The sequence below is a fragment of the Indolivaga capnocytophagoides DSM 22835 genome, from assembly GCF_000426485.1.
Lineage (GTDB): Bacteria > Bacteroidota > Bacteroidia > Bacteroidales > Dysgonomonadaceae > Dysgonomonas_A > Dysgonomonas_A capnocytophagoides.
In genome coordinates, this window is sequence record NZ_AUFL01000005.1 from 115,343 (window position 1) to 173,013 (window position 57,671).

37 protein-coding genes and 1 tRNA gene (2 of these 38 running past the window's edge) are annotated in these 57,671 nt (G+C 38.3%); 18 read left to right on the top strand and 20 right to left on the bottom strand.

The features are described 5' to 3' along the window. Positions 1–295, top strand: partial view of a hypothetical protein gene (locus tag K322_RS0102200; RefSeq protein WP_026625393.1) — the end only. It extends 353 nt beyond the left edge of the window; only the last 295 of its 648 coding nucleotides appear in the window; its start codon lies off the left edge, out of view; its stop codon occupies positions 293–295. A gap of 43 nt (positions 296–338) precedes the next feature. On the opposite strand, the gene K322_RS18350 is transcribed toward K322_RS0102200, so the two are convergent. Next, positions 339–2,492 carry a M3 family metallopeptidase gene (locus tag K322_RS18350; protein WP_084158495.1) on the bottom strand — a complete coding sequence of 718 codons (2,154 nt, stop codon included), beginning with the start codon at positions 2,490–2,492 and terminating at the stop codon, positions 339–341. A 648-nt stretch (positions 2,493–3,140) separates the two neighbouring features. Here K322_RS18350 and ruvA point away from each other — a divergent pair. The 5 genes from ruvA to K322_RS0102235 all read left to right on the top strand — a co-directional run bounded on the left by ruvA (position 3,141) and on the right by K322_RS0102235 (position 14,821). Then, the gene (gene ruvA / locus K322_RS0102215; protein WP_026625395.1) at positions 3,141–3,719 is read left to right on the top strand and encodes a Holliday junction branch migration protein RuvA; all 579 of its coding nucleotides are present in this window, start codon (positions 3,141–3,143) and stop codon (positions 3,717–3,719) included. A 213-nt stretch (positions 3,720–3,932) separates the two neighbouring features. Next, the gene (gene sov, locus K322_RS0102220) at positions 3,933–11,408 is read left to right on the top strand and encodes a T9SS outer membrane translocon Sov/SprA (RefSeq protein ID WP_026625396.1); all 7,476 of its coding nucleotides are present in this window, start codon (positions 3,933–3,935) and stop codon (positions 11,406–11,408) included. 228 nt (positions 11,409–11,636) lie between these two features. Beyond that, positions 11,637–13,214, top strand: coding sequence for a sensor histidine kinase (locus tag K322_RS0102225; RefSeq protein ID WP_026625397.1), 1,578 nt, complete (start codon positions 11,637–11,639; stop codon positions 13,212–13,214). A 7-nt stretch (positions 13,215–13,221) separates the two neighbouring features. After that, positions 13,222–13,941: a response regulator transcription factor RprY gene (gene rprY / locus K322_RS0102230; protein WP_026625398.1), complete on the top strand. Its 720-nt coding sequence runs from the start codon at positions 13,222–13,224 to the stop codon at positions 13,939–13,941. A gap of 85 nt (positions 13,942–14,026) precedes the next feature. Then, positions 14,027–14,821 (top strand): SGNH/GDSL hydrolase family protein, encoded by a 795-nt coding sequence (locus tag K322_RS0102235; protein WP_026625399.1) that lies wholly within the window; start codon positions 14,027–14,029, stop codon positions 14,819–14,821. A 137-nt stretch (positions 14,822–14,958) separates the two neighbouring features. Here the strand turns inward: K322_RS0102235 and K322_RS0102240 are convergent, their stop codons facing one another. From K322_RS0102240 to K322_RS0102250, 3 genes are all read right to left on the bottom strand, one after another. Next, entirely contained in the window at positions 14,959–16,824 is a 1,866-nt protein-coding gene (locus K322_RS0102240; protein WP_221406992.1) for a family 43 glycosylhydrolase, read from the bottom strand. A 550-nt stretch (positions 16,825–17,374) separates the two neighbouring features. Beyond that, positions 17,375–19,315 (bottom strand): glycoside hydrolase family 97 protein, encoded by a 1,941-nt coding sequence (locus tag K322_RS0102245; RefSeq protein ID WP_026625401.1) that lies wholly within the window; start codon positions 19,313–19,315, stop codon positions 17,375–17,377. A 153-nt stretch (positions 19,316–19,468) separates the two neighbouring features. Then, a complete protein-coding gene (locus K322_RS0102250) occupies positions 19,469–23,554 on the bottom strand; it encodes a hybrid sensor histidine kinase/response regulator transcription factor (RefSeq protein ID WP_026625402.1) in 4,086 nt (1,361 codons plus the stop codon). Between the two features lie 439 nt (positions 23,555–23,993). Here K322_RS0102250 and K322_RS0102255 point away from each other — a divergent pair, with 439 nt between their 5' ends. Genes K322_RS0102255 through K322_RS0102265 form a run of 3 tightly spaced genes read left to right on the top strand, consistent with a single transcriptional unit; the run spans position 23,994 to position 29,663 of the window. After that, a complete protein-coding gene (locus K322_RS0102255; protein ID WP_035331128.1) occupies positions 23,994–27,134 on the top strand; it encodes a SusC/RagA family TonB-linked outer membrane protein in 3,141 nt (1,046 codons plus the stop codon). 11 nt (positions 27,135–27,145) lie between these two features. Continuing rightward, a complete protein-coding gene (locus K322_RS0102260) occupies positions 27,146–28,975 on the top strand; it encodes a RagB/SusD family nutrient uptake outer membrane protein (protein WP_026625404.1) in 1,830 nt (609 codons plus the stop codon). A 13-nt stretch (positions 28,976–28,988) separates the two neighbouring features. Beyond that, positions 28,989–29,663, top strand: coding sequence for a DUF3823 domain-containing protein (locus K322_RS0102265; RefSeq protein WP_051290577.1), 675 nt, complete (start codon positions 28,989–28,991; stop codon positions 29,661–29,663). A gap of 127 nt (positions 29,664–29,790) precedes the next feature. Here the strand turns inward: K322_RS0102265 and K322_RS0102270 are convergent. After that, positions 29,791–29,864 (bottom strand) — tRNA-Ala (locus K322_RS0102270). Positions 29,865–30,014: 150 nt separating this feature from the next. Here K322_RS0102270 and K322_RS0102275 point away from each other — a divergent pair. Both K322_RS0102275 and ruvC read left to right on the top strand, forming a co-directional pair. Then, the gene (locus K322_RS0102275) at positions 30,015–30,323 is read left to right on the top strand and encodes a DUF4286 family protein (RefSeq protein WP_026625406.1); all 309 of its coding nucleotides are present in this window, start codon (positions 30,015–30,017) and stop codon (positions 30,321–30,323) included. Positions 30,324–30,338: 15 nt separating this feature from the next. Further along, positions 30,339–30,905 (top strand): crossover junction endodeoxyribonuclease RuvC, encoded by a 567-nt coding sequence (gene ruvC / locus K322_RS0102280; protein WP_026625407.1) that lies wholly within the window; start codon positions 30,339–30,341, stop codon positions 30,903–30,905. Positions 30,906–30,916: 11 nt separating this feature from the next. Here ruvC and K322_RS0102285 read toward each other — a convergent pair whose 3' ends face one another. Further along, positions 30,917–31,789: an NAD kinase gene (locus tag K322_RS0102285; protein WP_026625408.1), complete on the bottom strand. Its 873-nt coding sequence runs from the start codon at positions 31,787–31,789 to the stop codon at positions 30,917–30,919. A gap of 492 nt (positions 31,790–32,281) precedes the next feature. Between K322_RS0102285 and K322_RS0102290 the strand changes: the two genes are divergently transcribed. From K322_RS0102290 to K322_RS0102305, 4 genes are all read left to right on the top strand, one after another. After that, complete coding sequence (locus K322_RS0102290) at positions 32,282–32,995, top strand: pyridoxine 5'-phosphate synthase (RefSeq protein ID WP_026625409.1); 714 nt, start codon at positions 32,282–32,284, stop codon at positions 32,993–32,995. 43 nt (positions 32,996–33,038) lie between these two features. Beyond that, positions 33,039–33,953, top strand: coding sequence for an energy transducer TonB family protein (locus K322_RS0102295; protein ID WP_035331129.1), 915 nt, complete (start codon positions 33,039–33,041; stop codon positions 33,951–33,953). 24 nt (positions 33,954–33,977) lie between these two features. After that, positions 33,978–34,520: a DJ-1 family glyoxalase III gene (locus K322_RS0102300; protein ID WP_026625411.1), complete on the top strand. Its 543-nt coding sequence runs from the start codon at positions 33,978–33,980 to the stop codon at positions 34,518–34,520. Positions 34,521–34,707: 187 nt separating this feature from the next. Then, positions 34,708–36,156: an amino acid permease gene (locus tag K322_RS0102305; RefSeq protein ID WP_026625412.1), complete on the top strand. Its 1,449-nt coding sequence runs from the start codon at positions 34,708–34,710 to the stop codon at positions 36,154–36,156. 60 nt (positions 36,157–36,216) lie between these two features. Here the strand turns inward: K322_RS0102305 and corA are convergent, their stop codons facing one another. Further along, entirely contained in the window at positions 36,217–37,296 is a 1,080-nt protein-coding gene (gene corA / locus K322_RS0102310; RefSeq protein ID WP_026625413.1) for a magnesium/cobalt transporter CorA, read from the bottom strand. A 226-nt stretch (positions 37,297–37,522) separates the two neighbouring features. Between corA and K322_RS0102315 the strand changes: the two genes are divergently transcribed. Beyond that, a complete protein-coding gene (locus K322_RS0102315) occupies positions 37,523–39,166 on the top strand; it encodes a sulfatase-like hydrolase/transferase (RefSeq protein WP_035331131.1) in 1,644 nt (547 codons plus the stop codon). 7 nt (positions 39,167–39,173) lie between these two features. Here the strand turns inward: K322_RS0102315 and metQ are convergent, their stop codons facing one another. Genes metQ through metN form a run of 3 tightly spaced genes read right to left on the bottom strand, consistent with a single transcriptional unit; the run spans position 39,174 to position 41,667 of the window. Continuing rightward, positions 39,174–39,989: a methionine ABC transporter substrate-binding lipoprotein MetQ gene (metQ, locus tag K322_RS0102320; RefSeq protein ID WP_026625415.1), complete on the bottom strand. Its 816-nt coding sequence runs from the start codon at positions 39,987–39,989 to the stop codon at positions 39,174–39,176. Beyond that, positions 39,990–40,643, bottom strand: a complete 654-nt coding sequence (gene metI, locus K322_RS0102325; RefSeq protein WP_026625416.1) for a methionine ABC transporter permease MetI — start codon at positions 40,641–40,643, stop codon at positions 39,990–39,992. After that, positions 40,636–41,667: a methionine ABC transporter ATP-binding protein MetN gene (gene metN, locus K322_RS0102330; RefSeq protein ID WP_026625417.1), complete on the bottom strand. Its 1,032-nt coding sequence runs from the start codon at positions 41,665–41,667 to the stop codon at positions 40,636–40,638. Before metN ends, metI begins: the two co-directional genes overlap by 8 nt. A gap of 248 nt (positions 41,668–41,915) precedes the next feature. Between metN and K322_RS18360 the strand changes: the two genes are divergently transcribed. After that, positions 41,916–42,560, top strand: a complete 645-nt coding sequence (locus tag K322_RS18360; RefSeq protein WP_084158488.1) for a GDSL-type esterase/lipase family protein — start codon at positions 41,916–41,918, stop codon at positions 42,558–42,560. A gap of 28 nt (positions 42,561–42,588) precedes the next feature. Continuing rightward, positions 42,589–43,230 carry a GDSL-type esterase/lipase family protein gene (locus K322_RS0102340; protein WP_051290583.1) on the top strand — a complete coding sequence of 214 codons (642 nt, stop codon included), beginning with the start codon at positions 42,589–42,591 and terminating at the stop codon, positions 43,228–43,230. A 48-nt stretch (positions 43,231–43,278) separates the two neighbouring features. Here K322_RS0102340 and metH read toward each other — a convergent pair whose 3' ends face one another. From metH to tig, 10 genes are all read right to left on the bottom strand, one after another. Next, positions 43,279–46,974, bottom strand: coding sequence for a methionine synthase (gene metH / locus K322_RS0102345; RefSeq protein ID WP_026625419.1), 3,696 nt, complete (start codon positions 46,972–46,974; stop codon positions 43,279–43,281). Between the two features lie 149 nt (positions 46,975–47,123). Continuing rightward, positions 47,124–48,497 (bottom strand): DUF3329 domain-containing protein, encoded by a 1,374-nt coding sequence (locus K322_RS20085; RefSeq protein ID WP_026625420.1) that lies wholly within the window; start codon positions 48,495–48,497, stop codon positions 47,124–47,126. 68 nt (positions 48,498–48,565) lie between these two features. After that, entirely contained in the window at positions 48,566–49,021 is a 456-nt protein-coding gene (smpB, locus tag K322_RS0102355) for an SsrA-binding protein (RefSeq protein WP_026625421.1), read from the bottom strand. A 79-nt stretch (positions 49,022–49,100) separates the two neighbouring features. Beyond that, positions 49,101–49,535: a hypothetical protein gene (locus K322_RS0102360; RefSeq protein WP_051290585.1), complete on the bottom strand. Its 435-nt coding sequence runs from the start codon at positions 49,533–49,535 to the stop codon at positions 49,101–49,103. Between the two features lie 84 nt (positions 49,536–49,619). Further along, on the bottom strand, positions 49,620–51,218 hold the full coding sequence (locus K322_RS0102365) for a S41 family peptidase (RefSeq protein ID WP_026625423.1): 1,599 nt from the start codon (positions 51,216–51,218) through the stop codon (positions 49,620–49,622). 105 nt (positions 51,219–51,323) lie between these two features. Continuing rightward, positions 51,324–51,788 (bottom strand): pantetheine-phosphate adenylyltransferase, encoded by a 465-nt coding sequence (coaD, locus tag K322_RS0102370; RefSeq protein WP_026625424.1) that lies wholly within the window; start codon positions 51,786–51,788, stop codon positions 51,324–51,326. Positions 51,789–51,886: 98 nt separating this feature from the next. Beyond that, a complete protein-coding gene (gene recQ, locus K322_RS0102375; RefSeq protein ID WP_026625425.1) occupies positions 51,887–54,073 on the bottom strand; it encodes a DNA helicase RecQ in 2,187 nt (728 codons plus the stop codon). 140 nt (positions 54,074–54,213) lie between these two features. Next, positions 54,214–55,458, bottom strand: a complete 1,245-nt coding sequence (gene clpX / locus K322_RS0102380) for an ATP-dependent Clp protease ATP-binding subunit ClpX (RefSeq protein ID WP_026625426.1) — start codon at positions 55,456–55,458, stop codon at positions 54,214–54,216. 216 nt (positions 55,459–55,674) lie between these two features. Then, complete coding sequence (gene clpP / locus K322_RS0102385) at positions 55,675–56,358, bottom strand: ATP-dependent Clp endopeptidase proteolytic subunit ClpP (protein WP_026625427.1); 684 nt, start codon at positions 56,356–56,358, stop codon at positions 55,675–55,677. A gap of 146 nt (positions 56,359–56,504) precedes the next feature. Further along, positions 56,505–57,671, bottom strand: partial view of a trigger factor gene (tig, locus tag K322_RS0102390; RefSeq protein WP_026625428.1) — the 3' portion only. It continues 207 nt past the right edge of the window; the window shows 1,167 of its 1,374 coding nt (coding positions 208–1,374); its start codon lies beyond the right edge, outside the window — the gene reads right to left on this strand; the stop codon is at positions 56,505–56,507.

Below are 57,671 nucleotides of genomic sequence, written 5' to 3' on the forward strand. Positions count from 1 at the left end.
AGAAAGCCTTTTCTCTGAAACTCTGGCAAAGATGAGCAAGATTATACCCGAAGGACTTGATGGAGTCACCTATTATCTGTCTGCAACCGATAAAGACGGCGAAGTTATCGTCCGGTCTCTCTGGTCTCCCGACCAAGGCTCTGTACCTGACGAACTCACTCAGATTCTTGACCGTTTGTATATGGCTACAATAAACAGGAAAGTCCCATATTCCCTTCAAAACGACATACAGCAAATGATTATCAAAATAAGAGCGTGGGATCCTTATCCGGATAAAATCCCCCCACAGAGGTAACGAAAAAAGCCTCAGGAAATTCCTGAGGCTTTTTTGCTATTAATTACTTGTTCTTATCCTTGTCTACACTATCAACTACTTTTTTAGCATCGGGAGGTGTTTGTTTTTTCTTCACCCCGCTTCTTTCCAATAGAGCATCGATAGTAGGTTCATGTCCTCTAAACTTCACATACAGCTCCATCGGATCTTCGGTATTACCTTTCTCCAATACATTCTTGCGGAACGATTCGGCTGTCTCTTTATTAAAGATTCCATTTTCTTTGAATGCTGCAAATGCGTCAGCATCCAATACTTCAGACCATTTGTAACTGTAATATCCGGCTGCATAACCTCCTGAGAATATATGACCGAATGAAGCTGACATATTCGCGCCATCAGCAACAGGAAGTAAAGCTGTTCCAGCCATTGCTTTACGCTCGAAGTCTTTTACATCTCCTTCGTAAGGAGTCTGCAATGTATGCCATGCCATATCCAGATATCCGAATGACAACTGACGGTAGCACAAATATCCGGCATTGAAATTAGAAGCATCTACAAGTTTTTGAACCAATGCGGCAGGAATAGCCTCTCCTGTTTTATAATGTTTCGCAAAACGATCTAAGTACTCTTTCTCTGTCAGCCAGTTTTCCATTACCTGAGACGGAAGCTCCACAAAATCACGGGCAACATTAGTTCCTGAAAGTGTTTCGTAGTTACATGATGTAAGCATTCCGTGAAGAGCATGACCAAACTCATGCAAGAATGTCTCAACTTCATCAAAATTCAATAAAGCCGGCTCTGTTTCGGTTGGACGAGTAAAATTCATCACGATAGATACATGAGGACGTGAATCTTTACCGTTTTCGGTATATTGACCTTTATACTCTGTCATCCATGCACCCTGACGTTTTCCGGCACGAGGATGAAAATCAGTAAAAAGAACAGCTATATACTGACCTTTTTCATCGAAAACATCAAAAGCCTCAACTTCTGGTTGATATACCGGAATATCCGTATTCTTTTTAAATGTGACACCATATAGGTCTGTAGCTAGTCCGAATACACCTTTCTTTACATTTTCAAGTTCGAAATATGGACGAACCATTTCGTCATTCAGATCATATTTATCATCCTGTAATTTTTCGGAATAGTAAGCCCAATCCCAAGGTTGAAGTGTTATATCCTTTCCTTCGTATTTCGAAGCGAATTTCTGTACATCAGCAACATCTTCTTTTGCCCTCTCTTCAAAAGCATCATACAGGTTATTCAACAGGTTATTTACACCATCCTTGTTCTTAGCCATCTTATTACGAAGAGTAAATGTCGCATAATCGGGATAACCTAACAGTTGAGCTATCTTTAAACGGGTATTGGCTATTTGACGTACATTTTCTTGATTGTCAAATTCCCCGCCGGCTACACATTTGGTGTTATATGCCATATATAATTTTTCACGAAGATCACGTCTCTTCGAATACTTCATAAAGGCAATATAACTGGGAGCAGAAAGGTCGAACATCCATCCTTCTTTGCCTTTTCCTTTAGCTTTAGCCACAGCTGCGTCACGCACGCTTTGAGGTAATCCATCCAAATCAGCCTCGTCTGTCAATAACATTTCAAACTTATTGCTTTCTTTCAATGCATTCTGTCCGAAATTTAATGTCAGCTTACTTAATTCTGAAGACAAAGCCTTATACGTTTCCTTATCTTTTGCAGATAAAGTTACCCCTCTGTTCTCGAATCCCTCGTAAATTTTTTCGGTGAGACGAATTTGTTCAGGAGTCAACCCCGAATCATTCCTCTTATCATATACAGCTTTTACTTTCGCAAACAATTTCTCATTTAAGCTGATGTTATTACCATGATCAGATAACTTGGGAGACATACGCTGAGATATCTCCATCATTTCGTCATCACTCTCTGCACTCAGCAGATTAAAAAATACAGAGCTTACTCTTGATAATAACTCTCCTGATTCTTCGTATGCCTCAATAGTATTGGCAAATGTCGGGATCTCAGGATTATTTATAATCTGGTCAATTTCTACATTCTGCTCTTTCATCCCTTTCTCGAATGCCGGCTCATAATGCTCGTTTTTGATCAAATCAAAAGGAGGTGTACCATGAGGTGTTTTATATTCGGAGAAAAATGGATTTTGAGCTTGTATATTTACTGTCATAATTGATAATAATAAAATTAAGATAAAGCTTTTTTTCATAAAAAAACAAATATGAATTAATGAATACAAATCAAAAAGCATACCACTTTTGCACAAAGGTCTCTTTTTTTCTTTTAAACTGCAAATAGAGAGATCAATCATCCACTATATATTTATAAAAAGGGAACAAAAGTAACTCTTAGTTTTACTTCAGATGTCTCCGTCTTTTCCTCAATGACCTGATGATTTATCTACTGCCACCTTTCACCAGTGAAACCTATCCTGACCGTAGGAGCGAAAAATATCTCGCCCGATGTTTCAAATCCTGAGGTATAATTATGACCCTTACGAAATATCCTCAAAAGGTAACAAAAGTCACACCGAAAATGCATTTTTTTATTGTTCCCTTTTTACCCGTCAGTCTAATTTTCACTATGTTAACTGCTGACTGATAATTGATTTCAAAAACCTCTTTCCATATAGATAAAATAAGTGAATACTTATTATGCTTAGTTCGTTTAATATTTAATAAAAACCTTAAATCTTTTTTTAATATGAGGTCTTTCTGATGTGCAGGTTTGATAAAGAGCAGGATTAACATTACTTTTGCATGTTCCGGAATAAGAATATAACCACTTTTTAAGGGATAATTATTCAAAGATTAAGTATATTAGCCCTCATTTAACAGACTTATACATATCTTAATATATGGTTGATTATATAAAAGGCGAAATCGCTGAACTGACACCCGCTTCTGTCACTATTGAAACAAGCGGAATCGGATATTTTATAAATATTTCTTTAAATACATATTCGGCGTTAGAACATAAAAAGTCCGAAAAGTTATTTATATATGAGTCTATCAGAGAAGATGCTCATCAGTTATTCGGATTTATCAACAAACAGGAGAGAGATTTATTCATCTTACTTATAAGCGTTTCTGGAATAGGTGCAAGTACCGCACGCATGATTTTGTCTTCGATGACCATTACGGAACTCGAACTCGTCATATCATCCGGAAATGCGGATATGCTAAAAACAGTAAAAGGTATAGGCTTAAAAACGGCTCAACGGGTAATCGTAGACCTGAAAGACAAAATTAAAGTTACAGGAGACGCGATCAGTAATGTAAGCATTAATAGCGAAGCTGCCAACGAAGCTATTGCCGCATTGGTTATGCTGGGATTCGCACAGGTTCCATCGCAAAAAGCCGTAGCTAAAATTCTGAAAGACAAGCCCGACAGTACAATCGAACAGATTATAAAAACAGCACTGAAAATATTGTAAGTAATTATCCAATGCCGATCAGATATTCCGTCTCGGTATAAAAGAATACAATCACTATTTCAGACATTAGAGTAAAGAAACAATACGTATAACTAAGGATAAGGTCACAGACCTATTTATTGCTTTGGCAAGTATAATAACCTGAGCCTATTATAACTTGAGAATGTATCATTAGATACTTTCATTTACTAAAAAAATAAAAGCGGGGAATCATTGAATAAGAGTATAAAATATTTTATTCTAATCACATCACTGTTTATATGTGTAATCAGTCTGTTTTCGACGACATCGGAAAAGGCTGAGAGCGATTTTTCTTATCCCGCCGAAGAATTTACCGCTCCTCAGGATACGGGTACACTCTATCCTGTTAAGAACACACAGATCACGAATTACAACGATTTGATCAAAAAAAGTCCTATTGACCTGAAAGATCCTTCTAATGTGCAGACTCAAGTCGAATATGATATCAAACACAATGTATATCTTTTCCGGACAAAAATAGATAATGACGAATGGGTGACCCCTTTTACCCTCAATCCGCAACAATACCTCGACTATTCTCTCAAAGAATCAATGTCTCGTTATTTCAAACAGAAAAACGATGAGACCTTTAATAAAAAGGACGAAAAAGAAGCATTCTCTCTGAAAGATATAAAGGTTAATGCCGGAGCGCTCGAACGGATTTTTGGTCCCGGAGGAGTACAAGTCAAGACACAAGGATACGTTGAACTATCTATGGGATTAAAGAATACATCGACCGACAACCCAACTCTCTCTCAAAAGAACAGAAACCGGACAATGTTTGACTTTGATGAGAAAATTCAGGTCAATGTCAACGCATCCGTCGGCGATAAAGTAAACTTTGGGCTGAACTATGATACGGAAGCCACTTTCGACTTCGACTCAAAAAAAGCCAAGCTCGCATACGAAGGCAAAGAGGACGAAATAATCCGTTACCTAGAAGCCGGAAATGTGAGTATGAATACTACAAATTCATTGATAACAGGTGCAACTTCATTATTTGGTATTCGTGCTGATCTTCAATTCGGCAAATTAAAGATTAACACGGTTATCTCGCAAAAAGAAACACAAAGCCAAACGGCGAGTTCTTCGGGAGGTGTACAAACGACTCCTTTCGAATTCAAAGCCGATGAGTATGACGAAAATCAACACTTCTTTCTATCTCAGTATTTTCGGGATAACTACGATGAGGCGATGAGCAAACTGCCTTATATCCAATCACCGATACTTATCACTAAAATAGAAGTGTGGGTAACAAACAAACAAGGCAATTGGGATAATGCCCGCAATATTGTAGCATTTGCCGACATGGGAGAATACAACAAAATCGGCAACACCGGCAAATGGAATAAACAAGGAACATTAGATATTCCTTACAATGGAGCCAATAACTTATATTCCACCATAAACTCATCATATAGTGCAGCCCGTAACAAAGATCAGGCAAATGCCATACTGACTGCAGCGGGTTTACAGACCGGACAGGATTTCGATAAACTGGAGAATGCCCGTAAACTGGACGCCTCAGAATATACACTTAACACTAAACTGGGATATATATCACTCAACTCAGCCTTGGCTTCTGATCAGGTATTGGCTGTAGCTTTTGAATATACCAAAGGACCTGAGACGTATAAAATAGGGGAGTTTGCCAGTGAGATTCCGTCCCAGGAAGGAAGCGCAGCTAAATCGGGATCGCTATTTCTCAAATTATTGAAACCGGTATCTCTTTATCCTCAGTCCTATACATGGGATTTAATGATGAAGAACGTTTATAAACTCGGTTCAATTCAAATACAAAAAGAAAAATTCAGGCTGAATATCGCTTATCAAAGTGATACAGTCGGTACATACATAAACTATATCCCCGAAGGTAATATAAAAAATCAGCTGCTGCTGAGAGTTATGAACCTCGACAGGCTCAACGCATCAAATAATGCCAATCCCGATGGAATCTTTGACTTCCTCGATGGATACACTATCAATGCCGAAAGAGGTCGGGTTATATTTCCGGTTGTAGAACCCTTCGGTGAACACCTTCGAAAGAAAATAGGTAATGATGCCATTGCCAAGAAATATGTATACCAAGAATTGTACGATTCTACACTTACTGTTGCGCAACAAACCGCCGATAAAAATAAATTCAAAATAAGCGGATCGTTTCGGGCATCGGCATCTTCCAGCTCGGTAATCAGTCTCAATGCGATGAATGTAACCAAAGGTTCGGTCAAAGTAACGGCAAACGGGACTGTTTTAACTGAAAATGTAGATTACTCGGTCGACTATATCGCAGGAACAGTTACTATACTTAACCAAAGCCTCATAGATACCGGCACATCGATAAACGTTTCTCTCGAAGATCAATCGTTATTCAGTATGCAGCGGCAGACCTTACTGGGCTTGAATTTGAGTTATGATTTCACGAAGAATTTCAATGTAGGAGCTACCATATTGCATATGTATGAGAAGCCTCTCACCTACAAATCGTCAGTTGGAGAAGAAGCACTGAAAAATACGGTATGGGGACTAAATACCTCCTATCGTACAAAATCGCAATGGCTTACCAATCTGATAGACAAATTGCCATTTGTCAATGCAACAGCTCCATCCGAAATATCCTTGAATGCCGAATTTGCCCAGATGATACCGGGGCATTATGAAAATCAATATTCGGGAGGATATTCCTATATTGATGATTTTGAAGCGGCCAAGACCCGTATATCGTTAGTCAATGCTTATGGATGGAAATTATCTTCGACCCCTACCCTGTTTGAAGAATCGAAACTAACCAACGATATAGCTTATGGCAACAATAGGGCTCGACTTGCATGGTTTAACATCGATAACTTATTTACCAGAAATACATCACGGACACCTTCTCACATAACCAAAGAAGACCGAGACAATCCTTTCGTCAGGGAAATAAATATCAAAGAAATTTATCCGGGTAAAGACATCGTATCAACGGAAGCATCTACCCTTACAGCTCTCAATCTTTCGTTTTATCCGACCGAAAGAGGTCCTTACAATCTGGATGATGTCAGCCTCAACAGCGATGGACAACTTCTTAATCCTCAAAACCGATGGGGAGGAATTACCCGTAAACTGGATAATACAAATTTCGAAAACAGTAATATCGAATATATCGAATTTTGGTTGCTTGACCCGTTTGTCGAAAACGGTAAAAATAATGTCAACAACACAGGCGGAGATCTGTATTTTAATCTGGGAGAAATATCGGAAGATGTTCTGAAAGACGGTAAAAAATTCTTCGAAAACGGATTACCAACTGATCCTTTATCTACCGAATACGAAACCACAAAATGGGGACGTGTCCCTACCCGTCAATCTACCGCATATGCCTTTGATAATACATTGAGTAATGAAGCTCGTGCACGTCAGGATGTCGGGTTAAATGGCTTAAGTACTGCCGACGAATTGCAATTCCCCACTTATGTGACTTATCTGAACAATTTAAGATCGAAACTGTCGTCATCAGCCATTAGTAAAATGGAACAAGACCCCTTTTCTCCCTTGAACGATCCATCAGGAGATAACTATCACTATTATAGGGGAAGCGATTACGATGCACAGAAAACAAGCATCCTTGATCGTTATAAATACTTTAACGGAACGGAAGGTAATACTATTACAAATACCAACGAAAGCTATTCGACCGCCGCAAGCTCTGTGCCTGATGTTGAAGACCTCAATCAGGACTATACAATGAACGAATCCGATAATTATTATCAATACAAAGTAAAATTAGATCCGAACAACATGAATGTCGGCTCTAATTACATTTCAGAAATACGGGAAGTGTCGGTTACTCTTTCAAATGGTACTCCGTCTACAAACAAATGGTATCAGTTCAAAATCCCTCTGAGTGATTATAACAATACCAAAAACGGGAATAAGAAAGTAGGTAACATACAAGGATTCAAAACCATTCGGTTTATGCGTATGTTTGTCACTGATTTCAAGCAGGAAACATATCTGCGCTTTGCAACACTCGATCTTGTACGGGGAGAGTGGAGAACCTATACGCAAACATTGCAGGACGGTATCAATCAGGGGCAGGGTTCAATTAATGTATCTGCTGTAAATATAGAAGAGAACAGTAGCAAGACTCCTGTAAACTACGTTGTCCCTCCCGGGGTGAAACGCATAATAGACTCTAATCAGTCTCAATTGGTAGAAGATAATGAGCAGGCATTAGCCTTACAGGTTCTCAATCTGGAACCATCCGATGCCAGAGCTATATATAAAAATACAGTATATGACCTGCGCCGCTATAAAAGGCTGCAAATGTTTACCCATGCCGAAGAATTGGCAGACGGACAAGACATCGGTCAAAATGAAATAACTGTATTCCTGCGTTTAGGTTCGGACTACAAAAATAACTATTATGAATATGAAATACCATTATCCATAACTCCACCGGGAAGATATAGCAATAAAAACGATAATGACAGGGAAACCGTATGGCCTAAAGAAAATATGTTCGACTTCCCTTTGAAATTACTCACCAACCTGAAACTGGAGAGAAATAAGGAAAAACGTAAAGCAGGATCGGAAGTTTCGTACACAACCTTATACAGTACAAACGATCCAGATAATCAGCAAAACAAAGTTAGCATCATCGGTAATCCATCACTATCCGATATTCAGGTCATGATGATAGGTGTCAGAAACAATTCAAGAACCCTTAAATCGGCGGAAATATGGGTAAATGAATTACGCATGACCGACTTTGACGAAGAAGGAGGATGGGCAGCACAGGGTAATCTCAATATCAATCTGTCAGACATTGGGTCTGTCAGTTTTACGGGAAGGAAGGAAACAATCGGATTCGGATCAATTGATCAAAGCCTTAACGAACGAAGAAGTGATGATTATTCAACTTATACCATAGCAACAAACCTTGATCTGGGACGTTTCATCCCCGAAAAAATAAATGCGTCAATACCATTTTATTATTCATATTCAAATCAGACAACGACTCCCAAATACGATCCGCTGAACCAAGATATAACTCTTAAAGAATCATTGGATCTAGTCGATACTAAAGCTGAAAAAGATTCAATAAAGAATCTGGCGCAAGATAAGACTGTAACCAAGAGCCTTAGTTTTTCGAATGTAAAATTCGATATCAAAAGTAAGAACCCGATGCCGTATGACCCAGCCAATTTCACTTTCGGATATGCATACAGCGAAACCCAAATAACAAACCCGACAACGGTATATGACATAACTAAGAACCAGAAAACGACATTCAGCTATTCGTATTCTCCGGGAGTAAAGACATGGGAGCCTTTCAAAAACATAAAAAGTAAAGCTCCGCTTGCTCAATACCCAAAGAGTCTGGGTATTAATTTATTGCCGAGCAATATTTCGTTCAACTCATATACAACACGTTATAACACGGAAACTCTTACGAGGGATCTGGATAGTTATCTCCTAGGTGGAGACAGTAAGGCTTCTGAATTTATGACATGGAGCCAGACTTTTTATTGGGACAGAGACTTCAGTCTCAACTGGGACTTACTCCGTAACCTGAAAATCAGCTTACAAACCGGTACACGTGCCGAAATAGCAGATGAGCCCTATTTACAGATATATAAACGACTGGATAGGGATGAATACGAAGTATGGCGCGATTCTGTTTCTAACAGTATAAAAAATCAGAGCGGACCTTTGTCATACAGGCAAACGGCAAAGGTTACCTATACCCTCCCTCTAAATAATATTCCATTCCTTAGCTGGATCAGTTCATCTGCCAATTATGACAGTCAATATTCATGGGACAGAGGGGCAACTGTCGAATCGGAAGAAATCGGTAATATAATTACCAATAACATAACCTTATCTTCAAATAACAGATTCGATCTGACTGCTTTATATAATAAATCGGCATTTCTAAGAAAGGTCAATGCTAAGTTCGGAAGTAACAACCGCAGGTCTAATAATCAACGACCGGAAAGGGCAAAACCTGAACGATTGAAACGCTTCAGCCAGGAAATAACGCTGAATCCCGATTCTGGAACAGTTGTAAATCATAACCTGAGTACAAAACGGATCGATATTGTCGCCAGACGAGACGGACGGGTATTCAAGGTAAAATATAAACGAATTGATGACAATTCGATACGAATCATGTTGCAAGATACTGCTACCATACAGTTGAATATAGCGCAAAAAGGAGCAGTCGAAGAAACAACATTATATAAAGTTGCCGAATATGCTGCAAGAGGTTTAATGTCTGTACGCTCGTTCTCGGTCAATTATTCAGCTCGTAACGAAACCGCCATAGAAGGATTCAGGCCGGGCATAGGTGATATGTTTGGACAGAAACGAACCGAATACGGCATAACCCCGGGACTTGATTTCGCTTTCGGATTGAAAGGTGGAGAAGAATACCTCAACAGAGCATTACGGAACGATTGGCTGGTGTTAGACGAAAATAATATATCGCCGGCAGTTTATAACTCGACCCGTAAGCTCGAATTGGAAGCAACTCTGGAGCCAGCCAGAGGACTAAAAATCAGACTCAATGCTTTGCGAGAAAAAACAGATCGCATATCCTACCAATACTATGCGGATGCCCCTACCCTTAAAACTTTGGGTGGAAGCTTTACAATAACAACCATATCATTAGCATCCAGCTTTGACAGTGGCAATTCAGGAAACGGATACTATTCCAAAGCATTTGAGAAGTTCCGTAAGAACAGAGACATCATTACCCGTCGGTGGGAAAATAAATTCAATGGCACACCCTACCCTAACTCCGGATTCATTGCACAAGCAGGACTTGGAAATCAAGATTACTTTTCGGCTATAGGAGAACCTGTCAATAAAAATTCTTCGGATGTTCTTATTCCGGCATTCCTTGCTGCTTATACTGGACGAGATGTACGTTCTGTTTCACTTAATCCTTTTCCTGCACTATCGGCATTATTACCAAATTGGCGTATAACATACGATGGGCTTACGACTCTGCCTTGGTTCAAGACTAAATTCAAGAATCTGATTCTCAGCCATGCATATACATCTCAATACAGTATAGGATCGTATGGATCGTTTTCCAGCTGGATTGACGCCGGTAACGGACTCGGCTTTATAAAATCTCTTGACGACACCCCTCTGCCTGTGCCATCATCCGGTTATGATATTTCGGCTGTCAGCCTCATAGAACAATTTAATCCTTTGTTCGGAGCTGAAGGAACGATGAATAATAACCTGATTATCAAGGCGCGTTATAACTATACCAGAGCACTAAATCTTAATATCAGCTCATTTCAGATTATCGAAAACCTGCAAAAAGACCTCATCGTAGGCTTAGGATACAGAATCATCGAATTCAATAAAATAATGGGCTGGAATAAGAAAAAACAGTCAGGATTCAGTAATGATATGGTTATCAATGCCGATCTATCCAGACGCACAACCCAGTCATTGATACGAAAAATCGAAGACGGATTTACAGAAGCAACATCGGGCACAACGATACTTACCTTAAAAATATCAGCAGATTATAGTCTAAGCAAAGCACTAATCATGCGTGCCTATTTCGACAGAATAGTAAATTCACCTCTAATTTCAACATCTTCATATCCTACATCAAATACAAATTTCGGAATAAGTCTTCGCTTTACTCTGCCCGAATAGAACCTCTTAGTGTACAACAAACACACAGATATTCAAACCAATAGAGATATAATATCTTAGCAGAAAAAAGACCTTACTTTTTATTTAAGAAAACTAATAAAATAAAAAAAATAAAGAGTTCTCTTTTTTTCGCAAAATGTTAAACAAAAATAGATTATCTTTGTTAAAAGTAAGATTAGATAATTGATATGCACTCACTTGAGTGCAGTTATGGAGTTTGTGTAAGAAATGAAGAAATCTACGATTTGGCTACTCGCTGCTGTAATGGCAGTTACCTTTTTCGGGTTGTTATCATTGCAAATCAATTATTTTCGTGCCTCATTAAATATGAGAAACGATCAATTTGATGAGGCTGTGCGTAGAAGTTTATATCAAGTATCAAAGAATCTCGAACTCGAACAAACAAGAAAGTACCTGTATCAGGAAGCTTCTGATTTTTATAACAAAAAAGGAATATACAAAGATATTCCTGTGACTAATGCCAATGGCGAGCAGATTGTAACCCATTCACAAAGTTTCAGAATCACCGATAACAACGGAGATCCGATAATGAATATGGAATACAATGTATCGCAAACGACCAGCATCAAAAGCTCCAAATCTAAGAATATACCCAAAAGAGGTACAAATGCCGTAGCGCAGGCCTCCTTTAATATACAGGAACAATTTAAACAAAGATATGATTATCAGCGGCAATTGGTCGACAATGTAATCGCAAAAGACAATGTTATATCGAAACTGATACAACGATCAAGCACTGAGCCTATTTCGGAAAAAATAAATTTCAAGACCCTTAATAATACGATAAAAGACGAGCTCAAATCAAATGGTATAGAGATACCGTTCCAGTTTGAAATCGTAGACAATAACGATAAACCGATATTTAAACAGGAGAACTATACAGAACCTGACAAAAACTCGCTTTATAAGCAGGTCTTATATCCAAATGATCCGATAGATAAGTTAAACAGCCTTTGGGTATCATTTCCTACCAAAAACGATTATCTGCTCAGTGAAATATCATTGCTGTTGCCGGCTTTTGTATTTACACTCATTTTGCTCATTACATTCATAATATCCATATACCTGATATTCAGGCAAAAGCGTTTATCTGAAATGAAGAGCGATTTTATGAATAATATGACTCATGAACTGAAAACACCGGTATCAACCATATCATTGGCTGCGCAGATGCTGAGAGACCCGGGGATAATGAAATCGCCCGATATTTTCAATCATATATCCAGTGTGATTAATGATGAAACCAAACGCCTTAGTTTTCAGGTAGAAAAGGTATTGCAGATGTCTCTTTTTGAGAAACAACAGGCAACTCTAAAGTTCAAAGAGTTGGATGTCAACGATATTATTGTTAATATTGCCAATACTTTTCAGTTAAAAGTCGAAAAATTCGGTGGTAAAATCGACATAGATCTCGAAGCAGATGATACATTAGTAAATGCTGACGAAATGCATTTTACAAATGTAGTTTTTAATCTGCTAGATAATGCACTTAAATACAGGCGGGAAGATATACCTCTCGAATTGATGATTCGGACATGGAATCAGAACAATAAGATATATATAAGTGTTGAAGATAATGGTATCGGTATAAAAAAAGAAAACGCTAAAAAGATATTTGAACGATTCTACCGTGTTTCGACAGGTAACAGGCACGATGTAAAAGGATTCGGACTTGGACTTGCATATGTAAAAAAGATAATTGATGATCATAAAGGTACAATCAAGGTAGAAAGCGAAATAGGTCAAGGTACCAAATTTATAATAAGTTTATTCAATATAAAGTAGAGATATTATGGAAGAGAAGTTAAAGCTATTTTTATGTGAGGACGATGAAAACCTCGGGATGCTACTCAGAGAATACCTGCAAGCCAAAGGTTTTGATACAGACTTATTCCCTGACGGAGAAGCCGGATATAAAGGTTTTGTCAAAGAAAAATACGATTTGTGCGTGCTGGATGTTATGATGCCTAAAAAAGACGGTATCACATTGGTCAAAGAAATCAGAGCAATCAATCCTGACATACCTATTATATTTTTGACAGCCAAGAATATGAAAGACGATATTCTTGAAGGGTTCAAAGCAGGAGCAGATGATTACATAACCAAACCTTTCAGTATGGAAGAACTTGTGTTGCGTATCGAAGCTATATTCCGCCGCGTAAAAGGCAAAAAAGGTAAAGATCAACAGATTTACCAATTCGGTAAAATGAATTTCGATACTCAAAAACAAATTCTGACTATCAATGGAGAAAGCACTAAGCTTACAACCAAAGAGTCTGAACTATTAGGCTTGCTTTGCGCTCACGCCAATGATATATTGGAACGCAACCACGCTTTAAAGCAAATATGGGTAGATGATAACTACTTTAATGCCAGAAGCATGGATGTATACATCACCAAACTCAGAAAACTTCTGAAAGCCGACCCTGAAATTGAAATCATCAATATTCACGGTAAAGGCTATAAGTTAATTGCTCCGATAAATGAGGAAGCTGAAGAATCTGAAGCTTAACATTATACGTTAAAAATGAAAGCCTGCCTGATTTCGGGCAGGCTTTATTTTTGTCTCTGACACTTTCAACACGACACATTATGGTATGCCTATCAAAGAAATAACCATTTACATCTGTTTATTGTTGCTTACTGCCTGTAATACGGGGGAAAAGGCTGTCGATCAATACAAACTGCCCGTCAACCATAAACATTACAAGGATACGATGATAGGGAAAAGAATCCTTCTCTATGGAGACAGTATATCATCGGATGACTACGAATGGTACAAACAATACCTCAAAGAGGATTCCGGAGCCTCTGATGTATTCTTAGCCGGCTTTAGCGGATATACAGCCTCAATGCTCGCCAAAGATTCTCAACTGCAACGAATATATGATTATCGACCCGACATCATCATATGCCTTCTCGGAGGAAACGACACAGGAAAAAGGAATACAGTAGGAACTTTTGGACTTACCGATGAACCAACCGCCAGCGAAACCGATCTTAATTCGGATTATACAGACGATTATTTCATACAAGCAGCATCTCATATTGCACGTAAAGTAAGGCAGCATTATCAAGACTCTATACAGGCTCCTTTTATCGTCTTTTGCACCCCGCTGCCACAAAAAAGGAGTAACAGTTTCAACTCATTCTCTCAGCCCGAAAATTGGCTTCGAAAGAGAGATGCTATTGTCGAATGTTGCAACAAATACAACATCAAATGTATAGATCTTTACAATCTATGTAATTGGGATTTCACCAAAGAACCTTATTGGACATCCCCTACCGATATTAAGAATAACCATGGCATCTATACAATGGATGGACTTCATCCCAATGAGAATGGATATAAAGATATGGTTCGCATTATAATAAAGGAAATGTCTGAATAATCATATACAAAAGAACCGGAACATAACTTCCGGTTCTTTCTATTAAGTAACAGCAAGTATTTAATGATATACTTTCAGTCTAAACAGACTGTGACCGTTTCACTTACAAAAAAGACAAATAGGTCTGGGACCTTACCTTAAATACTTGGCACTACCTTTTTGATTGTTCCATCTGCATTGAATTCCATTTTATCGATACAAACTTCTCTATGGAATCCGGCAGCATCTCCCATTTTTATACCATTAGGGCGATTGAATCGGTGATAAACAATATACCATTCATCCGAATCTGGCTTTTGAAGAACTGAATTATGCCCCGTTCCATATATTCCCTTATCTGCATCTTTTGACAAGATAAGATTGTTTTCTGGTATTCTCAATTTACCTGTAGGAGAGTCAGACATGGCATATCTCACCCTGTAATTCTCGCTTCGGGTATCATCCTCCGACCACAAGAAATAGTACACTCCATTACGGTAAAATACATAAATACCTTCCCTGAAAGTATTGTCGGGTGTCATTATCTTTATTGTTTTTTCCTTAATAGAAAGCATATCGTTATTCAATTCGGCAACAGCCATGTACCCGTTTCCCCAATAAAGGTAATACTTCCCGGTTTTAGGATCCTGAAACACATCGGGATCTATTTCCTGACCTCCTCTTATCCCTTTAGGACGAGTTGCGACAACAGGCTTTCCCGAATCGGTAAAACGACCTGTCGGATTATCAGATACGGCTACGCCTATTTTTTGAGCACCGGTATAATAATAATAGTATTTATACGAATCGCCTTCTTTTCTTTCAATGATGCAAGGAGCCCAGGCATTGCGCCCTGCCCAAGGAACATCTTTTTTCAGGTCGAGAATAACACCTTCGTCTGTCCAATCTTTCAGATTATCGGATGAGAATACCTTAAAATAATATCCACCCCAGCCATCAAAACCATCGCTGGTTGGATAAAGGTAATATTTACCGGTCTTTTGTGAATATAAAATCTCCGGATCGGCATAATACCCTTCTAATACAGGATTATTATTCAATGCAGGGTATTTAGCAGGCATTCCCCATTTGTCTGTCAATCTTTTCAGTTCTTTTTTAGTAACAGGAATAATAGACCCATGGCGAGGGTGAAAGTCCATTGATATTTCGTGATCAATCACCTTGAAGTTTTTCAAGTCTGTTGTTTCACAAAATTGATACTGCCCTTTCATATACACATCATACATCAAGATGTAAGTATCCGAATTGATCCTCTTAAATACACTCGAACCTTCTACAGCGTCTTTGGTTTGCTGTTTGTAATCATCAGACTCATCCCAAATTCCCGAAGTAAGAGATTTGGTCGTTGCCAACTTTAGACCGTTTCCATCGCCTTCTGTCTTATAAAACAGGAAAAATTCTCCATCTTTCAGAATTATATCCCCATCGATACACGATTTCTTATTCTTTGGAATAAACAATGTCTTCGGCTCTCCTTCCAGATCTGTAAAATCCGGCGTTGCATATGCGTAATAGATTATATCCGGACCATTGCCATGCTGCATCGACCAATATACCATATATTTTTGGGCTTCGGGATCGTAGATAGTTTGAGGAGCCCATACCCTTTTCAGATTCTCCTGCCCCTTATATTTTTTCTGAATATTAATAATACTTGATGTCCAGTTTACCAAATCTGTAGATTTCAACAAAATCATTGCTCTGTTAGAATCCCAGCCCTTTGATGAAGTCATATCCGTTACGACCATATAGAATGTTTTACCATCCTCACCTCTCAAAATATGAGGATCTCTCACTCCTCCTGTCGAGCTTATTTGCTTGGAATCAATTACAGGTTGATTGTTATTCAATGCCATAAAATTATAACCATCTGCACTGATTGCAAACCTGACAGCTTCTTCTTCAACGCTATTTCCGGTGAAATAAGCAAATAAATAGCCTACATAATCTTTCTCGGCAATACTGCTTTGGGCAATGCTGTAACCTATAGCTATAACGCTCATAGCTACAAAAAGAATTGCCTTTCTTATTTTTTCCATATATAATATTCAGATTAAAAATTTATACTACATTTCTATTGTTTACCAAAACTTTACGAACAAAAGGTTACAAAAGTGACATTCTTTGTGTTTACTTTCCGGATAGTACTTTTGTTACTTGTACCCCTATGTCCCTTAAAGGAGATTTCATTTTCTCCGAAAAGCCCCTTTAGGCGTTTGGGCGCATTTTCCGAAAAGGTTACAAAAGTTACTCCCAAAATGCACTTTTACATCAGTAACTTTTTCTCTTTTTATCAGAACCTGTAACTAAGAGCCTGTTTAAATTTTAGCGAAAATTAATTTTATGATTGTCAAAACCAACTCTTAGCTGCTTTTTTCTGCTCTTATGAGCCTATTTTTCGCTTTCTTTTTTTAGTTTAGCCCGCTAAACTTTCAAAAACAAAACTAAAAATCTATCTCACAATAGCTATAAAAAAGTACAGCTATAAAATTTAAACAGGCTCTAAACATTGTCCCCTTTCTATATAGATAAAAAGTCACTAATAACCTTTGATCAGTTGGTCAACACAACACCTCCATTCGAAGTAATGGTGAGAACAGTATTGCCGTCCTTCTTAATTTTGATTTTATCCAGTGTAGTTTTCCCGTCCGAATCATCTGCATATCTTTTCACTTCCTGCTCGGCAAACATAGGCAGATTAACTTTCAGTTTAAGAGTATTTCCTGTAGCATTAACTGCGGTAATGTACCACTTGTCGGCATGTCGGCGAGCTAATACACAGAATTTGCCGGGGTATCCGTCGATAAAGCGGGTTTCATCCCAAGTTGTAGGAACCTGTTTCATAAAATCGATTGCAGCCGCAGGTGCATCTTCCAGATTATTGGGAGCAATAGCAAACATCTGAACCGGATTTTGGTATAATACAGCTGTTGCAATCTGGAATGTATATGAAGTCCGTCTGATTGTACCGCCATCATTAGTACGGTTATGACGTTTGTTCAACAGAACAGGACCAAATTCCATCGACCCTACTGAATTTCTGATAAATGGGTGCAAACAAGCACTGTAAGCCTCATCATCATTCGACTTCTGTGTAAAAATCAGATTTTCGGAGGCTAAAACAGCTTCACTGCCAACATAGTTAGGATACATACGTTCCCAACCACGGGGTAAAGTACAACCATGGAAAATAATCATCAAACCATAATCATTTGCATCAGAGAGTATATCTTCATACAATTTCATGGTCTCTTGCTTATCTCCTCCGAAGAAATCAACTTTCAGGCCTTTCACACCCAGACTTTTCAACCACTGCATTTCTTTTTTTCGAACTATCGAATTATGCATCCGTTGTTTTGCTCCCTGAGGAGCATCATTCCAATATCCGTTTGAGTTATACCAAAGGAATACATCTACCCCCTTTGACTGGGCATATTTAAACAACGCAGGCATCTTTTCATATCCTATCTGAGTTTCCCACAGACCATCGATCAGCACATATTCATATCCCATTTGAGCAGCTAAATCAATGTACTTGATCTGGTCTTCATAATTCACGCTATTGTCCTGCCACATGATCCAGCTCCATGTAGACCTTCCGTACTTATATTCTTGTGTAGGTTCGTACAATGGCTTTACTACATCGAAAGGAACAGTTGTTTCTACAATCGGTTTCAAGGTATTCCCTACGGTTATTGTCCGCCACGGAGTTTCTCCCGGAAGGCTTATAGCAGGATTTGCACTTCCAATTCCGTTATTTTCTTTCTGATTAGGATATGCAATAGTGTAAAGTCCGTCAGCTGTTCCGTCACTTAAGCGAGAAGCACAATATGCACTGCTGACTCCGGTTTCGGAAATTAATACCCAACCATCGTTTCCGACATGAAACAATGCGGGAAAAGTATATCCTTCTCCATATTTTGAGGGTGTACCTACCGGCTCATCAGAAACATATTCTTCTTCATAGCTGGGCTTAGTCCGCTTCCATCCGATCATCGGTGAAGCCTGAGGGGTGATAAATGTTGTTGTCTGAGGTGAAAATTTAAATCCGGTAGCCTCTTTTTCTACAACATAACAGGCAGTCTCTCCTGACTGGGGAATTGTATATTTAAATGCAACATCATTGTTACTTACTCTGAAAACTATTGATATTGGTACGTTATTCTTATTAGTCATGCTATACACAACCTCTTTTGCTATATAATGAACCGAAGCCACTTTCGTTCTGTCCATTATATACTTTTCATCGATCGATGATTCTTTTGTAGAAACAAAATTCATGGACTTTGAAAAATCGCCTCCATCAGTAACTAGTCCTAATGGTGATTTTTCTACCAGCACCTTGTTGTCGTATGCTACCGAATACGAGGGTTCTCCGTTTACTATCGAAACATTAAGGTTTAATCTTCCATCCGGAGAGTTAACTTGTACATCTTTTGCCCAAAGGCAGCAAGTGTACACTAACAAACTTGCACAAAACAGTACTCTTCTCATTTATTCAATTATTTAGGTTTTTCATGCAGAAAGGACTCAGCCCCTTTTATTAACTATCTAAGCATAAATGCAGTTTTTCTTACACAGGCAAATTTAAGGTTAATAGCACTATAATATAGAGTATATTTCATGCATGTTTGTACTACATTTCAATCAGAAGCCGGATTCGGGGTCTGTTTCATTTTTAATCTTCTTGAGATACTCAGAGGGCACAAGACCAAATTCATCCTTAAAGCATTGCCTGAAATAAGTTATACTATTTATACCTACCATATACGAGATTTCCGATATTGAATATTTTCCGGTAAGCAGCAATTTTTCGGCATTACCGATTCTTATCTTCCTGATGAATTCATTTACCGATATACCGCAAAGTGCTTTTATTTTACGATAAAGGGTAGAATGGCTCATATTCATTTTTTCGGCAATCAATGCCACATCTATCTTGTCTGAATCGAGATTCTGTTCGATAATAGCAGTCACCTTTTCAATAAATTCATTATCAATGCTGTTCAAAGCATCCACAATGATCGTTTTTTTATCTATTCTGTTTTTATTGATCAGATCTGCCAGCTTTTTCCTTGTATCCAGTAAGTTCACAATGCGACTCCGCAAAAGATTAGCACTGAAAGGTTTCGTTAAATATGAATCTATCCCCAGATTATAACCTTCGGTACGATCTTGTATCGTATCTTTTGCAGTAAGTAATATGATCGGAATATGGCTGGTTCTTACATCCTCTTTCAATGTTTTGCTAAGCTCAAACCCATCCATTTCGGGCATCATTATATCACTTACGATAATATCAGGTACATAGAGTAAGGCCTTCTCCCAACCTTCGGCTCCGTTTACCCCTACATAAACTGTATATTGATCCGCTAATGAACTCTGAATATAGTCCCGTATATCTTTATTATCCTCAACAACCAGAATAATAGTTTTATTTTCAGCAGTATTACCTGTATTATTCAGTTCCTCTCCCAGAATTTCAGTTACAGCTTCCTCGGACTCTAGTTCATCTATATGCTTGGCATTCGGATAAATATTATTAGCATCAATTCTGAAACGGAATATTGTCCCTTCTCCGAGTTTACTTTCTACAGTTATATCTCCTTCGTGTATCAAAACCAGATTACGAACCAAAGCTAAACCAATCCCTGTTCCCGAAACCTGCCTGTCGCCATTTGCCTGATAGTAACGCTCAAATATGCGTGATATGGATTCTTCAGGAATTCCGCATCCTGTATCCCTCACCTCTATTTCGGTATAAGTGATGTCATCTTCATGCAAATCCCTTAATGTAAGAGAAATAACACCTTCCTCGGTGTATTTAAACGCATTAGATAACAGATTTTCCAGAATAGTACCTATTATATCCGAATCGAAATAAATATCGTCGGTTCGGGTTTCTAGATTAATCTCAAGGTCTACTTTTGCATTAACGTTCAGCTCTTTATACTTTAAGCCAATTTCCTGAACTAATTGAGACAAATCTCCCTTATGTATTGTAAGCCTTTTGTTTTGTGTCTCGGTTTTACGGAAATCCAAAATCTGATTAATCAGATTAAGCAAACGCATAGCACTTTTGTGTATGACAGTTATTTTAGAGGCATGCCTTTCCGAAAGCCCCTGATCATTCTGCAAATCCTCCAAAGGTCCCAGAATAAGGGTTAATGGTGTTCTTAATTCGTGGGTTATATTGGTAAAAAAGCGTAATCTCTCATCATTAAGCACCTGCTCCTGCATATGGTTTCTTTTTTCCAGAGTAAGGGAAGTTTCCAGTTCGAGTTTTCGCTTATAAAAACGAAGGATAAAAAAGACTATCACCAAAGCAATTATCAAGTATACAGCCTTAGCCCACCATGTTAACCACAACGGTGGATAAATATCAATAATAAGTGATGCGACATGGTCAGACCATTCCTGATTCTTGACTCTTGACTTGATCAACAGTTCGTACTTACCTGGAGGTATATTTCTAAAAGTAATTGTATTCAGATTTTGAGTATTATACCAACGGTCTTCAAGTCCTTTCAGGGTATAGCTGTAATCGACCTGATTGTTCAGGGCATAATCCAGTACATTAAAAGATACACTAAATGTATTCTGATCGTAATCGAGCTTAATGGTTGACGTCACAGGGATGTTTATCTCCAGATCGGCAAGTTTCGATTCATTATTATATACTGTAAATCCGGTTATTACCGTTGAAGGTAATTTGATATGGGTAGGTATTGTTTCGGGATCCAAATAACACAAACCGTTTTGTGAGCCGAAAAATATTTGCCCCTTTGCATCTTTTGTCACAGAAGCACTCATGAAATCTCCCAAAGGAACACCATTATGATGATCGTAATGATAAAATTTCCCCGTACTGCATATCATACGGCTTATCCCATCATTGGAGCTGATCCATATGTTATGCGATGCATCTTCGGTTATAGCCCTGACATGAGTGTTCTTATATCCATTTTGTCCATTAAATATTTTAAACTTATCATCAACTGACGGATTTTCGAACAAAACGAGCCCCTCCCCTGTAGCGATCCACATCTGACCTTTTGAGTCTTTATATATATAATCAATCGTATTAGAAGGAAAGCCTTTCCCTGTATTATAAGTCTTCGGATTAGTAAAGTCTTTATCAAGAATAGTCAGTCCTTCTCCAAACGAACCGATCCATATTCTTCCTTGATCGTCTTTTGAAATCGCTCTGACCAAGTTTCGCAATTTATCCAAAGAGTATAATTTCCCGGCTTTCGCTGATAAATTATATTCATACACTCCGCTGCTTGTCCCAATAAGCATATTTTTGTCCTTATCTTCGTAAAAGCATCGGATATCGGTATTTTTATCATCGATCAAAAACCGAGAGACAACTTTATATTGAGAATCAAAAACAATGACTCCTCCCCTAAAAGTTCCGAACCATAAGTTATTGTCAGAATCTCGGGTTGCTGTCAGAATTGCATTATCAGTCAGTGGGCTGTTGCTTTTATTGAGAGTCTTTACCTTTACACCCTTCTCAAAAATATCTATTCCTCCACCATCTGTCCCTACCCAGACCCGATCTGAACGATCGACACAGATCCCCCATGCCACAGGATTACTTAATGTATTATTGAGACTCGGAATCGGAGAATACTCCCATGCTTTGAAGAAAGTCGGATAATGGCTTATAAAGTTTATGCCACCACCGTATGTTGCCAGCCATATATTCTCGAACGAATCCTGATAAATACTTCTTACGGTAGGATTAGATAGTCCGCTGTAATCATCACTATAACCAATGTTCTTAAATAAAACATTTTCGGGTCTAAGAAACATGCTTTGCCTGATATCAAGAATACTTACCCCACCTCTTTCGGTTCCGATCCATAGCTGCCCGTCTTTCATCTGAGTTATGGTATAAACATAATTGGATATCAACGAATTACTATTTCCCGAATCGTGTCTGAATACCACAAACGACTCTGTATCCGGATTGAATAAAGCCAACCCATTATTCGTACCGATCCAGACATTTTCATTCTTGTCAATGAATATTGCTGTTACGACATCACCCGGCAGGCTTTCCGCATTAGCCGGATCGTGTCGATAATTTTTGATTTTATTATCTTTCAGAGACAGGATACTGAGTCCCGAGGTTACATGTCCCAGATACAATAAGCCTTTACTGCCTTCATTTACACACCAAACACCATTGCTCACCATACGAGGAATAGTTGTTTTATTATAGTGCTTGAAGCTTTTTGTCTTTTTATTAAAATATTCGACACCCCTGTAGTATGTCGAAATCCAGACATTGCCATCTCTGGCGTTTACAATATCTGTAATATCATTAGTGACAATACCTTGTTTGTTTATAGAATCGTGTCTGTAATGAACAAACACTTCTGTTCTACAATCAAACATATTAAGTCCTTCACGCTGAGTCGCAATCCAGACTACATCGTCGTATTTGTCTGCATATACCTTATTCAGTTCATTCCCGCTGATACTTTGGAGAGAAGATGAAATATCCTTTTTCTTATAAACTTTAAACTTATTTCCATCAAATCTATTAAGCCCCGATTCAGTAGCAAACCATAAAAAACCCTTTTTATCCTGAGTAATACTTACAACATAATTACTGGATAAATCCGATTCTATCCCGATTCTTTTTATATCAGCAGCAAAACCACCGGTCGGGACAATGGCTATCAGAAATATCAAAAACAAAAGAACTAATAATCTCATATAGGATGCAATCTTCTAAGGTCTCAGACCTATGTTTTTATCTATCTAAGTAACACTTACGTCCTGTTACAACTTTAAAGTGCGACATTAAATATCAACGTTTACTTAAAATAATCAAAAATATAAAATAAACGGCTGACACCATATATAGCAACACGTCATTGACAAATCTACCATCCATCAATGACGATTTTGTACATCTTCAAAAAAAATAGCATCTCTTCAAATTAAGTGTTCAATACACACAAATTAGTAAGAGATATCAGAATAAAATAAGATTAGACAATCAATACATTCTATCTCTCATAACAGATTATATCTCAGCTTTGACCAATTCCACAATCTCTTTTGATTGATTTAAGATCAGGAAAAGCTGAGATTCATATATACTTTTGGGACTGTCAACATAATTTAATAATCGATGAAAAACTCTTAAAAAATGAAAAAACATTTTTCTTATTTATTGTGCATCATGTTGCTGCTTATTTCAGCGACAGCACATGCGCAAGAAGACAAAATCAAGGGTAAAGTTGTTGATGCACACAACGAACCTGTAATCGGGGCCAGCGTCCTGATCAAGGGAGACACTAATGGTACTATAACGGACGTAGACGGGTTATTTACCCTGAACGCAGTAAAAGGTACTTTGGTCGTTTCGTACCTTGGATACAAAACGGTAGAACAACCTGTTACCGACAAGACCTTTTATCTTATCACTATGGAGGAAGACTCCCATGTACTGGATGACATTGTTGTTGTAGGTTATGGAACCCAGTCGAAAAGGAACATAACGGGAGCTGTTAGCGACCTCAAATCCGATGCGATATCCCGCACTGCGGCAACTTCCACTTCGGGGGCTCTGGCCGGAAAAATGCCGGGTATATCGGTAAGAACTAAAGATGCAAGACCCGGTAAAGGAGCATCACTAGAAATCCGTAATCTCGGTAACCCTTTATATGTAATAGATGGTATACCTTATGGTGGTCAGACTGGGTCAGACTGGGTACAATCTTCGAATGTATCGGGAGCGGACGTCTTTAATGCTTTGAATATCGAAGATATCGAAAGCATATCAATACTGAAAGATGCTTCGGCAGCCGTTTATGGTCTGCGTGCTTCTAGCGGGGTCGTACTTGTTACAACCAAGAAAGGAAAAAATGAAGAAAGCATTAAAGTAAATATCAATGGATATTATGGATGGCAGAATCTAACTCGTTTTCCTGAAATGGCCAATGCGGCTCAATATACGAGAGGCTTAGTAGAAGCGGCTCAAAATGAAGGAAAAAACCCTAGGGAAGTATATACACCCGAAGAGTTAGCGAAATGGCAAGCAGGAACCGAACCAGGATATCAAAGTTATGATTATTATAAGATGACCATGAGAAAGAATATCCCACAGTGGCATCTAAATGCTAATGTAACGGGAGGCTCTAAACTTGCGACTTATTTCTTATCTGTAGGCCATACAGATCAGGATGCACTTATGAAAGATTTCTCATACAGCAGAACCAATCTACAATTGAACCTCGAAGCTAAAGTTCTTGATGGATTAACTATCGGAACTCAGATCAGCGGAAAAGAAGATAGTCAAAAAGATGTTGGTCTACCCGGTGGTGATGGATATTTTGCTTCGATATTGGGTATCATGTCAAATAGACCGACAGAAAGCCCTTATGCGAACGACAATCCAAACTATATAAATAAAACACATGACTATTCTCGTAACCCTGCATTATTCCACAGAGATATAGTAGGATACAAAGACAATCTTACCAGAAATGCAAATATAAACCTGTATGCCCAATATAAATTCAAGTTCGGGCTATCTGCTAAAGCTACTGTATCATATAACTATACAAACAGTAAATTTGATGGATTCCAGTACACATACAACGTTTATACATACGACAAGAATAGAGACACTTACGATAGAACAGCCGGATCTGATGCAGGTTGGAGATACCAAACAGAGAGAGAAGTGGTGGCTAAGTATGGGCAATTCCAATTAGATTATGCTAAACAACTGGGCAACCATTATATATCAGGAACATTTGCTTATGAAAGATCTGACTATGACAAAAACTATCTTTCATACGGAACAAATCCTTCAAATAATTACCTACCATTAGTAGAATTCGATAAAATGAATTCATTCAATGACGATTGGTCATATGAAGCCAGAGCCGGATATATTGGAAAAATCAATTATAACTATCTGGGTAAATACCTAATTGAATTATTAGGTCGTTATGATGCATCTTACTTATATGCACCAGGCAAACGCTGGGGATTCTTTCCTGGGGCATCTCTGGGATGGCGTATATCTGATGAACCATTCTTCGCAGGATTAAAAACCGTTGTAAGCGATTTGAAATTGAGAGCTTCTATCGGTCAAACAGGTAAAGAAGAAGGGGTTGGTATGTTTGGGTACCTAGGTGGATACACTTGGAACAGTGGCAACGCTGTATTAGACGGAACGTTCTCTACAGGTCTAAAACCAAGAGGACTACCTGTTACAAATCTGTCTTGGGTCAAAAATACGACTTCCAATATCGGTTTCGATCTTGCCATGTTTGACAATAAGCTTACTTTAACAGCCGATCTGTTCACTATAAAAAGAACTGGGGTTGCTGCTGAACGTTATGATGTACTTATACCTTCTGAAGTAGGTTATACTTTACCCAAAGAGAATCTTAACGAAAATGGATATTATGGAGCTGAGGGTATGGTTACATACACCGACAAAATCGGAGAAGTAAATTACACAGTTAGCGGTAACGTTACTTTTTCTCGTTACAAGAGCATCAAAACATACAAACCTCGTTTCGGTAATTCTTGGAATGAATACAGAAATTCTGCCGAAGACCGTTGGGGTGGTACCAGCTGGGGATATGAAGTTATTGGTCGCTTCCAATCACAAGAAGAAATTGATAACTATACAGTAAACAATGATGGAAATAACAACCGTACACAACTTCCCGGTGATTTTATCTACAAGGATGTCAATGGTGATGGTGTTATCAATGAAATGGACGAACGCCCTATAGGATATCCTCAGGGCTGGGCTCCAATAATTTCATTCGGAGGACATATCGGATTAGACTGGAAAGGTATAGATCTTAATATCGACTTTGCTGGTGGAGGCATGCAGACTTGGAATCAAAATTATGAGCTGAGAAATGCATTCCACGGAGGTGGTAACTCTCCTGCTTATTTATTGGAAGACAGATGGCACCGTGCAGATCCTTACGATGCTAATAGCGAATGGATTGCCGGATACTATCCTGCTCTCAGAAATGGCACTACCGGACCAAACTCTCTTAATGGTAAAGATAATAGCTTTTGGTTGACTAATGTAAGATACTTGAGAGTGAAAAACTTGGAATTAGGGTATACTTTACCCAAAAGCCTTATCAGTAAGATCAGAGCTGAAAAATTACGTGTATACATTAATGCTTCTAATCTATTATCATTCGATAATGTAGGTAAATACCAAATAGATCCTGAAATAGAAGCAAATGCTGCAGTAGTTTACCCTCAGCAACGTACAATATTAGTAGGATTCAATGTTACATTTTAAAAAAGAAGGATATGAAATACCTATTTATAAAAATAACTATAATAGCTTCTCTCTTATTCGTCAGTTGTAATAATAACGACTGGCTTGATAGAGATCCCCAAAATATTATTACTGACGAACAATTGTGGAATGATCCTAAAATGGTAACCTCGTTGTTGGCTAATTTTTACGACAGACTACCATCGTTGCATGGAAATTTCAATACAGGTGGCATGAGTGAAATTGACGATGCCATGTGGTCAGGACATCAAGATCAGAATAGTAAAAATGATTTCCAATATGGAGATGACTATGGTAGATACTGGGATTACGAACTTATTCGTGATATCAACCTTTCGATTGATAATCTCAATAAATATTCATCTAAACTAACCAATGAGCAAAAAAGCCTTTTCAGATCAGAGTTTCGGTTTATCAGAGCATCTGTATACTTCGAATTGGTTAAGCGCATGGGTGGTGTACCTTTGGTTACCAAACAATTGATTTATGACTTTAGTGGCGACCCCACTCCTCTACAAACTCCTCGTGCGAAAGAATATGAAGTATATGATTTCGTATATTCTGAGATGGAAGACATTAAAGATACGTTGAGTGCTAATAATACCAGCCAAACACGAGCTAATACTTATACTGCACTAGCTGTAGAAAGTAGAGCAATGTTATACGCAGCGTCCATTGCAAAGTATAATAACCTGATGCCTGCACCGATTACAACTCCTGGTGGAGAAGTAGGTATTCCTGCTGACAAAGCGAATGATTACTATACTAAATCTCTGAAAGCATCTCAAGCTATTATCAATAGTGGCAAATACAGTCTTTATAATACAAATGCTGATAAAGGAGCCAATTTTTATGATATGCTGAATAAGAAGACTAATGAAGTGATCTTTGCCAAAGATTACAAACTAAGTCTGAAAGTTCATCGATTTGCTTATGATAATATCGTTAAAAGTCTGACCGAAGATAACGAATCATCATCATCTATATCTCCTTCACTAAGTTTAATAGAAAGTTTCGAATATCTCGATGGAAGTAAAGGAACACTTAAGGATGTAGATGCTAATGGTAAATACATATCCTATACCAATATTTCGGATATCTTCAATAACAAAGACGGACGTCTGTTTGGGACTGTAGTGTACGCAGGAACAACATTCCGTAATACTCCTGTCAATATTCAAGCAGGACAAGCTGTCTGGAATAAAGACCACTACGAATTTAAAATAGGCAGTTTAGGAGCAAAAGATAGTACCGGTATTTTAATTACAGGGCTTGATGGACCTCTTGACAACGAAAAGGATGTCAGTAATACAGGGTTTTATATAAGAAAATTTGTGAGTGATGCTTCCAGCGCAAGTACTCGTGGAACCTCTGCTGATAATTGGTGGCCTTGGTACAGACTTGGCGAGATATATCTCAATGCAGCAGAAGCAGCCTTCGAACTAGGACAGGGTGATGCAGTCGGATATGTAAACAAATTACGCGAAAGAGCAGGATTCCCTGCAAATAGCCTTTCATCTTTGACTATTGATAAAATACGCAACGAACGACGTGTTGAACTGGCTTTCGAAGATCATAGATATTTCGATCTGAAAAGGTGGAGGATCGCTCATGAGATATGGAATGGCAGCGATAACAGCGATGACGCAGTAGTACGTGGATTATATCCTTACAGAATAGTAAATCCGGGAAGCCCCGATAATGGTAAATATATCTTTGTAAGAATGAGACCGACTAGATTCAAAAAAGCACGATTTTTCAGATTAGCCAATTATTACTCTTCTATTGAACAGAAAGCATTGGATAATAATCCTAAACTTGTTAAGAATCCATTCCACTAAAAAAATAATAATCATGAAAATCTTACATATAATAATTCTGACAATCATCTGCAGTGCCTTTGCAGGTTGCGAAAAAGACAATTTTGATGCTCCAAAGGCAACTCTGTCAGGAAAAGTCACTTACAACGGCAATGCGGTAGGTGTACGTACTAATGCCACTCAATTGGAATTATGGCAAGACGGTTATGCTCTGCACTCTAAGATCCCGGTCTATATTGCTCAGGATGGAACATTCTCGGCATCCTTATTTAATGGTCAATACAAGTTGGTTCGTTTGGCAGGGGCACCTTGGATCGCTCAAGCCAGCGACACCATCGTTATTGATGTAAAAGGGAATACAGTTGTGGATATCCCTGTCACTCCTTACTTTGCGATCAGTAAAGAAAGCTATACAAAAGGAACTGGAACAATCACTGCTAAATTCACAGTTGAACAAGGTGTTGCTTCTGCAAATCCGGAATCAGTCAGACTGTTTTTCGGAAAATCAATCCTTACCGATAGTAATAAAAACGAAGGTGTTGTAAAAGCAGATCTATCAAGTATTACAATCGGGGCCGAATCTAGTATGACAGCGGATATACCATCTGCCTTAGCTGATGCCGATTATCTATTTGTCCGTATCGGAGTAAGAGCAACTGTTTCGAGTGAATATTATTATACTCAAGTACAAAAAATTTCTTTAAAATAAGAAATTCTTATAAAAGAAAAGAGGCTGTCAATTAGACAGCCTCTTTTCTTTTATAACTATAAGCCAATGAAACAATATTATAATATTAAAAAATCCTCAAACATCTCTGCTTGAGGATTATTGTTTGTGGAGAATATCGGACTCGAACCGATCACCTTAACACTGCCAGTGTTACGCTCTAGCCAGATGAGCTAATCCCCCATTTTGAATCTTTTTTCAGATTCGGATACAAAAATAGAATAATTTTAATTCCGCCAACTATAATTACCTTAAAAAATTAGGGAGAGCAAAAGACTTTCGCCTATTACTGAAATTATCTCGTTATCTTTGTACCCTTAAATAACAAGAAATATGCTAATATTCAATACAACATTGCATCTGGATGATTCGGTTCACGACGAATGTCTGCTTTATCTAAAAGAAATATATATTCCCAAAGCCATCGAAAGCAAATTACTGCAGCAGCCATCATTGGCTCGAATCGATGCACAGCATGAAGATCATGGAGTAAGCTATGCCATGCAATTCAAGACTACTGATATAGATACTCTCGACAGTTGGGCTAAAACTACAGGGCAAGAATTACAACAGGAAATGAATAACCGATTTGGCAGTAAAATTGCTGGATTTGTAACCCTTCTCGAAGAAATTCCACTATAAGGCATGGCCGCACCAATAAACAAAGAACGTATAATATTAGGCATTGATCCCGGTACGCAAGTAATGGGGTATGGTGTATTGCGGGTATTAAACAACAAACCGTCTCTTATCGCTATGGGTGTTCTGCAACTCAGCAAATACGACGACCATTATTTAAAACTGAGAAGAATATTCGAAAGAGTAATCGGATTGGTCGATGAATATCTTCCTGACGAGCTTGCCATAGAAGCCCCTTTCTTCGGTAAGAATGTACAAAGTATGCTGAAACTTGGACGTGCCCAAGGTGTTGCAATGGCTGCAGCTTTGTCTCGAGATATTCCTATTTTCGAATATGCCCCGCTAAAGATAAAGATGTCTATAACCGGAAATGGTAAAGCAGCCAAAGAACAGGTTGCATATATGTGCCAGAATTATCTGAAAATTCCGGATGAGAATATGCTCCCTCAATTGGATGCAACCGACGGACTAGCAGCTGCTCTCTGTCACTATTTCCAGACAAACAACCCCACACAGGATAAAAAATTCAACAGTTGGAAAGACTTCATCAATAAGAATCCGGGTAAAGTGAGCGGCCTGAAATAAGAAGTGTCCGGTTAGCCTAAACGGGGATCTGTACCCCATTTCAATTTCTTTTTCAACGTATTATAGAATGTATGCCCTATTCTCTTAACAATTAAAACAGGCACAGCCGATTTTTCGATTCTTAGAGTAGTTCCTTCGGCGGACATCATCTTTGAACGACCATCCAGAGAAATAAGGAAACAACAACTACGGCTTTTTACAGTCAGTGTTATAATATTTTCATCCTCAATCACTAATGGTCTTGCATTCAAACTATGAGGAGCAATGGCCGTAATAGCTAAGGTAGAACTATTAGGAGTCATAATAGGTCCTCCGACACTCAGCGAATATGCAGTAGACCCTGTTGGAGTCGCGATAATCAGACCGTCTGCCTCATATGATGTCAGATGTTCATCATTAATAAAAACATCAACAGTAATCATCGATGCCAGATCTTGTTTCAGAACAGCAATCTCGTTCAACGCATAATGCTCCGGATTACCATCTTTTCCATTAATCAGCAGTCGCAACTGAGCTCTCTCTTCAATTGTATATTTTCCGGCAAGGATTTCTGTCAATGTTTCTTCCATATCGTCTTCCGATACATCAGCCAGAAAACCTAACCGACCTGTATTAATACCCAAAATCGGAATATTCTTGAGTTGAACAGCCGAAACAGTTTTTAAGAATGTTCCATCTCCTCCTATACTTAACGCAATATCCAGATCGAGTTCTTTGCAATCGAGAATACCTTCTACCCTACCCTCCCAATGTATATGTGGTGATAAGTATTCATGAAATTCTTTTTGTATAAATATCTGCACATCGCTTTTTGCAAGGATATCCAGAATCTTAACTACCTGTTCGCTTTTTTGGTATTCGTTGCCAAATATTCCTATTTTCATACCGGAAAACAATTTAGGTCTCAGACCTGTTTATTACATTTATAATATTAAGAGCAAAAAAAGAAAAGGTTACAAAATCAGTAATCAGTTGGAATTTATTAATTTTCAATTAATCGAAAAAGGTTACAAAGGTTACTCTTAAATTACATCTTTTTTTATTGCTCCTTTTTTATCCATCAATCTGATTTTTTTTCAAGATTAACTGATAACTGCTGCCTGATCATTGATAACTGATTTTAAAGAACTCTTTTTATATAGATAAATTTATTCGTTAAATAATACTCCATAATCAACCGTAACTACTCAATTTTTTCAGGATATAAAAAGGATGCTGATTATAGTGTATAAATGCCCTTAAAAATCCCAAAATAACGCAAAGTCTCGGTATTTCGTATTAAATTTGCATACCTTGCAATTGATTATACTGCAAAGGTGGTAAAAAAGTTTCACAAATATGCTCAGGCATCATTTTAATCACGACAAGAATCTATCATGACCAAATTGAGTGTAAATATCAACAAAGTGGCAACCATTCGCAATGCACGGGGTGGCAATGTGCCAAATGTGCCACAAGTAGCTGTCGATTGCGAAAAATTCGGAGCAGAGGGAATTACAGTACATCCCCGACCGGATCAACGCCATATCACAACTAAAGATGTTTATGATATAAAAGCAAGAATTAAAACAGAATTTAATATAGAAGGATATCCTACTCCCGAATTTATTAAGCTAATCAAAGAAATACGGCCAACACAAGTCACACTTGTCCCGGATGCTCCGGATGCGATAACATCCAATGCAGGCTGGGATACTAAAGTAAATTTTCAGTTTCTCAGCGATCTGGCAGATGAATTTAAGGCAATGGGAGTGCGTACCTCTATCTTTACAGGTACAGATCCCGAGATCATAGAATATGCAGCCAAAACAGGTACAGACAGGATAGAGTTATATACAGAGCCTTATGCTACATTATATCCAAAAGATCCCGAAGCAGCGATACTTCCGTTTATAGAAGCGGCTAAAATAGCAAAACATCTGGGACTTGGTATTAATGCCGGGCATGACTTGAGCCTCGAGAATCTCAACTTTTTCTATAAGAATATACCCTATGTCGAAGAAGTTTCAATAGGACATGCCTTGATCAGCGATGCGCTATATTTAGGACTGGAACGAACTATTGCAGCTTATAAAAACTGTTTAAAATAAACCTCTCAATCTAAATAAGGGTGAGATAAAAGCAATAGGAATTATGGCTACAATAAAACAAGAAAAATCAATCGGTCTGGCAGGAACTATCGGGTTTCATGTCTTACTCATTGTATTCCTGCTGCTTTATTACATAAAGCCTACCGACAAAGACCGACTAAATGAAGAATTAGGAGGAGTACCTGTCATGTTTGGAAACGTACAGGATGCTCTTGGCGATGACGAACCTTTCGGCCGTGGAAACGGACTTACCGAAGATGTGCTGGAACCAATCGAATCGGATCCTACGATGCCTAATAATTTGAAACAATCAGAAAACCCCGTAAGCAAACCTGAAATATCACCGGCTCCTACTCCGACAAAAACAAAAATCGTAAAAGAAACAAAAGCACCCACTGCGACACAGGATGTAGAGAAAACAATCGCCATAAACGAAGCCAAAAAGCAGGAAGCAGCCAAGAAAAAACAAGAAGCTGCTGTTGCCGAAGCCAATCGTCTGGCTCAAGCCGAAGCTGACCGCATCGCTAAACAAGAGGCTGACCGCAAAAAAAATATAAACAGTCAGATGGCAGGTTTATTTGGTAATGGTTCGGGTAACGGAAGCAGAGGAAATACTCACGGCACAGGTACTCAGGGATCACCCGCCGGAAACGGCAGCGTAGGAAAAGTATCGGGCGTAGGAGGAACAGGTACTTATGACCTAGGGGGACGGGGTGTTGGCTCCGGAGGACTTAAACTACCCTCTTATACCGTCGATGATTATGGAACAGTAGTTGTAGACATCATTGTTGACCCCAAAGGAAATGTGATAGAGGCTAGTATCGGACGTGGAACAAATACAACCAACTCTACTCTCCGAAATGAATCGTTACGTGCCGCACAACGCACAAAATTTGCGATAGTCAATACGACCAATAACCAGAAAGGAACAATTACATATAAGTTCAACCTAAACTAAGTTCTCACACTTAATCAATCGGATATGAAGAAAGCATTAATATTTTTAGTTACCGGGTTTGAAGAAATAGAAGCATTAGCAACTGTGGATATTCTCAGACGTGGCGGTGTAGAGATTAAAACGGTTTCTCTTACTGACGAAAAGACTGTTGTAGGAAGCCACTCAATTCCTGTAATTGCAGATGAACTTTTTGACAATGCAGATTTCTCATCCGCCGACATATTGATATTACCCGGAGGTACAGTAAGAATCAATGAACATGACGGTCTGAAAGAAAAATTGATCGAATTTAATAATAGAGGCAAAAACATAGCTGCAATATGTGCTGCCCCGATGGTATTGGGAGGATTAGGGTTGTTAAAAGGAAAAAAAGCGACATGTTATCCCGGATTCGAAAAATACCTGGACGGAGCAGAACTTGCAACAAACGAAGCTGTTGTTGTTCAAGGAAATATAGTCACCGGAAGAGGCCCCGGACTTACTCTCGATTTTGCATTGCAATTATTAGAAACTTTGGAAGGAAAAGAAAAAAGAGAAGAAGTTGCAAAAGGCTTACTCCTTCTATAAATCCGATTTTTAATCTAACTCATATAAATATCCTGCAAAATGATTCTGCAGGATATTTTTTTTGAAAAGACAGACTCCAATTACAAATATTATTTTACCACACAAAAAGCCATAAAACAATCATTATTTCATAAATATTTTATTTTACTTTGCAATATATTATTTAAAAGAATATTTTTGAAAACTTATGAAAGAATCTCTATTCAGAAAGAAATCGATTGCTGAAGCACTATCCAGAGCCAACTCGGATAAGGACGGATTAAAACGTACGCTCAGTGCCAATAATCTTATCGCACTGGGGGTAGGGGCAATTATCGGTACAGGTATTTTTGTCCTCACAGGTACAGCCGCCGCCAATTACGCAGGTCCGGCACTTACCATATCATTCGTCATATCGGCAATAGGCTGTTTGTTGGCAGGTCTATGCTATGCTGAGTTTGCGTCAATGATTCCTGTGGCCGGAAGTGCTTACGCATACAGCTATTCGACCTTAGGCGAACTAATAGCATGGTTTATCGGGTGGGATCTTATTCTAGAGTATCTCTTCACGGCAGGAACCGTTGCTGTAGGATGGTCGGGTTACGTAATCAGTTTTCTGAATGGAATAGGAATACATATTCCTGTATCGATAGCCGAATCTCCCTTCGGATATGATGTACATAGCGGATGGTATCTGACAGGAAGCATCATCAACTTCCCTGCTATGTTTATAATCTCGCTGATGGCTGTATTACTTGTTTTGGGTATAAAACAATCCGCAACTTTAAACAATGTTATCGTATTTGTAAAAGTAATCGTAATTCTTTTATTTATCGGATTCGGGATAGCTTATATATCTACCGATAACTGGGTTCCTTACATTCCGGAACAAACATCTTTCGGTCATTTCGGATTTTCAGGAATATTGAGAGGAGCCGGTGTCATATTCTTCGCTTACATAGGATTCGATGCCGTTTCGACTGCTGCTCAGGAAGCAAAAAATCCGCAAAAAGATATGCCCAAAGGGATACTCTATTCATTGCTTATATGTACGGTATTATATGTGGCGGTAACGCTTGTGCTAACAGGAATAGCTCATTATACAGAACTTGATCATCCTGCACCGATAGCATATGCCATAGATAAGGTAGGCAGCGGACTGCAATGGCTGTCGCCATTGGTAAAAATCGGAGCAATAGCCGGATTAAGCTCCGTTGTTTTGGTTATGATGCTTGGACAGTCTCGAATCTTCTATTCAATGTCTAAAGATGGTCTGTTGCCTAAATTCTTTTCTGGCGTACATCGCAAATACGGCACACCTTATAAATCGACATTTGTAACAGGAATAGCTTCCGCAATTATTGCCGGAGTATTACCTATTAATATTCTGGGCGAATTAGTATCGATAGGAACTCTTATGGCTTTTGTTATAGTTTGTGTCTCAATTATTGTTCTTAGAAAAATATCTCCGGAAGTAAACAGACCGTTTAAAACACCATTCGTGCCTCTGGTTCCGATACTCGGAGCTGCGATATGCCTTTTACAAATGATATTTTTACCTTGGGATACCTGGTTGCGCTTGATTCTATGGATGGTTATAGGTTTCATCATCTACTTTTCGTATAGTATAAAGCACAGTAAACTCGCTAAAAAATAAAGGAATAAGGCTGACCAATATTGTTTTAGGTCAGCCTTATCTTTTTATATAATAATATTCTCAGAACCATCTCTTTCGCTTTAAATAAAATACAGCAAGAATTACAATTACAAACATTATCCCCCAAGCAAACAGATACCCGTGCTCCCATTTCAGTTCGGGCATAAATTCGAAGTTCATCCCCCAAACTCCAACCATAAATGTCAATGGAATAAAGATAGTAGATACAATCGTCAACTTCTTTATGACATTATTCATTCTCAGATTATTGTTATTGAAATACAAATCGGATAATGAACTGATGGATTCCTTCAGCGACATCAAGTCATCGGATGAAGTACGCAAACGGTCATCAAAGTCTTCGAAATACATAATATTTTCAGGCTTGATCAGTTTGTTCGTATTATGCAATAGGTTTATATATTCTTCACGTAACGGAGCGATTACACGCCTCAGTAGGGAAGCATCCTTCTTACGCTGGCTTATAAATCTCATGACATTCAGGTTATCGGTATCGTCTTCAATCAAACGATCTTCCATTTCATTCAATCGGTTTGTAAGCTTAATAACCGTATCATTAAACGATGAATGCAGACAGTTGAGAAGAATATAAAGCAAATAATCTTCGTCTTTTTCCCGAATTAAGACCCTTCCGCCTTTTATGGCATCTTTTACATCATCAAAAATAGAAGTAGGTCTTTCCTGAAAACTCACAACATAGTTATCACCGAGTATAAATGCGTTTTGATATATTCCCAGTTCATGAGCCTCATTAATATATGATCCCGACATCAGGATAAAAGTATTAGTCTCATGTTCTATCACTTTTGTAACATGATACCCCGAAAGTAAGTCTTTTATATCAAAGCGGGGAATTCCGAATTGTTTACAAATATTATAAGTTGTTTCGGCATCGGAGATACCGGTAATTCTGAACCAGTTTATGCAATCGGGTTTAAGCAGGTCTTTCAGCTTCTCCGCAGGCTGAACACTCTTCTCGCTTATCTGAGAACGGTCGTATTGAATTAGTTCTATGGACGTTGAAATATTTTCCTCGCCCATATATACCAATTTTTCCAACAAGTGAGCATTCTTCACATGCCTGCGCATTTTTGCATTTGTTGATATTCGTTTCGACATTGTCAATCTATATTTAAACCTATGATATCCAAAAGTAAGAAAAAATGCTATATTTGCTACCACTTAAGGTAAGAGACCTTTTATACAATAAAATATTGCGGACTGTTGTTAAAGTGGCAGTGAAAAATTTAAATATTGTACTTTTAGGACACAACACACTGTTGCTCTTATATTTCGTAAATCAATAAAAAGGTCTGAGACCTGATTTTTTCAATCATAATAGTTGATGAATAATACTATACTAACCCTATTATTCAAAAAGAAGCTGCAATTCTTCTTTTTGTTTTATCTTGTTCTGTTACTTCCGGTACTAAGTCCTATCGCCGAAAATCTTAGGACTACAGAAGTATTGGCTCTATTGGGTGTCAATCTCATATTATTTACAGCAATCTTTATTCTTCTCATTTTTGTCGCCCCAAAATGGGAAAAACTCATATATTCCCTTCTATTTGTTGTCGCATATCTACCTGGAAGTATTTATATCAGCTATCTGCTATTTGCACATGTGTTACTGCAAGGCAATAGTGTTATCAGCCTATTCGAAACTAATCCTGCCGAAAGCAAAGAGTTCTTGGCTCATTACTTCAACCCATGGATTATCGTTGCATTTGTTGTTTATATATTTATCTGCTTTCTGGTTATTTGCAAGATGAAGAATGTAAGGCCGCTGGATGTAAAAAAATACAAATCGCTGTTCGTATCATCGCTTCTGACGGTAGTTTTTATATCAGTTATTCCTCCTCTCAACAAATCGGTATATTTTATAAACTTCTATAGATTATTTATTAATTATAAAATAAGGCTCAATAAAGAAGAATGTGCTATTGCCGAGCGTCAGTCTTTAGACTATCCGGTAACAAGTATCGATTCTACTCCTCCGAGAACCATTGTATTAGTTATCGGTGAATCTCTGACACGTACACACATGTCATTATACGGATATCCAAGAAAGACAAGTCCAAAACTCGAATCATTAGGTGATAGTCTGCTTGTGTATAAAGATGTTCTTTCGCCACAGGTACATACAATACCTGTACTAAGGTCTATATTAACCATGGCTGATAAAAACAAACCTCAATATATAACCGAAAAACCGTCACTTATAGAATTATTCAACAGAGCCGGATACAAGACATATTTTATCAGTACACAACCTTTCGGTGGAAGCTACAAAACGAGCTATGATGCTCTTCTTAATCTCGCTCAATACAAGTGTGACCTATCCATCGAAAATCAACCTGACGAAATAATACTACCCAAGTTCAAAGAGTTATTAAAAGACACAACCAGCAAAGAAAACAAACTGATAATAGTCCATCTGATAGGAAATCACATGGCCTATGAATTCAGATATACACCTTCGTTTAACGTCTTTAATAATAGCAAAGATCATCTAATCAAGGAAACACCGTTCAGAGACCAGAAAGCGATACATACAATTGACAAATACGACAATTCGGTATTATACAATGACAATTTGATATACCAGATGATACGTGCTCTTCAAAATCAGAAAGACAATGAAAGTGCTTTGCTGTATTTTTCAGATCACGGAGAAGAGGTTTATGACATTAGAGACTTTTCAGGGCATGCGTACGAGAAAATATCCACATACATGTGCGAAATACCATTTATTGTATGGCTTTCCCCTAATTACAGAAAGACAAGAACCGACCTTGATTTTATTCCAAACAGACCATATTCAACAGGGGATGTTATTTTCAGCATCTCTGATCTGGCAAATATAAAATACAAGGATTACGACGATTCAAAAAGTATCTTTTCGAAAAAATACATTCTTCAGGAAAGGTTTATTGGAGATATGACTTACGATGAAGTCAAACGAAGGGAATCTCATTACCGACATTAAGAGGGTGTTACCAACCCCTTACGGCTCCCCCTTTAAATTCGCGATCGGCTGTAGCTGCAACTTCATCCGACTGAAAAGCCCGGACAAAACGCTTTACTTTATCCTCATTCTTATTGTCCTCACGGGCAACGATAACATTTACATAAGGAGAATCCTTGTCTTCGACAAAAATTCCATCAGCCAAAGTCAGTCCTGCTCCCGCCGCATAAGTATTATTGATGATTGCCACAACGACCTTACGGTCATCAAGCACACGTGGCAATTGAGGAGCTTCCAATTCTAAGATGCGGTAATTATGAGGATTATCCACAATATCTGAAACCGTAGGCACCAGTCCTACATTATCTTTCAATCTGATAAGCCCATATTTCTGCATAAGAAGCAAGGCTCGTCCGCCATTTGTCAAATCATTGGGAATCACTATTGTATTACCATCTTTCAGCTCTGATAGAGATTTTATCTTTTTAGAATATCCTGCTAAAGGATATACAAAAGTATTACCTACTACCGCAAGTTTATATCCACGTTCTTTCATCTGATTTTCGAGATAAGGAACATGCTGAAAAGCGTTCAAATCAACATCTCCCTGATCGAGCAACGTATTAGGCACAACATAGTCGGTAAGCGTCACGAGCTCCACGTCCAGATTATAGCGTTCTTTCGCCACTTTCTGAGCTGTTTTAGCAACAATATATTCAGGTCCCAAAACAACGGCCACACGGATAAAATCCGGATCATTTTTCCGCTTTCTTCCGCTTATGAATACAGTACATAAGACCGCAAAGCAGACAACGGATATAAGTATAAATATTTTTGTTTTCATTTACCGATGATCTACTTTTTTCGAAATATAATTACCTGTAGTCTGGATAATGAAAACCAATATCACTAATAATACCAGTACGATATTCATTACAGTCATATCATAGCCTACATAACCGTACTGGTAACCGACCTGACCAAGTCCACCGGCTCCGACTGCTCCTCCCATAGCCGAATAACCGACAAGCGTAATCAGAGTAATAGAGGCACTATTGATAAGAGACGGCATAGCTTCGGGCAGCAGCACTTTACTTATAATCTGAAAAGGTGTTGCACCCATTGCCCGCGATGCTTCGATAAGTCCTGATGGCACTTCGAGCAAGCTATTCTCTACCATACGAGCTACAAACGGTGCAGCACCGATACTCAACGGAACCAAAGCCGCTTCGACTCCGATAGACGTTCCCACAATAGTTCGTGTAAAAGGGATCATCCATACGATAAGAATAATAAACGGAATGGCGCGAAACACATTCACAAAGAATGCGATAAAACGATTTACCTTTTTATTATCTTTAATCTGCCCTTTTCGGGTAATAAATAAGGCAACACCAATCGGCAGCCCGATCATAAAACTAAAGTACCCTGACACAAAGGTCATAACGATGGTCTCCCAAGTACCTTTCAATAATATATCCAGCATAGAATCAGACATAACCTAATACCTCCACTTTTATATTTTGTGTTTTTAGAAACTCTATTGCATTATTTTCATTCTCAACCGAACTGATAAACTCGACAAGCATCACTCCAAATTTCAACCCTCCGATATAATCCATACGGGCATTTATGATATTACTGTTGATCTCAAATCGGCGAGCGACTTCTGACAAGACAGGAGCATCAACCGAATTACTTGAAAATTCAATCCAAAGTAAAGAATGCTTTCCCTCTATTTGAGATTCTGTTAATCTCTCCTGATAATCCGCAGGTATCTCCATATGCAGCGAAGAAGCGATAAACTGTTTTGTCAACTTCTCTTTAGGATGCGAGAAAATATCTGCAACACTCCCCTGCTCGATCAAACGCCCATCACTGATTACGGCGACATCGTCGCAAATCTCCTTTACCACATCCATTTCGTGAGTAATGAGCAAGATAGTTATATTCAACTGTTGATTGATCTCTTTCAGCAATGACAATATCGAACGGGTAGTTGCAGGATCGAGAGCACTCGTAGCCTCATCACACAACAAAACTTTAGGCTGTGTTGCCAATGTACGGGCTATAGCGACCCTTTGTTTTTGACCACCTGATAATTTAGACGGATAATCAAATGTTTTTTCTTCTAATCCCACAAGCTTCAATAGCTCTGTAACTCGTGCAGACCGTTCCTCTTTTGGGGTATTATCCAATTCGAGAGGTAAAGCCACATTGTCGAAAACGGTACGGGATGAAAGCAAATTGAAATGCTGAAAAATCATCCCTATATTCCTACGGGATTTAGCCAGCTGAGAGTCAGATAGCGACATCAAATCCTGTCCGTCTACAATGATACGTCCTTCAGTCGGTCGTTCCAATAAATTCACAACCCGAATCAGAGTACTTTTACCGGCTCCCGACTCACCTATCACCCCCACAATCTTACCTTCGGGAATAAACAGCGACACATCATCTAAGGCCTTGATATGCCTTTGACTCTGTTGAAATATTTTGGTTACATGCTGTAATTCAATCATTGGATAACCTTTTATTCGATTATGGTCTCAGACCTGTTATAATTACAAAGTAACAAAAATAACTTATGCTTGTAGTAGTTAGCTTTATAAAATCGTTCAATTTTAGGATTTACTTTTTCGGGTTTATGACTATTAATTAATAAAAACAACCGAAAGCCTAATACAATATTCTTTATATATTTGTAATAAGTAAAACCTTTTGATATTTAAGATCTTTAAATAGATATGAGACTTTAAACCCAAAACCAATGAAAAAATCTCTTTTAACCCTAGTCATTCTTTTTTCTTTTATCATCATCCATGCACAGAAAACAATAAAGATCGCATGTGTAGGAAATAGTATTACATACGGCATGGGAATTGCAGATCGTGATAAAAACAGTTATCCGTCCGTCCTCAGTCAGATGTTAGGCGAAGGATATGATGTTCGTAATTTCGGATTCAGTGCCCGAACCTTATTAATGAAAGGTGATTTACCTTATATGAAAGAGCAGATGTTTAAAGATGCTTTAGCATTCAATCCCGATATTGTTATCATTAAACTAGGAACAAATGATTCGAAACCTCAGAACTGGCAATACGGATCCGAATATAAACATGATATGGAAACTATGGTTAATTCTTTCAAAAGCCTTTCATCCCATCCTCAGATATACCTATGCTTTCCGGCAAAAGCCTATGCCCTACAATGGGGTATCAATGATAGCATTATTGTAAAAGATATAATACCGGATATTATAGACGTTGCTGAAGAATGCGGTACCAAAGTAATCAACCTGCATACACCCACTAGCAATATGCCCGAAAATTTTCCGGATCATATCCATCCGAATGAGGCCGGAGCTAAAATTATTGCAACAGAAGTATACCATGCTATAACCCGTAAAGACTAAAGACGTATTTCCAAAAAACAACACTACTATGAGAATCTTATTTTGGAGCATTTTGTGCTCGATCCTGTTTGTATCATGCCTAAAAGAGCCAAAGCTTAAAATAGCATGTATAGGAGACAGTATCACATCGGGCTATCTTTTAGAGGATATAGAGAAAGACTCTTATCCTTCGGTTTTACAACGACTGATGGGAGATAGCTGCGAAGTTAAGAATTTCGGGTTCGCCCAACGTACGTTATTACAAAAAGGAGATTATCCGTATATGAAAGAGCAGATGTACAAAGATGCGCTTTCGTACAATCCCGACATTGTAATTATTATGCTTGGGACAAACGATACCAGCCCCGAGAATATGAAATACAAAGAAGAGTTTGTGGAGGATATGACACAGATGGTCAAATCGTTTCAGCAATCACCGGCTTCGCCCCGAGTATACTTATGTCTGCCTACACACCCATATAAAGTGTTTGCGAAAAGAGACAGTATCCTTACCGGAATTATGTTTCCGTATATAAAAGAAGTTTCGAAAAACTGCAATGCCGGTCTTATAGACCTTCACTCGGTAACATCCGATTCAACACTGTATATCGATGGTATACACCCGAACAAAAAAGGCGCAGAAGTGATAGCACAAACCGTATATAATAAAATAAAAGAGAATCTCGATTAACAGAGATTCTCTTTTAGTATTTTCGTTAGGAATAGTAGAGCTTAGACCTCACATCATATTTGCAGCAAGGAATTTACGAGTCAGATCAGGATTCTCACCTCTGTTTTTAATATAAAATTCGGCTTGTTCTTCCGATATTTGTCCGATAGTAAAATACCTCGATTGAGGATGTGCAAAAATCAATCCGCTTACAGATGCATTCGGAAGCATAACCCCGTTTTCGGTTAACTGCACTTCTATTTGTTTCGAATCCAACAATGATTGATTCAGCAAAAAATTGATCGACTGATCAGGAATAGACGGATAACCAACTGCCGGACGTATTCCCTGATATTTAAGGGCAAACATCTGATCGACTGTCAAATCCTCACCGAATCCGAATCCCCAGTATTCAGTACGGATTTTAGCATGCATAAATTCGGTAGTGGCTTCAGCCAAACGATCGAGTACCGACTTCATTAGAAGAACACTGTATTCATCGCCTTTGCGTTCGTATTCACTCAACATTTCGTTCGCACCTCCGGCTCCGGCTGTAATAGTAAATGCTCCTACATAGTCTTTCTTTCCTGCACTCTTCGGTAACACAAAATCACAAAGAGACAGGTAAGTATCTTTTTCGTTTCTCTTTTGCTGACGGAGCATCGGGAAACAAACATCATTGATATAAAGGCATTCATTATCACTATATGCCTCAAATACGCCATATGTAGCTTTAATATAGTCGGCTTTCACATGAATCAGGTGATCAAGCATCTTCTGAGCATCCTTATATAACTTCATTCCTTCCTGAGCCTTTTCTCTTTCTTCTTCGGGGAACGAGTTAACCCACGAAGTACGGCAACTCACACAATCATCTATAAATTGTACGGTATGATAACGTGCCGAAAGATTCCACGAATGGAAAAAGAATTTCCAATCAATAAAAGGAACTATTTTCCCGATCGGAATATGAGGTATTACTTTCACACCCTTCACATTCGGTTCGGGTGCAATATAATCAGTCCAGTCTATTTTAAAGGATTTACTGATAGCCTCTTTCAATGGCAGTAAATCTACTTTCTTATTCTCCTGTAATTCACGCAACCCTTGGTACTCCTCTTTAACTTCTTTGATAAACTCTCCTTTGGTATTCGGATTTATCAGTTTTGCCACCGCAGCCGGTGCTTGAGACGCATCTTTTGTATATACTACCGATCCATTTCGGTATTTCGGGTCAATCTTTATTGCCGTATGTAATTTGGAAGTAGTAGCACCTCCGATCATCAAAGGAATCGTAAATCCGGCCTTCTCCATTTCATGAGCAACAATACTCATTTCTTCGAGAGACGGTGTAATCAGTCCACTTAAACACAAGATATCAGGATTTTCGTCCTTTACTTTCTGAATAATCACTTCGGGCGGAACCATTACACCTAAGTCTATCACCTCGTAATTATTACAAGCCAATATAATAGATACAATGTTTTTCCCTATATCGTGTACATCTCCTTTTACTGTGGCGATGATCAGTTTGCCTGCACTTTTTGATGTATCCGATTTATCTTTCTGAGCTTCGATTGTTGGTTGCAATATAGCTACCGCACGCTTCATTGTACGAGCGGTCTTCACCACCTGAGGAAGGAACATTTTACCTGATCCGAACAAATCTCCAACCTTATTCATTCCTGCCATCAATGGCTTATCAATAATATCTACAGCTCTGGGATACACAGATAATGCTTCGGACATATCCTCTTCCATATGATCACTTATACCCTTTACCAAAGCATATTCAATACGCTGTTCGAGCGGATAAGACCGCCATTCTTCTACCTTATCGGCAGGCTGATTCGATTTTTCGGCTTTTATCCGTTCTGCATATTCTATCAGTTCGTCGGTAGCTTCTTCCCGTCTGTTGAAAATGACATCTTCCACCAGATTTCTTAAATCGTCGGGAATATCTTCATAAATCACGGATTGTCCGGGATTAACAATTCCCATATCCATTCCCTTCTGAATAGCATAATACAAGAAGACAGAGTGCATTACCTCACGGATATAATCATTCCCTCGAAAAGAGAAAGACAAGTTGCTCACCCCTCCGCTTATTTTAGCATGAGGAAGATTGGCTTTTATCCAGTCTATTGTATTAAGAAAATCAACAGCATAACCCCTATGTTCTTCTATGCCTGTGGCAATAGCCAGAATATTGGGGTCGAAAATGATATCCATTGGATTGAATCCATCATTTACTAATAGATTATATGCCCGCTGGCAGATTTCGATACGTCTTTCATAACGGTCGGCCTGACCAATTTCATCAAAGGCCATGATAATAACAGCTGCTCCGTATTTACGAACAAGGCGGGCTTGTCTCATGAATTCTTCTTCGCCACCTTTCAGAGAGATTGAATTCACTACTGCCTTTCCTTGCACACATTTCAATCCGGCTTCCAGCACCTCCCATTTAGAAGAATCCACCATCACGGGAATACGGGATACATCGGGATCAGATGCAACCAAATTCAAGAAATTAGTCATTTCCTCGACAGCATCCAATAATCCTTCGTCCATATTCACATCAAGAATCTGTGCTCCATCTTCGACCTGCCGATGAGCAATAGTCAGAGCCTCTTCATAATTCTTCTCTTTGATCAGACGCAGGAACTTACGAGAACCAGCCACATTACAGCGTTCTCCTATATTTATAAAATTAATCTCAGGTTTAGCCTCCAGTAACTCCAATCCGGACAGCCACATATACTGAGGTTTCTCTGACGGAACATGCGGAGCAGCACCTTTAACCAAATCTACATATTTTGCGATATGATCGGGTGTAGTACCACAACATCCCCCCAGAATATTGACTAAGCCTTCATCGATATATTCTTTTATCTGACGAGCCATAATCTCAGGAGTTTCATCGTACTCTCCGAATTGATTAGGCAAGCCTGCATTCGGATATGCCGATATAAAAGAAGGAGCCAAACGTCCTAATTCTTTAAGAAACGGCTTCATATCTGATGCTCCGAACGAACAGTTCAATCCCACCGATAAGAAATCAATATGGCTGATTGAAGCCAGAAATCCTCCGATAGTTTGTCCGGATAAAGTCCGTCCTCCTTTATCGGAAAGAGTTACTGAAACCATGATAGGGACATTGATTCCTTTTTCTTTACGCACCTCTTCGGCTGCGAATAGAGCAGCTTTTGCATTCAGGGTATCGAAAATCGTTTCGATAAGCAGTAGATCAACCCCACCGTCAATAAGACCTTCTATCTGCTCTTTGTATATTCGGTGCATATCATCAAAGGTCACAGCACGGTACATGGGATCTTCTACCCGAGGACTCATAGAGGCAGTCTTGTTGGTAGGTCCTATTGATCCTGCAACAAAACGAGGCTTATCGGGATTTTGAGCAGTATATTTATCGGCTGCACTTTTTGCTAAACGAGCGGCAGCTACATTCACTTCATGAACAAGGTGCTGCATTCCGTAATCTTCCATTGAAATGGCATTCGCATTGAAAGAATTGGTCTCTATTATGTCTGCCCCTGCATCAAGGTATTTACAATGAATGGCATCGATCACATCCGGACGGGTAAGACATAACAAATCATTATTTCCTTTCTGTAAGATCACGGCATCTTTAAACCGGTCTCCTCTGAAATCTTCTTCCGACAACTTATATTGCTGGATCAGGGAACCCATTGCTCCATCCAAAATAAGTATTCGGTGTTTTAGTATTTCCTGTATATTTTGCATTATGTAAGTACGTAAGTATTTTTTATTTAAAAATGTTCTATGTTACAACGAAGATAAAACAATTTTATCTGATACATTAACCAGAATGAAAATTAGTAGACAAAAAGCTCTTTTTTGAGGCTAATTAAGAAAATTACTTATCTTATCTATTATTCTATTCTCTTTATCGAATTTACCTTATAATAGTCGGCACAAATACGATTGCGCCACGATAATTCATCGGCTGTTATATCTTCAAAGTCAAATTGACCGGGCATTATTATAGGAGATTCTTTTAGTACGATATCTTTGATTCCTTTGCCTTTCTGAGATTCGATATATTGCTCTCGGACTTTATACCTATCCCTGAGATATTTCAGAGGATTATAATACATACAATAATATGTGCTTCCTGACCAGATCAACAGAGCTGTCAAAAACAGATAATTAACTATTTTAGTTCCTCTTGTTTCAAATTTGAGATCTCCGTACAAAATAGAAATAGCAACTATCATAAATGCATGCATGCAAAAAGATGCTCTCACCGGAAATATAGGTGATGCAATCATTGCTAAAGCCGAAATATGAGCTGCAATGAAAAACAATACAGATCCGAATAATACCTTTTCATTCCGATTAGCCTTATTCACAAACCAATATATCAATACAGATACAAAATAAGCGGCAATCAGAGCGGACACTGCCGGTATATACCTGTAAATAAGATAAATATTCCGGGCTTTAAATCTTAAAACTTCTACTAGAGGTTTAGTATCCAGATTCAGTGAGACATGGGTATCATGGGAACGGATGAAATTACCCGGAGCAGCAAGCATAATTGCACAACCAATACCTACCCCAAATAAACCTGCAGCAAACCAAAGAGGAACTTTTATCTTCCGTATTGTAAAATAGATCAACAAAGAGAATATAATAAACAATAAAGCTATCGAAACATTCTCGTTAGTCCACCCCGCTATTATTCCGAATAAAAACATCCACAAGGCTCTCAATCGCGTATCCTTACTTTTTTCTGTTATATAAAAGCGATAATAGTTATAGAGGAAAGACAATACAATAAGTGAGCCCCACAAATAATTTGAACTGCCTGTAATCCAGATAACAGTCTGTGGAAAAGTAGGGAGTCCTAACCACAAAACAGCCCCGATAAACAGAAATAACATAGGGGCCAATACTTTACCGCAGTTAGCTATTTTATATATACCCAATATAAACAACACAAAGGCCAGACTATTAATAATCTCACGAGTCAAAGCCGGAATCATCAAGAGTATCTGATCTATAAAATGCACAACATTGCGCCCTCCCCAGTATAAATAATGATTATACTGCGACACAAAAACATCTCTTATATTGTGAATAAAACGAGCAGGATTTTCATTAAAAACAAAAGAATACATCCAATCATCGGAATGAATCGGATACATCCTGTTCAATAAAAATATTAATAGAAAAAATACAAAAAAGATTATACCGAACAACCATCGCCGGATACTCTTTTTATCCCCATTTACTATCCCCATATAAATAAAATAAAGATTTTAAAGACCAGTGTCTTATAAATCGTATAGAATAAAGGTCTGAAACAGCCTTATTTCTTCATAAAGCGATCCAGCATACGCTTATCGTCTTTTTCTTTCAAAGACTGGCGTTTATCATATTGCTTTTTCCCTCTGGCAACTGCGATATTTATTTTGGCCAACCCTCTGTCATTGATAAATAAACGGGTAGGCACAATTGTGTATCCCGTTTCTTTCACCATCCGCTGTATCTTCTTCAGTTCTTTCCTGTTTAGCAGCAGTTTACGATCTCGACGCGCAGCATGGTTGTTGTATGAACCATAGAAATATTCCGATATATTCATATTTCTAACCCATAATCCGCTTTTTTCAAAAATGCAGAATGTATCGACAAGACTGGCTTTCCCCAACCTTATCGATTTTATCTCCGTACCGGTCAGTACTAAACCGGCTGTATAAGTTTCGAGCAGTTCGTAATCAAAAGTTGCCCGTTTATTCTTAATATTTATATTTGATTGCTGTTTCATAATCCAATGAGGCAGAAGGCCTCTTTTAAAACTTTATAAGTATAAATTACATTTATACTTACCATTGCTAAAGAACAAATTATTCGTTCAACAGCTTATTCAGAAAATCGTCAAACTCTTTGTCGATCCGTTCCATAAAATCATTCTCGAGCCTTACGATAGAATCATCCTCAATGACTAACAGTTCTTTTTGCACGACAAAATTTTCATCGGCAAGACTGATCGAAAATGGCTTGTAAAGATCCAATGCGCCAAAACGGTCTTCATCATCGAATTTTGTCACCACTTCACTCAGTGCATTTTCTATCTCAGTATCATCATCCAATTCTACCCAAGCTTCTACTAAAACCTGAGATAACAGATTCTCTTCATCATCATAGATCGACAATTCTCCGCTATCCTTATCTACAACCAAATAGATGTCCGTCAGGGAACTTCCTGCGTAATCGTTCTTGAGGTTGTCTATAGCCTCTGCCAGAGCATTAGCAATTTCTTTGTTCGCTTTTGTTGCCATTATGTCAATTTCTATTAAGCTCGGAGAGCTTTTTTATTGTTAATATTTTCTCTTATTTCGACAAAAGAGATCTGAAGCTCAGTCTTATTTCTGTTTCAGCAACTTATAGTACTGCGCATCGTCCCGAATTATCTCAAGACCTTTGGTAAAGATAACACTTTCGTCGTTTATTAACTGAAAATAAGATGACATGTCATATAAATCGCGAGCCATAGATGATTTGATCCGGCGTTTCAATAAATCTTTTGACCGGTCAAACTGATCTTCTTTAAATTCAATTTTCGATTCGGTAGCCATTTTCACCAAATCATCCAACAAGTCATTCGAAACCACATATTCCTTCTTGAATTTATCTATTGTCGGATATTTTTTCAACAAACCTTTACGGTTTGCATCAACCTGATTCAATGCCAACCTGTAAGTTAATCCCATTGCATTAACACGTCCGCTGTAATCGGTATATTCAGTTGTGTCCATTGGCACAAAATAATCAGGCATGATACCTCCGCCTCCATATACAATACGCTGGTTTACCAACGTCTTATATTTCAAAGAATCAGGAAAATGGATACTATCCGCATTCATCATTTCCCCTCTGTTATAACGATCTATCAGATCTTTATTATACAAATCCTGATCGCCGTTTACATAAGGTTTTTGTATACATCGGCCGGTAGGCGTATAATAGCGGGCAACCGTAAGTCTGATCATCGAACCATCAGGCAATGGAAATTGGCGTTGTACCAATCCTTTACCAAATGTACGCCGTCCTATAATCAGCCCTCTGTCCCAATCCTGAACCGCTCCGGATACAATTTCACTGGCCGAAGCAGAACCTTCGTCCACTAAGATAACTAATTTTCCGGATTCGAACATCCCTTTTTCGGTTGCAACATCACTCGACTTAGCCTGATGTGTTCCTTCCATGTAAACAACCAGTTTGTCTTTTCCTAAAAACTCATCTGCCAATTCTGTTGCGGCAGTAAGGTACCCTCCGCCATTACTCTGTAAGTCGAGAATAAGATCCTGCATCCCCTGAACCTTCAGTTTTTCAAGAGCCAGTCTGAATTCTTCGACCGTAGTTGCTCCAAAACGGCTCAGACGGATATATCCTGTTTTTTGATCTACCATATACGACGCATCGAGACTGTAGATCGGTATTTTATCTCTTATAATCTGAAAGACAATCGGCTCAGAAACACCTCTTCTTGCAACCGAAACTTTGACTTTTGTTCCTTTGGGTCCCCTCAATCGTTTCATGATATCCTTTGTGCTCATATTGACTCCGGCTATAGCTGTATCATTTACTGCAATAACCCTGTCTCCGGGCAATAAGCCGACACGTTCGGAAGGACCGTCTGCTATCGTTTCTATCACATACAGAGTGTCACTCATCATATTAAATGAAATACCAATCCCATCAAAATTACCTTCCAATGGTTCATTCATTTCAGCAACAGCATCTGCATTCAGATAGGATGAATGAGGGTCGAGTTCCTTCAAAATGGCAACAATAGCATCATCCGCCAGTTTTTCGTCATCTACCTGATCAACATACATCCGCTCTATAAGTGTCATGGTTGTAGCCAGTTTACGTGTACCCTGACTCATACTGAACTGAGCAGATAAATCACTGTATGCAAACAATGTAAACACTACAACTAATAGCAATATCTTTTTCATGTACCTTCTTTGTGTTTTTATGCAAAGAAGTCAAGTAGAAGACTCTTACTTGACCTCTTGATCTGATATAATATTTATCTAGTAACTCTATTCAAGTGAAACTTTCTAATCGTTTATGTCAATATTAATTCCTTCAGGCACGAAGTCTGAGATGTCGTGATTGAAACGCATTAATTGGCGGACAATGGTCGAACTTATATGGGTGTACTCCGGTTCAGTAAACAATACAACGGTTTCTATTCCGGATATCTTACGATTCATATCTGCAATTGTCTTTTCGTATTCAAAGTCATTTACAGAGCGTATCCCTCTCAGGATAAAATCAGCGTCGACTTCTTTAGCAAAATCCACGGTAAGACAATCATAGGAAGTAACCGATACTCTGGATTCGTTTTTATATAAAGAACGAATCATATCAATACGCTTTTCCAACGGAAAATAGCTTTGTTTAGTATCGTTAACCCCAATAGAAATAACTATTTCATCTACAATAGCCAACCCTCGGCGAACCAATGATGCATGACCTATTGTAAACGGATCAAACGTACCGGGGAAAATAGCTTTCTTCATCATAATTAAGACCTCTATTGCAGATATTAAAATTGATCAAATAACAGATATGACAAACTTTGGCAGTCTTGTTTACCAAAGCTAAAAGGTCTGCAACCTTAGTTTGCCATGTCCGAAATAAACTTAATCCTTACTAGACGAATTTCATCTTCAGTATAAGTTCCTAACTCATTTATTGCATCTTCCAGATCATCCGACTCTGCTTCCTGGAAATAGTCGAATATATCGGCCATATGGTCTTCATCGATTACTTCTTCCAGAAAATAATCTATATTGATTTTAGTTCCGGAGTAAACAATTGCTTCCAGTTCTGTCAACAATTCAGAGAATTCAATACCTTTCGATTCGGCTAAGTCATCCAAAGCTACTTTACGGTCAATACTTTGAACAATGGCTACCTTCATCTTCGATTTGTTGGCAACTGTTCTGACACGTAAGTCTTCAGGACGTTCTATTTCATTTTCTTCAACATGTCGTTTTATAATCTCAACAAACTCCGCTCCATATCTTTTAGCCTTACCTGCCCCTACTCCGGGTATATTTTGCAGCTCATCGATACTTGTAGGATAGATTGTTGCCATCGCTTCCAAAGAAGGATCCTGAAATATAACATAAGGCGGCACATTCAATTTTTTAGACATCTTCTTTCGAAGATCTTTCATGATTGAAAACAAAACCGGATCTACAGCCGAACTTCCTCCGCCACCTTTGATAATTACATCTTCATCGTCTTCATCTTCCTCATCGGCATCCTGTGCAATTTTGAAAGATACAGGTTTCTTCAAAAAGTCCTTGCCTTTTTTGGTTATTTTCAGAAGACCGTAATTCTCGATATCTTTATCCAGATAACCGGCAATCAAAGCCTGCTTAATTACAGCATTCCATGTGTCTTCGTCTGTTCCTTCACCGGATCCGAATGCATCCAAATCCTGATGTCCGTATGTTTCTATTTCAGAGGTTTCTTTACCTCGCAGGAAATTGATAACATAATCTGTTTTAAATTTTTCTTTTAATGCTAATACAGCTTCTATCGCTGTTAATAATAAATCTTGAGCTTCCACTTGTTTTTTAGGGTTTATACAATTGTCACAATTACCGCAGTTATGCTGATTATATTTTTCGCCAAAATAATGTAATAGAACAATTCTCCGACACAAGGCTGTTTCGGCATAAGCCGCAGTCTCAAGCAAGAGTTGTTTGCCTATTTCCTGTTCTGCCACAGGTTTCCCCTGCATAAATTTTTCGAGCTTCTGCAAGTCTTTATACGAATAAAATGCAATACATCGTCCTTCTCCTCCATCACGACCGGCACGGCCGGTTTCCTGATAATAACCTTCGAGGCTTTTGGGCATATCGTAATGTATCACATACCTGACATCCGGCTTATCAATTCCCATTCCAAAGGCAATGGTAGCCACGATGACATCAACTTTTTCCATCAGGAACGCATCCTGATTATCAGCTCTGGTACTAGCGTCCAATCCTGCATGATATGCCAATGCATTAATATTGTTAGCCCGCAATATTTCAGCGAACTCTTCTACTTTCTTTCTACTCAAACAATATATAATGCCGGACTTTCCTTCTTGAGATTTTATATATTTAATAATGTCTTTATCGACATTATCGGTTTTCGAACGAACTTCGTAATACAGATTTTCCCTATTGAATGAAGATTTGAATACTGTTGCATCCAACATTCCCAGACTCTTCTGGATATCATGCTGCACTTTGGGTGTAGCTGTTGCTGTCAGAGCAATAATAGGACGTTGTCCTATTTCATTTATAATAGGGCGTATACGCCTGTATTCGGGTCGAAAATCGTGTCCCCACTCCGAGATGCAGTGAGCCTCGTCTATCGCATAGAACGATACCTTGATATGGTGTAGAAAATCAATATTCTCTTCTTTTGTCAAGGATTCGGGCGCAACGTATAACAATTTTGTTTTTCCGGCCAGAACATCATTTTTAACCTGCTCAATAGCCGCTTTATTCAGTGATGAATTTAAGAAATGGGCAACCCCGTCTTCTTCGCTGAAATTACGCATTGCATCCACCTGATTCTTCATTAAGGCAATCAAGGGAGAGATAACAATGGCTGTGCCATCCATAAGTATAGCGGGCAACTGGTAACAGAGGGATTTACCTCCACCGGTCGGCATAAGAACAAAGGTATCTTTTTCCGCCAAAATATTTTGGATGATAGCTTCTTGGGTTCCCTTGAATTTATCAAATCCAAAATGTTTTTTCAGATTCTCAATTAATAAATCTTCTTTTTTTGGCATAGTAAATCAAATCGATCTAAAATAACTCGGGTAAAAACTACTATATCTAATATTGAATAATTGCTTTTACTAGATACGAAGATAGCGTCTTAACCGAAAATTCCAATAAAAAAAAGATTTATTTTAATTGAAAAAATGATTTATTCGTGAGAATTTTTCAAACGGTCTAAGTGTGAGCTTTCTAAACGCTGTACTGCATAAGGTTTTGTCACATGTAAACTTTTATCTCCTGTAGATGGGATTTCAAACATCGCATCTATCATTATAGTTTCCACTATAGATCTCAATCCTCTTGCTCCCAGTTTGTATTCGACAGCTTTATCGACTATATAATCATAAACATCATCGTCGAAAGTCAAAGCAACCCCATCCATATCGAATAATTTTACATACTGCTTAATAATAGAATTCTTCGGTTCGGTAAGAATTCTTCTCAAAGCATCACGATCCAAAGAGTTCAGATATGTAAGAATAGGCAAACGTCCGATTATTTCGGGTATCAATCCAAAAGATTTCAAATCCTGAGGAATAATATACTTCAACATTTCATTTCTGTCTATATCTGCATTTTTTTGAGCAGCAGCATATCCAACAACACGAGTGTTTAAACGTTGTGCAATTTTACGTTCTATTCCGTCAAACGCTCCCCCGCAGACAAACAATATATTCTTGGTATTTACAGCAATCATCTTCTGATCGGGATGCTTGCGTCCTCCCTGAGGTGGAACGTTTACCACAGAACCTTCAAGTAATTTCAACAAACCCTGCTGTACTCCTTCGCCACTTACATCACGGGTTATTGAGGGATTATCTCCTTTGCGAGCTATTTTGTCTATTTCGTCAATAAACACAATTCCACGCTCGGCAGCAGCTACATCGTAATCCGCAGCTTGCAATAGTCGAGTCAAGATACTTTCGATATCTTCTCCGACATATCCGGCTTCTGTCAAAACGGTAGCATCTACAATCGCAAAAGGCACATGAAGCAGCTTTGCAATTGTCCTAGCCAGTAACGTTTTACCTGTACCGGTAGGACCAACCATGATTATATTAGACTTTTCAATCTCTACATCATCTTCGCTTTTTTCCTGCAGCAATCGCTTGTAGTGATTATATACCGACACCGATAGATAACGCTTCGCATCATCCTGCCCGATAATATACTGATCGAGGAAATTTTTAATTTGCTGCGGATTGGGTAGATTTTTTCTATCCAACACCTCTCCCGCCCCTTTTCCGGAGCTTAAAGAATCTTTCACGATCAAATACGCCTGATCCACGCATTTATCGCAGATATGAGCCGAAATACCCGAAATCAACAAGTTGACCTCACTTCCTGCACGGCCACAGAAACTGCAAAAATCGTTTGCTCCTTTTTTAGCCATATTCTTTTCTATAAACAGTGCTGTAAATAACTAGCATTACGACAGCACCAATACTTTACTTTATAAAACCTGCCTGTACTCTAAATAACTGTTAGCAATTTATCCGAAAATCTGTTTTAAAATTTAAACGAATAAATCCCCCAGCAGTTACTAAGAAAAGACTACCCATGAAATCCATAGGTAGTCTTTATTCTTAATACTGACAGAATATCTTCATTATTTATTTCTAAGCAATACTTCATCTATCATTCCGTACTCTTTGGCTTCTGTAGAGTTCATCCAATAGTCACGATCCGAGTCTTTCTCGATCTTTTCTATCGGTTGTCCCGAATGATCCGATATTATTTTATATAATTCCTGCTTAACTTTTCCTATTTCTCTGGCTGTTATCTCTATATCCGAAGCCTGTCCCTGAGCTCCTCCCAGAGGTTGGTGAATCATCACACGTGAGTGCTTCAAACCGAAACGTTTTCCTTTTTGTCCGGCAACCAACAATACAGAAGCCATAGATGCCGCCATACCTGTACAGATTGTAGATACATCGCTGGCAATAAACTGCATGGTGTCATAGATTCCGTAACCGGCATAAACCGATCCACCCGGAGAATTGATATAAATAGATATATCTTTTCCTGAATCTGCCGAATCCAGATACAGCAATTGAGCCTGAATCACATTCGCTGTATAATCGTCGATTTGTGTACCCAGAAAAATAATACGATCCATCATCAAACGTGAGAATACGTCCATTTGAGCCACATTTAGCTGACGTTCTTCGATAATAGTGGGTGAAATATAACTGCTTGTTATATTCATATTGCTCACACTATTCATATATTGATCGAGTGCCAACCCGTTCATCCCCATGTGCTGGGTTGCATATTTTCTGAAATCTTTCATAATTATTATCTCTTTTATTGATTCTGAGTAAAGACTACAAATCTCGTGCCTAAAACTCTTAATACTGAAAGAAAACAAAAAACCTTTGTCTGAATAAAGAAAATAGACAAAGGTTTCTTTTATATTAAACCTTTTATAGAGGAGAATTAAGCTTCAGTCTGTTCAGTTTCGAAAAATTTTTTGAATTCGTCTAAACTTATCTCTTTTTCATTCAATGTAATCAGAGATTTCAGGCATGCGGCAATTTTTTCTTCCATAGCCTTATCTACCAAATTACGAGAAGTCTCTTTATTCTTCAACATTTCATTTGCATAGTTTGCCAAAACATCATCGGGCATACCTACCATTCCGTATTGAGCAAATTGTACTCTTGCAGCCTGCATGGCAACATTGCGAACATCAGCCTCTTCTATTTTAAGATCATTATCTTTCGCCAATTGTTCTTTGATCAAGTGAAATTTCAGATCTTCCAGAATTTTTGGGTATTCAGCATCTAAAGATTCTGCTGTTTTTTCGCTTCCGGTTGTCAATAACCATCTCTTCAAGAATGCATCAGGAAATGTAAGATCCCCTACTTTATTTTCTAATAATGCACGAGCATCTAATAAAAATTTGTAATCGCTATCGGGTGCCAACTGAGAAGATAATGACTCTTTGATTTTATCTAAAAATTCAGCCTCTGTCTTCACAGTACCCTCACCAAATACTTTATCGAATAAAGCCTGATCCAAATCTGCTTCTTTGTAACGAGTGATTTCTTTCACGGTAAACATAAACTCAGGAGCAATAGCTTCTACTGCATCTTTATCTATGTGAAGGAATGAAGCTATTTCTGTTTCATTGCCATCATAAGCTTTACCCGGATTGAATACAATCTGAGCTTCTTTCTTCACATTGGCAAATTTAGCTTGTTCTTCTTCATCTTTCATATAAGACGGCATAAGTACTGCACCTTCAACGGCTATACCTCCGGCTTTAGGCGTACCATTTTCTAATTCTACCACCTCGCCTTTAAGAAGGTCTGTTGGTTTTGCGTCTTCTTCTACAGTCTCATATTTACCGTAGTTAGCTTTGTAAGATGATATTTGTTTTTGAACTAATTCTTCATCGATAGCGATTTTGAAATAGTCCATTTTATCTTTCTTAGTCAAATCAAGTTTGATTTCCGGAGCCAAAGCTATATCAAAGAAAAATTCATAATCTTCTTCTTTAGCGAAATCAACAGGTTGTTGTTTTTCCTGATTGGGAAGTGGTTCACCTAATATATTCAGTTTATTTTCCTGTATATAATTATAAATACCTTCTCCTACCAA

Bases quoted from the DNA above. Each gene is read 5' to 3' on its own strand.
- K322_RS18350 (WP_084158495.1), bottom strand. From the start codon at position 2,492: ATGAAAAAAAGCTTTATCTTAATTTTATTATTATCAATTATGACAGTA.
- ruvA (WP_026625395.1), top strand. From the start codon at position 3,141: ATGGTTGATTATATAAAAGGCGAAATCGCTGAACTGACACCCGCTTCT.
- K322_RS0102225 (WP_026625397.1), top strand. From the start codon at position 11,637: ATGAAGAAATCTACGATTTGGCTACTCGCTGCTGTAATGGCAGTTACC.
- rprY (WP_026625398.1), top strand. From the start codon at position 13,222: ATGGAAGAGAAGTTAAAGCTATTTTTATGTGAGGACGATGAAAACCTC.
- K322_RS0102235 (WP_026625399.1), top strand. From the start codon at position 14,027: ATGCCTATCAAAGAAATAACCATTTACATCTGTTTATTGTTGCTTACT.
- K322_RS0102240 (WP_221406992.1), bottom strand. From the start codon at position 16,824: ATGAGCGTTATAGCTATAGGTTACAGCATTGCCCAAAGCAGTATTGCC.
- K322_RS0102245 (WP_026625401.1), bottom strand. From the start codon at position 19,315: ATGAGAAGAGTACTGTTTTGTGCAAGTTTGTTAGTGTACACTTGCTGC.
- K322_RS0102250 (WP_026625402.1), bottom strand. From the start codon at position 23,554: ATGAGATTATTAGTTCTTTTGTTTTTGATATTTCTGATAGCCATTGTC.
- K322_RS0102255 (WP_035331128.1), top strand. From the start codon at position 23,994: ATGAAAAAACATTTTTCTTATTTATTGTGCATCATGTTGCTGCTTATT.
- K322_RS0102260 (WP_026625404.1), top strand. From the start codon at position 27,146: ATGAAATACCTATTTATAAAAATAACTATAATAGCTTCTCTCTTATTC.
- K322_RS0102265 (WP_051290577.1), top strand. From the start codon at position 28,989: ATGAAAATCTTACATATAATAATTCTGACAATCATCTGCAGTGCCTTT.
- K322_RS0102275 (WP_026625406.1), top strand. From the start codon at position 30,015: ATGCTAATATTCAATACAACATTGCATCTGGATGATTCGGTTCACGAC.
- K322_RS0102285 (WP_026625408.1), bottom strand. From the start codon at position 31,789: ATGAAAATAGGAATATTTGGCAACGAATACCAAAAAAGCGAACAGGTA.
- K322_RS0102290 (WP_026625409.1), top strand. From the start codon at position 32,282: ATGACCAAATTGAGTGTAAATATCAACAAAGTGGCAACCATTCGCAAT.
- K322_RS0102295 (WP_035331129.1), top strand. From the start codon at position 33,039: ATGGCTACAATAAAACAAGAAAAATCAATCGGTCTGGCAGGAACTATC.
- K322_RS0102300 (WP_026625411.1), top strand. From the start codon at position 33,978: ATGAAGAAAGCATTAATATTTTTAGTTACCGGGTTTGAAGAAATAGAA.
- K322_RS0102305 (WP_026625412.1), top strand. From the start codon at position 34,708: ATGAAAGAATCTCTATTCAGAAAGAAATCGATTGCTGAAGCACTATCC.
- corA (WP_026625413.1), bottom strand. From the start codon at position 37,296: ATGTCGAAACGAATATCAACAAATGCAAAAATGCGCAGGCATGTGAAG.
- K322_RS0102315 (WP_035331131.1), top strand. From the start codon at position 37,523: ATGAATAATACTATACTAACCCTATTATTCAAAAAGAAGCTGCAATTC.
- metQ (WP_026625415.1), bottom strand. From the start codon at position 39,989: ATGAAAACAAAAATATTTATACTTATATCCGTTGTCTGCTTTGCGGTC.
- metI (WP_026625416.1), bottom strand. From the start codon at position 40,643: ATGTCTGATTCTATGCTGGATATATTATTGAAAGGTACTTGGGAGACC.
- metN (WP_026625417.1), bottom strand. From the start codon at position 41,667: ATGATTGAATTACAGCATGTAACCAAAATATTTCAACAGAGTCAAAGG.
- K322_RS18360 (WP_084158488.1), top strand. From the start codon at position 41,916: ATGAAAAAATCTCTTTTAACCCTAGTCATTCTTTTTTCTTTTATCATC.
- K322_RS0102340 (WP_051290583.1), top strand. From the start codon at position 42,589: ATGAGAATCTTATTTTGGAGCATTTTGTGCTCGATCCTGTTTGTATCA.
- metH (WP_026625419.1), bottom strand. From the start codon at position 46,974: ATGCAAAATATACAGGAAATACTAAAACACCGAATACTTATTTTGGAT.
- K322_RS20085 (WP_026625420.1), bottom strand. From the start codon at position 48,497: ATGGGGATAGTAAATGGGGATAAAAAGAGTATCCGGCGATGGTTGTTC.
- smpB (WP_026625421.1), bottom strand. From the start codon at position 49,021: ATGAAACAGCAATCAAATATAAATATTAAGAATAAACGGGCAACTTTT.
- K322_RS0102360 (WP_051290585.1), bottom strand. From the start codon at position 49,535: ATGGCAACAAAAGCGAACAAAGAAATTGCTAATGCTCTGGCAGAGGCT.
- K322_RS0102365 (WP_026625423.1), bottom strand. From the start codon at position 51,218: ATGAAAAAGATATTGCTATTAGTTGTAGTGTTTACATTGTTTGCATAC.
- coaD (WP_026625424.1), bottom strand. From the start codon at position 51,788: ATGAAGAAAGCTATTTTCCCCGGTACGTTTGATCCGTTTACAATAGGT.
- recQ (WP_026625425.1), bottom strand. From the start codon at position 54,073: ATGCCAAAAAAAGAAGATTTATTAATTGAGAATCTGAAAAAACATTTT.
- clpX (WP_026625426.1), bottom strand. From the start codon at position 55,458: ATGGCTAAAAAAGGAGCAAACGATTTTTGCAGTTTCTGTGGCCGTGCA.
- clpP (WP_026625427.1), bottom strand. From the start codon at position 56,358: ATGAAAGATTTCAGAAAATATGCAACCCAGCACATGGGGATGAACGGG.